The sequence below is a fragment of the Marinococcus sp. LNHM3E3-2.2 genome, assembly GCF_056034385.1.
On record NZ_JBQLIC010000014.1, the window covers coordinates 1 to 44,964 of the forward strand.

Sequence of the window (44,964 nt, forward strand, 5' to 3'; positions counted from 1 at the left end):
GTCATGAACCCGGCGCTGACCAGGCCGACGACGAGCACGGTGGTGCCGGTGCTCGTCTGGATCAGGATGGTGACGATGATCCCGACCAGCACGCCCATGAACGGGTTGGTCGTAAATTTATCGAGCAGGTCCCGCAGCTTGTCGCCCGCGATCTTCTGCAGGCCGTCGCCCATGTATTTGATCCCGAACAGGAAAATCCCCAGGCCGCCGAGAAACGTAAATATCAGCGTTTGAATATCCAAACTCCCTCATCCCCTTAATCACTTTATGTATTCTGTCCTTTTTTGCCACACCCAATCTATTTTTAAAGTAAATTGAATGGTTTGTAAAGGAAATATTACTTTTTCCCAAAGTTATTTAGCTTTTGTTTTTTTCCGTAAAAAAAGAGCAAGCCGCAGCTTCCTCTTTTTTCATTATTAACCATTAATATGGTAATTACTGTTCTTTTACAGCTGTCTCAAGACGCTTGACACGGATGCGCGTCCCATCCACAGATGTTACCTCTATTTCTTCTTCAGCATTCAGCCACTGATCGCCGCTGGTAGCACTGTAACGCTCTCCCTCAATATCAATCGTACCTGTCGGGCGGAAAGGAGTAACGGTGGTCCCCGTTTTGCCGACCAGTCCTTCATACGTCTGATTTATAGAGTTATAGCCCTGTTCGCTTGTCAAACTGTCCTTAAGCATCAGCTTCGACCATAGATCCCGGCGGGGAAAAACCTTCAGGAAAAACATCGCTGAAATGGCTCCGGCCAAAAAGCCGAAAATAACGAGTACTCCGTATATGATAGTAGGAGTCGGCACAGCGATCGATACTCCCATTAGCAAAAGACCTACAATAGAGACAGTTCCGTCTCCAATAAGCTTCCCGTCAAGCAGGATCAGCCCAAGACCGGCTGCATATAATACAAGCACCCAGATACCGGCTGCCCCTTCAAGATGATAGGAAAAGAATAAGACCATAAAGGCTGTTCCCAGAATAAAAAATAAGCTTTTGGACTTAACTAGAAACTCTGAGATTAAAAACATCGTTCCAAGAAAAACGACAATAAAGCCGACACTCGGGTTCGCTAACCATTCCATTGTATATACTCCCTTCCATAAACTTCTGTAATCACTGACTAATACGACTCGTAAAAGCTTGGTAATCATATATACGCGTAAACACCCGTAATCGTTTCACAATTATTGTAACTCTTCTTCCTGCCAGTTGTCAGCTGTAAGCGTCTTCTTCGCATAAAAAAGAGGCCCCGCGGCCTCTTCTCTTTTTACTAATATTATGCTGATTCTTCAGAGTCGCTGTTAAACCACCCCTGCACGGAATCAAGCATTTGTTCGAGGAAAGCAACGATGCGCGAAAGGAAATTCTGCGTATCTTCACTGTTTACAAAGCTGTCGATGTTTTCCGAAGCTTTATCAAGCTGACTCTCCATCTGCGACCAGTCGATATTTAAATTCTGCATCCGGTCAAATAAGGAAACGAGCTCATCTGTCTGCTCTTCGCTCAGTTCAATATTCATATCGCCTGACACATTTTGCACAATGACCCGGATATCTTCCGTATTATTAATCTCCGTATTGTTTATTTCCTGCTTAATCTGTGTAATCAGTGTTGTTGCTTCTTCTTTGCCGATATCTTCGCCAAGCTCAGAAGTTTTGGCAATCTCTTCGTTTGCCACCTGTTTTTGATCCTCGGATATATTAACATTGTTCTGCTGTTCGTAGGCTTTTAAGATCCCGGTCAGTGCTGCCGTTCCGGATACCTCAAACGGAGCTGTCACGTAAACCTCTGCATCCTCCACACCCGCTGTTGCCAGCGCGTTTGCATACATTCCTTCTGTAACTGTATCTATTTTGTTCGTTTCAATATCGATGCCTTCTCCGTCTTCAGCTGCAGTAATCCTTGCAGAAGATAACGCGCGCGAGCCAATTTCAGAGCTGCTTAAATAATCTCCAAGATACTGGTACTCTTCTTCATTTGTGACCTCTACAACCGGTACTTCCCCTTCAGTCACATCCATCTCTTCAAGCAGAGAACTTCTTTGATCTGAAGACAGATCCTGGCCGAGTGTCACTGTTACATCCCCAGCTGCAGCGTCCGCTGACGCCTGCTGACTTACCCCAAGAACCCCTAACGTAACTACCCCGGCTGCTAATGTCTGCTGCCACCACTTCATTATGTTCAACTCTCCTTCTTATGCCCTTTCATTTCCAATCCCGTACTTTGATGACCAATATTTTTATATTCGTCGCATCTATAGTCGTAAGCCCGGGGAAAAAGTTACATCACCCGCATTCTTTCGTTAGTTTCTCATCATTTTACAAAATACCGTCTTTTACACTTCCGATTTCCGCTCTCTGGAAGCAACTGCTTGCCAAGAGTACACACCCACTGATACAATTACGATGTGTTATAGACCACTATTAACTATTGTTGTTGCACTAGACGAGGCACGAAATAAATTCACCAATATAAAGGGGCGAATGGATACATGAGCCAAATAACCCACCGCAGCGAAACCCGAGCAGTCAAAGTAGGTAATGTGACGATCGGTGGCAGTAATGAAGTAGTAGTACAAAGCATGACCACAACAAAAACTCACGATGTGGAAGCGACCGTCGCAGAAATTCACCGCCTTGAAGAGGCCGGATGCCAGATTGTCCGCGTCGCATGCCCACAAATGAAGGATGCTGAAGCAATTCCGAAAATTAAACAGCGCATCAATATTCCGCTCGTTGTCGATATCCACTTCGACTATAATATGGCCTTGAAAGCTATTGAAGGCGGCGCTGATAAAATCCGGATCAATCCGGGCAATATCGGGAAACGGGAAAAAGTGGAAGAGGTTGTTGAGGCCGCCAAAGCCAAAGGCATTCCAATCCGTATTGGTGTAAACGCCGGCTCCCTCGAAAAACGGATCCTTGATAAATACGGATACCCAACTGCAGACGGAATGGTCGAGAGTGCTCTCTACCATATTTCTATCCTTGAAGAGCTCGGCTTTTACGATATCATCGTTTCGATGAAAGCTTCAGACGTCCACCTGGCTATTGAAGCTTATGAAAAAGCGGCTCAGGCATTCAGCTACCCACTTCACCTGGGGATTACTGAATCAGGCACTCAATTCGCAGGCACAGTCAAAAGTTCTGCCGGACTCGGAGCTATTCTAAGTAAAGGAATCGGAAGCACACTGCGTATTTCTCTCAGTGCCGATCCGGTAGAGGAAGTAAAAGTGGGACGCGAACTGCTGAAAACATTCGGCCTCGCATCCAACGCAGCTACACTTATCTCATGTCCTACCTGCGGACGTATTGAAATCGATTTGATCAGCATCGCCAATGACGTGGAAGAATATATTTCCACCATTAAAGCTCCGATTAAAGTAGCCGTGCTCGGCTGCGCTGTTAACGGCCCCGGCGAAGCACGAGAAGCCGATATCGGTATTGCCGGTGCAAAAGGCGAAGGTCTTCTATTCCGCCACGGAGAAATCATCCGGAAGGTTCCGGAAGAAACCATGGTGGAAGAGCTAAAGATCGAAGTTGATAAAATTGCTGAAGAGCACTATGCCAAAGAAGCAGAAAAAGAACGGGAAGCTAAAGAAAAAGAACTGACAAATTAAGCTCTCGACGCAAAAAGCTCCACCCATTAAGGGCGGAGCTTTTTTGTTTCACCTGTTATTGCTGCAGCACCTATGGTTATGCCGGTGCTGCTTCCTTTTGTTTCGCTTTTTTGCATTCGGCACAAAGTCCGTAAATTTCAAACTTATGCCCGGTCACTTCAAAGCCGCCGTCAACGTTTTCATTCAGCCAGTCCATCGGGCACGTCTCAATTTCTCTCGTTTTTCCGCACTCGAGACAGATAAGGTGGTGATGATGGGCCGTTGTTGAACAGGAAAAACGAAAATGCATTTCTCCTTCAAGCTCTGTCATCTCGAGAATATCCATTTCCTCGAATATGGAGAGGTTGCGATAGACAGTATCCACACTCATTCCCGGATAATTTTTCTGCAGGGAATGCAGTACTTCCTTCGCTGTCAAATAGCGTTTTTCATCTGAAAAAAGCTGGAGCAGTTCTTCACGCTTGGCTGTATATTTAAATCCCTGATCCTTCATAATATTAAGCGCTTTGGTGACGTTCATATTTAAGCCTCCTGTTTCTTTTCCAGTTGATCCATGCTCTGAGAACTAAAGTGGCAAAAAGTATAAAAGCAGCGGTCACTACAGTGCCGCCTCCCGACGCAATGCCAAGAAATATGGATCCAGTCACACCGGCCGCCACAGAGGCTTCTCCGATAATAACAGCAATCAGAAGCATTCGTTTAAAGCCGGAGGCCCACTGCATTGCGGCCGCTGCCGGCAGCGTAATCAGCGCTCCGGCAAGCAGCACGCCGACCACCTGCATCGATGCAGAAATAACAATCGCAAGCAGTACAGCAAGCAGTACATTGAACATCTTAACTGGTATTCCGGCAGCAGCCGCCATTTCTTCATCGAAGGAAAGAAACATCAATTCTCTGCCAAACGCTGCAAGCAGCCCGAGGGCAGCAATTGTCATTACTCCGATAAACCAAAGATCTTCCATCTGTACGGAGACTACACTTCCAAACAGATAGCCGTACCACTCCGTCACCCCGTCAGCGGATATAGACATAAATACGGCGCTCAGTCCTACCGCTGCCGCCATTAAGATCGGGGCGGCAAGCTCCTGAAAGCCCCCGTATGTGTGACGTACCCGTTCAATGATCAACGAGCCGGCAAATGCAAATAAAAAGCCGCTGTATAACGGATTGATATCCCAAAAAGCCTGCAGATTACCGGCGAGCACTCCTGCCGTCACTCCAGCAAGAGTAACGTGAGCGAGGGAATCTGCTATCAGCGAGGACCGGCGCACGACTAAAAACGAGCCGATCAAAGGGGCTGTCAGGCCGATCAGCACCGCTGCTATAATGCTTCGTTCCACAAAATTAATATCAAACATAGCCGTCACTCTCTATTCTTTATTTTACACAAGGATTGCTTTTCTGTGCTATTGATTTGCTTTGTCCGTCCATTTCGTCTCTTCCCACGGACGCTGACGTATTCGCCCAGTGGCTTTTTCAGCCAGTACAACGAATGTCCATATAAGAAATGAAATGACTGCGATTGTGCCGCCTGAGCTCAGATCATAATAATATGAAGCAAAAAAGCCGGCCAGAACGGCTGTTTCCCCGAAAAGCACCGCGTATAAAAACATGCTCTTGAAGGTGGAAGCAACCCGGAGCGCCGCTGCTGCCGGCAGGGTAATTAAAGCGGAGACGAGCAGCACTCCCAAAATAGATATGGAAGAAGCAACTATGACCGCTGCGATACCGGCAAATAATAAATTCACTCTCTGCACCGGGATCCCGTTTACGGCAGCCTGCTCTTCATCGAAAGCCAGGAATAATAATTCTTTATAAAACAGCAGAAACAACAGGAGCGACACGGCAGAAATAGCACCAATCACCACTGCGTCTGAAGCATTCACTGTAAGAATGCTTCCAAATAAATAGTTAAACAAATCATTATTAAAGCCATCCGCCAGAGAAATAAAAACGACTCCGAGCCCAATGGCTGAAGCCATCACTACCGGTATGGAAAGCTCCTGAAACGTTTGAAAACGCCGACGCAGATACTCAATCACAAACGATACGATGAACGTAAATAAAATACCGGTATAAAGCGGGTTCCATTCGCTGAGCCATACCCAGAATGAAGCGAGCCAAAGATGAAAGGCGATGCCGGTCAGCGCTGTATGCGACATCGCATCGGCGATCATCGGCGTTTTTCTGACTACCACGAACACACCTGCAGCCGGAGCAACCACGCCGATCATGAGACCGATGATGAGCGCATATCTTAAAAAATCAAATTCCAGAAAAATCATCAGGCTCCTCCTGCATGGTGATCATGCTCATGGTGGATAATATGCACATCGTGTCCGTAAGCGCCGGCAAGATCACTTTCTTCAAATTCCCGTGTCGTTCCGTGAAAATGAAGCTGCTGGTTCAGGCAGGCTACTTTTGTCACGTATTTGGTCATCGCTCCTACATCATGGGTAACAAGGATAAGAGTAATACCCTTCTCTCTGTTCCAGTGGCTCAGCCGTTCATAAAATGCCTGAGCGGATGCAGCATCCACCCCGACGGTCGGTTCGTCCAAAATCAGCACCTCCGGGTCGCTCACAAGGGCACGTGCAATAAACACCCGCTGCTGCTGCCCCCCGGAAAGCCGGCCCATATTCTTCTTTTTATAGCCGAGCATATCCACCTGCTCGAGCGCTTCGTGAATACGCTGCTTGTCTTTACGATTCAAAAAACGAAGCAGCCCCTTTTTACCGTAAAGTCCCATAGCTACGACTTCATACACGGTCACCGGGAAGCCGGCATTAAAACGATTCGCTTTTTGAGAAACATAGCCGATCTTCGGCCATTGATGAAATTGGCGTACGGGCGTTCCAAACCATCGTACTTCTCCTCTGTAATGCTTGTGCAGCCCTAAAAGAATCCGGACGAGCGTAGATTTTCCCGAGCCGTTCGGCCCGACCAGACCTACGAAATCTCCGCGATTTATATTCATATTGATATCGTCCAGCACGAGCTCTGACTCGTAGCGAAACGAAAGATGATTCACTTCAAGCAGCGTATTTGTTGAATCTTCCACCGGGAAGCCTCCTTCTTTCCAAAAACAATTAAGAATCGTTACGATTTATTGATAGGAAAAGTATACAAAACCTTTTTGCTTCTGTAAATCTTCTTTGCTTAATCGTGTATACAATTCATGGTTATTCTTTGTATGATAGTTAGTAGTAAAGCAGTTAAACGAAATCAAATCCATTTCTAAGGAATGATGAGAATGTTTCAAGCGAAAGAAAAAGTCGCCGTTATTGATATAGGTTCCAACTCGATCCGCCTGGTAATTAATGAAGTGGACGAAAAGCGCGGGTACCGCGAGCTTCATAACTTAAAAATCGTCGCCCGCCTGAGCAACCATATCGACGACCAGAACGCACTCACCGAAGAGGGGAGAGATATTTTGCTGCATACCCTGCAGCAGTTTGAAGAAGTTCTCCGTTTTCACGACGTTCAGACTATTCATGCTGTAGCCACCGCAGCTGTGCGGGGTGCCTCCAACCGCGAAGAGGTTTTGCAGTATATTGAAGAACGCATCGATTTTCCCATCCGCGTTCTTTCCGGGGAAGAAGAAGCCTCCTATGGGTATCTTGCCGTAGTGAATTCCACCAGCCTTTCGGAGGGAATTACCATTGATATCGGGGGCGGCAGTACAGAGGTAACCATGTTTAAAAACAGGGAACTCGTGCGCACCCACAGCTTCCCCTTCGGCGCTCTGACATTAAAGCAGAAGTTTCTTCCAAACGATGACAAAATCACTTCGAGCAACCTGAAGCAGATGAATAAATGGATCGAAAAACAATTTCAAAAAGTGTCCTGGCTGCGAGAAGAAGGGGAAAATCTTCCGGTCGTCGGTATCGGCGGAAGTTCCCGGAACATGGTGCTGGTGCACCAGGCTTCCATCAATTATCCGCTGGCCGGCCTGCATCAGTATTCCATGAGCGGTGACGATATCGCTGAAACAATGGAGCTTCTTGAAAAATCAAGCTTATCAGAACGCGAAAACATCGAAGGGCTTTCCAAAGACCGGGCGGACGTCATTATTCCGGCGGTGCGGATTATTTCCCAGCTTTATAAGCATATCGATGCCTCCTACTATTTAATCAGCAACAAGGGCCTCCGCGACGGACTGTTGTTTGAAGAGCTGCTCCGGGATAAAATATATCCCCATTTTCCGGACGTGATCGAGGAAAGCTTTTACCAGCTGAACCGGGAATTCGAGATTAACCCGGACTATGTGGATGAAGTCGGAAACATTGCTTCTTCCATGTACAACAGCCTGGAGCCGTATATTCCAAAATCCTATCTGCATGAAGACAACCACCGCCTGCTGAACCGCGCGGCCCAGGTTCTTTATATCGGGGAGTACATCAGCTCGGAGGCAAGCAGCCAGCACACCTTCTATATTTTAACCAACCGTTCCATCGATGGCATTACGCATGAAGAGCGGATCGCCATGTCACTTGTGTCTTCCTTCAAATCTAAATCGATGTTTAAACAGTTTTCGAAACCGTTCCGGCCGTATATGCAGAAAAACAGCCTGAAACGGCTGGAATTTCTTGGCAGCATTTTAAAATTCTCTTATTCGCTTAACCGTACGCGCCGCAATATCGTTTCGGGGCTTGGCATTGAAAAAGAAGGCAAAGAGCTTCATTTCCATATATACTGCCGCGAGGGGATGCATTCCACTTTTGAAGAAGCCAAAGCAGATAAGTATAAAAAACACCTGGAAAAAATGATCAACCGCGAGATTGTGCTTCACTTCCACGAACAGTCGCCGGTTTCTGCTTTTTCCAGCTGAACAATGCTTTTTTCGTGAATCTTTACATGCGCTTAACATTTCGTTGATACAATTGGCCCAGGAGTGACCAGGGTGTAAAGAAAGGCGGATTCTACAATGACCGAAATGACTCAGACACATATTGACCTTGAAAATCCGGCATATTATAACAACCGTGAGATCAGCTGGCTTGCGTTTAATGAGCGGGTGCTCGAAGAAGCCCTCGACGAGACCAATCCGCTCCTTGAACGCCTGCGTTTTTTAGGCATTTTCAGCTCCAACCTGGATGAATTTTTCATGGTCCGGGTCGCAGGGTTAAAAGATCAGGTAAAAGCAGGGTTCAATAAACCTGAAAACAAAGCTGGGCTCACGCCGAAGCAGCAGCTCTCGGCCATCACCGAAAAAAATTCAGAGCTCGTGCGGCTGCAGGATCATTTTTTTACGGAAACGGCTGTTCCGCTGTTAGCCTCGGAAAACATCCGCTTTCTTTCGACGCTTGAATTAGACAGCGGCCAGTATCAATATATCCAGGAGTATTTCATGGCGAGTATTATGCCGGTTCTCACACCGATGGCTGTGGATGCCTACCGCCCGTTTCCCATGCTTTTAAACAAGTCCCTGAACCTGGCCGTCCGGCTCCAGAAAGAAGCCGGTGATGAAAAAGAAAGCATTGCCATTGTCCAGGTACCCGGGGTGCTCCCCCGCTTCCTTGTGCTTCCGTCATCCGACGGCAGCCGGGAGTATATTTTGCTTGAACAGGTACTGGCAGAATTTATCCATATGCTCTTCAAGGGGTTTACTGTCTTAAGTGCTTCTCCGTTCCGGATCACCCGCAACGCGGATTTAACCATTCATGAGGAGGGTGCCCGCGATCTCCTCCGGGAGATTGAAAAGGAATTAAAAAAACGCAAATGGGGCGCCGCTGTTCGTTTGGAATGCCAGCATGGCATGATGGATGACTATATTCTTGAGTTTCTGCTCGAAGCTCTCGAGATTCACCCAGACGACGTTTATACACTGAAGGGGCCGATCGATTTAACTTTCTTATTTCCGCTCTGTGAGGAGCTTGCCCCGGAATGGGAGCATCTTGTGTATGAGACGCTTATTCCCCAGCCGCCGGAGGATTTGATTACTGAGTCCGATGTGTTTAATGCTTCCGATGACCGGGACATTTTACTTCACCATCCTTATGAATCGTTCCAGCCCGTTATCGACTTTATTTCCACAGCGGCCGACGATCCGGACGTTTTAGCGATTAAGCAGACTCTCTACCGGGTCAGCGGGGACTCCCCCATTATTGCCGCACTGGCAAGAGCGGCGGAACAGGGGAAACAGGTGACGGTCCTCGTCGAGCTGAAGGCACGCTTTGATGAAGAAAATAATATCCAGTGGGCGAAAACCCTTGAGAAATCCGGCGTTCACGTCATTTACGGGATTACATCACTAAAAACCCACAGTAAAATTGTGCTGATCGTCAAGAAGACAGCAGATGGCATCAAGAGGTATGTGCATCTTGGCACCGGCAACTACAACGATTCCACCGCTAAAGTGTACACCGATATGGGCATGATTACGACCCGTCCCTCCTTCGGTGAGGACGCCACTAACTTTTTTAATCATTTAAGCGGCTTTTCCCAGCAGCCGTACTGGAATGAAATCAGCACTTCTCCGGAAGGAATACGCGAGGAGCTGATTCATTTGATCCAACGGGAGATTGACTGCCATCGCCAGGACGGAAGCGGGCATATTATCGCCAAAATGAATTCGTTAACAGATAAAGAACTCATTATTAAACTGTATGAAGCTTCCCGGGCCGGTGTCCGCATTGAACTTATTGTTCGTGGTATCTGCTGCCTGAAGCCAGGCATCCCCGGAGTGAGCGAAAGCATCACCGTCCGCAGCATCGTCGGGCGTTTCCTTGAGCATACCCGTATTTTTTATTTTGCCAACAGCGCCCGTGACGACTATTATTTGTCCTCGGCTGACTGGATGACAAGAAACATGGAAAAACGAATCGAAATCATGTTTCCTGTCTACGAACCTATTTTAAAAAAGCGGCTCAATGCCATTTTGGAGCTGATCCTGCAGGATAATGTGAAGGCAAGGGAGCAGGACAGCAGCGGTTATTATCATTACGTTGAGCCTGCGCCCGGAGAGCCCGCCGTTAACAGCCAGCTGGTATTGTTTGAGTGGGCATCGAGATTTCTTGATATGAACAACGAATAAAACAAGCACGCCCCGCATGAATACATGCGGGGCGTGCTTGTTGCTGTCCTTGTTTCTGGTTTCTTTTCCTGAGCTTCCAGAAATAAAAGAGCATGAATGCGTGAGGCGCATTCATGCAGAAGACATTTACACCTCTGCTGGCATTAATTCATCCCGCCAGTTCGGCTTCCATTCTTTTTGTCTGAGCATCGCAATTTCGTGCTTATACGGTGGTTTTTTGTTTTTCTTGTCTGTGCCGACATAAGGTGTTTCCAGTATTTTCGGCACAGAAGCAAACGCCTCGTGATGCACAATTTCTGCTAACGTACTGTAGCCGATATAGCCGTAACCAATATTTTCGTGGCGGTCTTTGCCTGCCCCGCGTTCGTTTTTACTGTCATTAATATGAAGCACCTTCAGCCGGTCGAGGCCGACATAATGGTCGAACGACTCCAGCACGCCGTCCAGATCCCCTACGATATCGTAGCCTGCATCATGCTTGTGGCATGTATCAAAGCAGACACTCAGCTTATCGTTGTGAGTTACTCCACTGATAATCTCCGAAAGCTCTTCAAAGCTTATTCCGCACTCCGAGCCTTTGCCCGCCATTGTTTCAAGCGCGATCTGCACCTTCTGGTCCGGATAAATAACCTCATTTAAGCCCTCGATAATTTTTTTAATGCCTGCTTCTGTACCGGCCCCGACGTGCGCCCCCGGGTGAAGAACAATCTGCTTTGCCCCGAGCGACTCGGATCTGCTGATTTCATTGCGCAGAAAATCCACACCAAGCTGAAATGTTTCCGGCTTGGTCGTATTGCCGATATTGATAATATAAGGCGCATGAACCACTACCTCTTCAATGCCGTTTTCTTTCATGTGGGCGTGCCCGTCTTCGATATTTAATTCTTCAATAGGTTTGCGCCGGGTATTCTGCGGCGCTCCTGTATAAATCATCATCGCTGTCGCTCCATACGAAGCCGCTTCTTCACTTGAACCAAGAAGCATTTTTTTCCCGTTCATCGATACATGCGAGCCTAAAAGCACAGTCATCACCTCAGTTGTTATTTTCGTTTGCGGCGGCGGGACGCCGTCTGGTCTGCCATCGCTTTTTTCTTATAGCCCGGCTTCACTTTTTTCGGTTTTTTCACCGGCATGGCGTCAGGAGCAGGCGCAGGCTTCCGTTTTGTCTGCTTGGAGGCAAACAGCGGCTTGGAGAGCTCGGTCCATGTTCCTTTGCGAAAGTCCATGAACGTGAAGCGGATACCCTGCTTTTGAAGAGAAAGAACGGCTTTCCGGTCGTCTTCTCCCATCAGAGTGTATGACTCTCCTGTCAGTCCGGCTCTCCCGGCACGGCCCGTCCGGTGAATAAAGTATTCCAGTTCCTTCGGCAGGCTGTAGTTAATAATGTGGGAAATACCCGGAATATCCATACCGCGGGCAGCAAGGTCGGTAGCTACCAGATACTGAACCTCAAGATTTTGAATCCGTTTCATAACCTGTTTACGCTGCCGCGAAGGCAGACCGCCGTGCAGCACTTCTACCGGGTATTGTTTTTTGAACATTTCTCCGGCTAGTTCGTCCGCTTCCTCTTTCGTACTTGCAAATATGATAGCGAGAAATGGCTGCAGCCGGTCCACAAGCTCCATTGTCACATCAAGACGGCTGCGGTGTCTGAGCGCGATGCCGTAATGCGTCATTTCTTTTGGCGTCGCATGCTCCGGCTTTACGTGCACATGCTTGGGATTGTTCATATATTTGCGGAGAAACGGCTGCAGGCTTTCCGGTACTGTTGCCGAAAATACCATCATCTGCAGGTTATCTGCCATTTTTCCGGCCACCGGATCAATTTCTTCCAGGAAGCCCATATCAAGCATCTGGTCTGCTTCGTCAATGACAAGCATGCTGACCGTGTGTACATTGATAACATTTTCTCCGACCATGTCCTTCAGCCGCCCTGGCGTGGCCACAATAATGTGCGGTGGGTTACGGAGCTGCTCCATCACTCTGGAGCGGTCCGTTCCCCCGGATACCTGCTTGGCACGTACCGAAGAGGTTTCATCTTCATCCGTAATTTCCTTCAGAACACCGAAAATCTGGCCGGCGAGCTCCCGGGTAGGCGCTGTAATGACTGCCTGCACTTCCGCTTTGGAGGTGTCGATTCTGCTCAGAATTGGCAGCAGATACGCAAGTGTTTTCCCTGATCCGGTCTGCGACTGGCCGATAACATCCTTGCCATTAATCGCAGCGGGCATCAGCCGTTCCTGAATATCCGTTGGTTTTTGAATTCGTTTTTTATCCAGCAGCCTGAGGGCATATGCCGGAATATTGTATTGTTTAAAGCGGTTTTCCACGCTGTTCACCTAACTCTCTTTTCATTTACGCATTTTTTGCATCTCCATATTTTATCATAGTTAAAATAGAAACCATAGCTTCTCCTCTGCTTCTGTTCACAAAATATTAAAGGAATACATCCCTTCAGCCGTCCTTTCTTTTCAACCAGACACTTAGGTAGTATAATGAATCCAGAATCGTTTTACATGACTGCATACGTAAAGTCAGCGCGTACACGCAAGACCTCACGGTTCAAATTATGAAACAGGAGGCCTTTATGGAAGTAACAAAAATTTCACCACGTGGATACTGCTACGGCGTTGTCGATGCGATGGTAATGGCGAAAAAAGCCGCCGGTAACCAGGAGCTTCCGCGTCCAATCTATATTTTAGGCATGATCGTACACAATAAGCACGTGACTGACGCATTTGAAGAAGAAGGTGTCATTTCCCTCGACGGGCCCAACCGGCTTGAAATACTCCGGCAGGTAGATAAAGGGACAGTCGTATATACAGCTCACGGCGTTTCTCCAGAAGTACGCCAACTCGCTGAAGAAAAAGGACTGACCACCATTGATGCCACCTGCCCCGATGTTACCGTCACGCACGACTTAATACGGGAAAAACGGGACCAGGGCTATGAATTTATCTATGTCGGCAAGAAGGGACACCCGGAGCCGGAAGGCGCTGTCGGTGTCGCTCCGGACATTGTGCATTTAGTGGAAACGCTCGACGATCTTGAAAGCTTAAACATTAAGTCGGAACGGATTATCATGACTAACCAGACGACCATGAGCCAGTGGGACGTTTCCGACATTATGGACCGGGCGAGAGAAATTTATCCGCATGCAGAAATCCATAATGAAATCTGCAACGCCACCCAGGTACGCCAGGAAGCGGTAGCTGAACAGGCGAAGGATGTAGATCTCGTTCTCGTTGTCGGCGACCCGAAAAGCAACAACTCCAACCGGCTTGCCCAGGTGTCTGAACAGGTCGCGGGCACAACAGCTTACCGGATCAGCAACTTAACCGAGCTGGATTTAAGCTGGCTTGAAAATGTCAACTCTGTAGGTGTGACAGCAGGTGCTTCCACACCAACGTTAATCACAAAGGAAGTCATCCTGTTTATCGACCAGTACGATCCAAACGATTCATCCACATGGGATACCGAATCTCATATCGATAAATCAAAAATCCTCCCAAAAATCAAAGCAAAATCATAAACAAATCCCTCCGCTTGACCGCGGAGGGATTTTTTCTATTATGCCAGCCGAAACGGTTCGGTAGACAAAGCAGAAGCCAGCCATTCCACCTGCAGCCGGCCCTGGCTGCGGTGCTGCATTTCCTTCTGCACGCCTTTTTTCATAATTTTTTCCACGTGATGGCCGGGATCTATCATCGTAAGGCCATCCATCGCCGCGTCCTGGGCTGTATGGAAATAAATATCGCCGGTAATGTACACATCCGCCTGCCTGGAAAGCGCCTGCTTCCAGTATTTGTTGCCGTCGCCCCCGAGCAGGGCCACGCGTTTAACCCGCTCGGTTTTTCCATCCACCACGCGGACAAACGGTACGTCATAGCTTTTTTTCACCTGCTCCACAAACGCTTCAAGCGTCATTTCCTCCGGGAGCTCTCCCACTCTCCCAAGCCCGTAAGGCTCACCAGGAATAGCGAGCGGATACACATCATAAGCCGGTTCTTCATACGGATGAGCAGCGGTCAAAGCGGCTTCTACAGTTTGCCGGAGAGAGGCCGGTACAATCGTTTCCATCCGCTTTTCGTCCGCGAACTCCATCTTTCCCTGCTCGCCTAAAAAAGGATTTGTGTCCTCGCCGGGGATAAACGTGCCAGTACCCGAAGCAGAAAATGTGCAATGACTGTATCCGCCGATATAGCCGGCCCCCGCATCCCCCACTGCCTTTCTTACTTCTTCAGCGTGGGACTCCGGTACAAAGGCCACTAGCTTATACAGCTCGTCTTCACCTGTCGCAGCCAGCACCTCCGTGTTCGTTAAACCGAGCGCCTCTGCCATCATGTCATTCACACCCCCGGGAGCAATATCGAGGTTTGTGTGCGCGGCATAGACGGTTAAATCATGCTTAATGCACTTTTCAATTACCGGCCCCTGTCCATTTGACACATCGAGCGACGTTATTGGACGAAACAGCAGCGGGTGGTGGGCAATGATTAACTCCGCCCCTGTTTTGACAGCTTCATCCACCACCTCTTCGGATACATCAAGGGTGGTAAGCACCTTTGTGACCGGCTGGTTCCAGTCCCCGATCATCAGGCCCACCCGGTCGCCTTCCACAGCAAGCGATGGCGGTGCCCATTCTTCAAATAACCGGATAACGTCACGTACAGTATTCATGTAATAACCTCCTCAGCCCATGCAATGTATTGGTTTAATTTTTGCTTCTTTGCCGTTGTCTGTTCTGTCGGAACGGCGTTTGCCAGCTGTTGTAAAATCTGCTGCCAGTTATCTTTTTCCCTCATCCATTTATCCTTAAAAGCATTGTTCCGCTCCTTGAGCAAATACGGACCGAACAACAGCTGTTTTTCAAACGGCTCCTGGTTTTCCCGGTACGGCGCTTCCGCTTCCCCCGGCACTGCCGTCAGTACTTCATACACATGGCGGTCCTCCTTCAGGATTCGCTCATCGGTAAGCTTCCAGCCATTGTCAAACAGCCACTGGCGAATTCGGCCCGCGGAGATGTTAGGCTGCAGGATCAGCTTCTGCACCGGGCGGAGATGTGTCTTTCCCTCCTCTAAAATCTCTTTGATCAGCGTGCCGCCCATTCCCGCGATAACTACTGTATCAATACGATCAGTTTCTCTCAGGACAGTGAGTCCACTCCCGAGGCGGGTATCAATTTTATCTGTTAATCCACAGGAGGCAATGTAGTCTGATGCAGCCTGGAGCGGACCTGCATTCACATCAGCTGCTACTGCATGCTCCGCCTCCCGGTGCACCACTGCTTCGACCGGAACCAGCCCGTGGTCCGTGCCAATATCTGCGACCACCGCTCCCTGGTCAATTTGTTCCACGATAACTGCCAGTCTGTCCGGCAATACAGCTTTTTTCATGTTTTCCTCTCTCTTCTATGTAAAATAAAAAAGGGGACACCTGCTTATTTAAAGCATGCGTCCCCTTGTATCTATGATGAATTCATTAGTCCATGAAATCTTTTAATCGTTTGCTGCGGCTCGGGTGACGAAGCTTTCTTAACGCTTTGGCTTCAATCTGACGGATACGCTCTCTTGTGACGCCAAACACTTTACCCACTTCTTCGAGGGTGCGGGTGCGTCCGTCATCAAGGCCAAACCGGAGACGGAGAACGTTTTCTTCGCGGTCCGTAAGCGTATCAAGCACATCTTCGAGCTGCTCTTTCAGCAGTTCATAAGCAGCTGCATCCGACGGTGCCATCGCTTCCTGGTCTTCAATAAAGTCACCAAGATGAGAGTCATCTTCTTCACCGATAGGAGTTTCCAGCGACACCGGCTCCTGGGCGATTTTAAGAATCTCCCTTACTTTATCCGGAGTCAGATCCATTTCTTTGGCAACTTCTTCCGGAAGCGGCTCACGGCCAAGGTCCTGCAGCAGCTGACGCTGCACGCGGATCAGCTTGTTGATCGTCTCCACCATGTGCACCGGAATACGGATCGTTCTCGCCTGGTCGGCAATAGCACGGGTGATTGCCTGGCGGATCCACCACGTAGCGTACGTACTGAACTTGAACCCTTTGCTGTGATCAAACTTTTCCACCGCTTTGATCAGACCCATATTGCCTTCCTGAATTAAGTCGAGGAAAAGCATGCCGCGTCCGACGTAACGTTTTGCGATCGAAACAACCAGACGAAGGTTGGCCTCTGCGAGACGGCGTTTTGCTTCTTCGTCGCCTTCTTCAATTTTAGTGGCAAGATTAATTTCTTCTTCCGCAGAAAGAAGCGGCACACGGCCGATTTCTTTTAAATACATCCGGACTGGATCGTTAATTTTAATGCCTGGAGGGACGCTTAAATCATTCAAGTCGAGGGTGTCTTCTTTTTCCACCTGTTCCATGCTTGGAACTTCTTCTCCCTCGTTGATAATATCAACGCCTTGTTCACCAAGGTATTCAAAAAACTCATCCATTTGCTCAGAATCCTGGTCGTAACTGGAGAGTTTTTCTGTTATTTCTGCATACGTTAACGTTCCACGTTTTTTGCCCGTTTCGAGCAATTGTTCTTTTACCTGATCGACCGACATTTCACCTTCCGCCAGCGGACGGCTTGGTTTTTCCGCCATTCGATCTCCCTCCTTCCAAGCTTCACACCTTGAATCCTACCCTGTCTCTTTACATGCCCGCAATTGTCTGTGCCGACGATTTCTTTTCCTGGTATTTTCTTAGCTGGTTGAAAGGACGGCAGGCACATAGAAAGAGCGTGCACATCAAACTGGCACGCTTTCCTTCTATCGTGATCATATCTTATCAACCACAAAGGAAAAGCGCAAGCAAATTGCTTCAGGCTAGTTTTTCTTCAGCTGCATCATCAATTCCATGATTCTTGTCAGCAACTGTCGCTGATTTGTTTCTGAATCACCATTTCTTTCAGCGTCTTTAAGCTGTTTCTGCCTTTGCAGTAATTCTTCCCGTTTTGGTCGAATTTTAATCTGTTCAACATAGTCAGACATTTCATTATCTGATATTTCTGCCGGAATGTCAAGGTGCATCAGCTCAGATACCAGGTTCACAAGCTCCTGCTCTTCAACGTATTCCATAAACCGGCTTACATCAGGATCATGGCCGTCGTCATAATAAGCATATAAATATGCCGCAAGCGCTGTATGGGCATCAATGTTGAATTCTCCTCCAATACGCTCTTTAACCTCCCCGGCGACCTCCCGGTTCTGAAGCATAAAGGCGAGGAGCGACCGTTCAGCATTCTCATAGGCCGATCGCATCGACACCTGCTTTTTCGGAAGCGCTCCGCTCCGCCACCGTTTGCCTGTTTCCACAGACGAAGGAGCCTTTGCTGCCTTTTCCTTCTGTTCCTTTTTTTGTACTTTACGTTCTTCCTCCCGGAGAGCGTCCATCGACAGGTCAAATTCTTCTGCCAGCTGCTTCATGTAGAATTCACGTTCTACAGCACTGCTGATCACAGATGTTTCCCGGAGTACTTCTTCGATATAGGCAAGACGGTCTCCTTCATTTTGAAGGTTTTTATTTTTACGCAGCTCCTGAACCTTAAAGGACATAAAAGGTACCGCACGCTCCGACAATTGTACCTTGAATGCTTCTGCCCCGTACGCCTGTATATAGTCGTCCGGGTCCATCTCTGCCGGAAACAGCGCCACCCGTACATTGATGTCCTGCTTTTCAAGAATATCTCCGGTTTTCCACGCCGCTGCCCGTCCGGCGCTGTCACCGTCATAAGCAATTACCGCTTTGTCTGTTGCTTTTCGGATCTGCTCGGCCTGTCGTTTAGAGAAAGCCGTGCCAAGACCCGCAACCCCGTTTTTCACTCCCGCTTTCCAGGCAGCAATAACGTCCATATAGCCTTCAAACAGAACGGCTTCATCCTGTTTGCGGACTGCCTGGCGGGCTTTGGAAAACGAGTAGAGCGTTTCATGCTTTAAAAAGATGGGCGTTTCCGGACTATTTAAGTATTTCGGCGCACCTTCTCCGAGTGCGCGGCCGCCAAAGGCGATAACCTGCCCGCGCTGGTTATGAATAGGAAACATGACCCGCCCGCGAAAACGGTCATTCCACTGCCAGCTGGATTCCTGGCGGAGAATCAGTCCGGCTTCTTCCATTTCTTCCAGGTCATAATCTCTTTTTTCAAGCAGCTGTACAAGCATATTATTTCGCTCCGGTGCATAGCCGAGCTGAAACTCTTCAATAATCTCTTCACTGATTCCCCGCGCCGTTAAATAGTCATAGGCTTCTTTCCCTTGTTCTGTATTCATCAGCAGATGATGATAAAACTTGGCCGCCATTTGATGCGCATCTTTTTTAGCCTGGTGCTGTTCCCGTTCGCCGGGGTATTGATCTTCAAGCTCGGGCAACTCGGTACCCGTTTTGGCTGCAAGGGATTGAATAGCTTCCACAAATGTCAGGCCGTCGTGCTCCATCAAAAAAGTTATGGCATTGCCGCCTGCGCCGCAGCCAAAACAGTGATACAGCTGCCGCTCCGGCGAAACAGAAAATGACGGGGTGTTTTCCCCATGAAAAGGACACAGGCCGAGATAATGCCTGCCCTGTTTTTTTAGCTGTACGTAATCATTGATGACTTCGACAATATCGATTTTTTCCCGAATTTCAGCAACTTTTTCTTCTGGAATAAACGCTGCCAATTTGTTTCCTCCCTGATGAGCCTATTACCATTTGGACTTACTGCCGCCTGCTTCAAAGATCTCCAGGCCCTCAAAAAAACGCTGGCGTTCTTCAAGCGATATTGCTTTAGGCCCTTTAACTCTGTGCTTTCCCTGTTTGGCCAGCACGCCGGCATACCGGCCGGCAAGCAGCCATTCTTCGTCACCCTTTTTCCAGCGCTTCCCCCGAAAAGAGAGAACCGCCGCTCCTTTTTCAAGAGCAATTGCTGCCAGGCCATGATCATCGGCAATCACCAGATCGCCGGCAGAGACGTGGTTCCAAATATACATATCCGCCGCTTCGGGCTCGTTTTCCACCATCACGGTTTCTGCTTCATACACTTTATTTGAGGCGTGCGCGCTGCTCGCCACAAAAACGATCCGCATGCTTTTGCCCGCTCCCCACGTGTCGATCGTTTCTTTATGCGGGCATGCGTCAGCGTCCACATACACTGTGGGTTCCTTTTTCGTCATGCTGATTCTCTCCTAGCGCTGCTGAAACATATTGGAGATAATATTGGCTGTTTCTTCCACAGCTTTGTTGGACACATCAATCACCGTACAGCCGATTTTATTCATCAGCGCTTCCGAGTAGTCGAGCTCTTCCTGGATACGCTCCATACTCGCATAGTTTGCTTCCGGTCTCAGTCCAAGCGCCTTCAGGCGTTCCGAACGGATCCGGTTCAATTTATCGGCGCTGATCCGAAGCCCGATGCACTTTTCACTAGGAATATTAAACAATTCCTCCGGCGGATCCACCTCCGGAACCAGCGGCACGTTTGCCACCTTCAGACGTTTATGGGCCAGATACTGGGAAAGAGGCGTTTTTGAGGTTCGCGAAACGCCGATCAGCACAATGTCTGCCCGGACAATGCCCCGCGGGTCACGCCCGTCATCATATTTGACCGCAAATTCGATTGCCTCCACCTTACGGAAATAGTCTTCGTCCAGACGATATACGAGACCAGGCTCATATCTTGGCTGCTGGTTCGTGAGCGTCACCATTTTATCGAGTACCGGGCCCATAATGTCAACGGTGTCTACCCCGGCTTCTTCCGCGTGCTCCCGGAGGTACTGATTGATCTCTGGGATCACCAGCGTGAACGCAATCATTGCCCTGGCTTCCTTGGCAAGCTGAATGACCTCTTCCACCGTGCCCTCGTCTTCAACGTACGGAATACGGCGTACTTCCATTCCGTCTTCCCCGAACTGACTCGCAGCGGCTTTTACTACCAGTTCAGCCGTTTCTCCTACCGAATCGGACACTACGTATACTACTGGACGCTCTTGTTTTGTGGTCATGTCTGCCTCCTCGGGTTAAAATAATTGGTTATTGGCCAGATCCACCAATACTTTAGTTATATTTGTTTTCGTGACCCTGCCGACCACTTCATACTTTCCATCGCCGGCGTCTTTTACTACCGGCAGAGCGTCAATCTGACGCTCGATCAGCTTGGTTGCTGCATAAACGACCAAATCTTCCTTTTTGCAGATCGTGATGTTGGGCATCCTTGTCATAATAATACTTACAGGGATTGCTTCCGTATCCTGGCGGCCGAGACTCGCCCGCAGCAGATCTTTTCTTGAAAGGACGCCGGCCAGATAGCCTTGTTTATCCACCACAAAGAGAGTGCCGACATCTTCAAGGAACATGGTGCAGATAGCATCGTACACACTGTCTGATTCCGAGACGACCACTGCGATCGACTGATAATGTTTGACGGTTAACTTCTGCAGCTGATTATTCAGTTCTTCGGTGTCTGTTTTTCCAGTATAATAATATCCTACTCTTGGTCTTGCTTCTAAAAATCCTGACATTGTGAGAATGGCCAGATCCGGGCGCAGAGTGGCTCTCGTCAGTGAAAGCCTGTCTGCGATATGCTCCCCGGTGATCGGCCCGTTGTCTTTAACAATCTGCAGGATGGTTTCCTGACGCTCTGTTAATTCGATAGTGACTCCCCACCTTCATCGGCGCTTCGCACGGACGCATTGCTTTACGATGAAAAAACAATGCTCCGAAAGCGGGCGAACCGTTCAATTTCCCTGGATAACAGTGCCATCTGCTGCAGTCTGTTCTGCTTTACCTGTTCGTCTTCAGCCATAACCATAACATGATCAAAGTAGGCGTTAATCGCCGGCGTAACTGCCTGTAGCGCTTGATACGCACCGGCGACATCCGCCTGCCCAAGCGTTTTATCGAGCTGCTGATTTAAGGTTTTGCTTTTTTCGTAAAGCTCTCTTTCCTCTTCAGCCTCGAACAGCTCTGTTTGAATATCCGAACCACGGTCTGTGTTTTTTGCGATATTGGTCACCCGGCTGAGTGCTTCCACCGTTTCTTTGAAGTCTATTTCTTCAGCACGCGCTTGAATAAATCCAGCTTTTTCTGTCACTACATCAATTCTTTCGCCAAGATGAAGCAGCACAGCATCCGCAATATCATGGCGGACACCCTCATCAAGCAGCTTTTGGCGGACACGCTGGGTAAAGAATTCTTCGAGATCCTTCAGAACATCCGCTTCTTCCCGCTGAAGAAGAGAACGCTCTTTGATTTCATCCATCACCAGAACGATCAGCTGCTGAACTGTGAGCGGAAACCGGTGCCCGGTGATTGTCTGGACAATACCTGCTGCCTGTCTTCTCAGCCCGTGAGGGTCCTGGGACCCGGTCGGCACCATCCCTACACCAAAGCTCGAAACAATAGTGTCCATTTTATCCACCACGCTGATAACCGCGCCTTCGACATTTTCCGGGAGAGCATCTCCGGCGGACTTTGGTTTATAATGTTCTGCAATAGCTTCGGCAACTGCGGTGTTTTCTCCTGCCATCCGGGCATATTCTCTTCCCATAATCCCCTGGAGCTCAGTGAACTCGTCCACCATTAACGTTACGAGGTCAAATTTGGAAATATGAGCGGCACGCTTAACATTTTGCACCTTCGTGCTGTCCAGCTGCAGGTATTCTGCGAGTCGGGTGCTGACAGCCTCCACTCTCATTACCTTTTCACCGACTGTACCCAGATTTTCCTGATAAATTACGTGGTTTAATTTCTCCACCGCTTCCTCCGGCGACATTTTCTGATCTTCGTCATAGAAAAACTGGGCATCAGCCAGACGCGCCCGGAGTACCTTCTCATTTCCTTTCCGGACCTGGTCAAGGTGCTCAGCATTACCGTTTCGTACTGTAATGAAATACGAAAGGAGACTGCCTTCATCATTTTCTACCGGAAAATACCGCTGGTGTTCTTTCATGGATGTAACGAGCACCTCCCGCGGAATGTCCAAATACGCTTCATCGAATGAGCCGTGCAGTGCGGTCGGGTATTCCACGAGCTGATTCACTTCGGCAAGCAGCTCATCATCTATCGGAATGTGCCAGCTGTTTTCCGCTTCAATCTCTTCGATCTGGCTGCGAATCAATTCTGATCTTTCAGACGCATCCGCAATCACATACTCCTCTTTCAGCTGCTGCTCGTATGTTTCCGGCTTATGAATAGTAATGGCATCCCCCAAAAACCGGTGTCCGTAAGAAATATTGCCGGCTGTGCGGTCTGTAATCGTAAATGGGATCACTGTCTCTCCGTACAACGCCACGAGCCATTGAACCGGGCGCACAAAGCGGAGTTCGTGACTTCCCCAGCGCATATTTTTCGGAAAAGCGAGAGACGTAATAATTGTTTCCATCTCCTGCAGCAGCTCTGAGGTCGGCCGGCCCTTGTGTTCTTTTTCCACAAAAATGTACTCAGTGCCTTTCACCTCTTTAAAGTACAGATCCTTTGTATCGACCTGCTGGCCTCTGGCAAAGCCTAAAGCAGCCTTGCTCCATTCCCCGTCTTCTGTGAGTGCGATCTTTTTGGCCGGTCCACGGGCCTCTTCGACCATATCCTCCTGATAATCAGCCAGGTCTTCAATCCGGAGCGCTAGCCGTCTCGGAGTAGAAAACATGTGAACAGTACTATAGCTGAGCCGCTGCTCCTGCAGCCAGGTTTCCGTTTTTTCCTTCAGCTGCTTGACCGCACCCTCCACAAAGCGGGCGGGCATTTCTTCCACGCCGATTTCGAGTAAAAAATGATTAGTTGTCATCGTTCATCGCCTCCTGCTTCCGTAGCGGAAATCCTAGTTTTTCCCGTTCGTCGTAATACGCTTTTCCGCACTTTCTTGCCAGATTGCGCACACGTGCAATATATCCGGTTCTCTCCGTCACTGAAATCGCCCCGCGGGCATCGAGCAGGTTAAACAAATGCGAGCATTTCAGCACGTGGTCGTAGGCAGGGAGCACCAGCTTTTCCTCAATAGCCCGCTCTGCTTCCTTTTCACTTGCGGCAAACTGATTCAAAAGAAGCTCTTTATCCGCAATTTCAAACGAATACTTTGAATGCTCGTATTCCGCCTGCAAAAACATATCTCCGTATGAAACGCCCTGCACCCATTCCAGGTCAAATACGTTTTCCTTATCCTGAATATACGACGCCAGCCGTTCAATGCCGTATGTAATTTCAGCTGTCACCGGGTGGGCATCCATGCCGCCAACATGCTGGAAATACGTAAACTGGGTAATTTCCATGCCGTCGATCCAGACTTCCCATCCAAGGCCCCAGGCACTCAGCGTCGGAGCCTCCCAGTTGTCCTCCACAAAGCGGATATCATGGGCAAGCGGGTCAATACCGATGGCTTCCAGGCTTTTTAAATACAGCTCCTGGATGTTGTCCGGCGAAGGCTTCATGACTACCTGAAACTGATGATGCTGATACAAACGGTTCGGATTCTCCCCGTAGCGTCCGTCGCCCGGCCGTCTTGACGGTTCTACATATGCTGCGTTCCACGGCTCTGGTCCGATACTGCGCAGAAATGTCATCGGGTTCATCGTCCCCGCTCCTTTTTCCACATCGTAGGCCTGCATAATAATGCAATTCTGGTCCGCCCAGTAGTTCTGCAATGTTAAAATCATTTCCTGAATATTCATTGCCATGTTAAACACCCCTTTTGTTTTTCGGTTATTTTCATTAAAAAAGCCCCTATACCTGTCACTCAGGTATAGGGACGGTTATTACCGCGGTTCCACCCTACTTGCTATTTCGGCATTACAGCCGAAAAGCCGCTTTATCCATTCTACGCTCCAGAACGCCTTCACAACCGGTCAGCGTGCAGCTTTCACTATCCTGCACTCGCTAAAACTGAAGAAGATTGCTACTACTTTCTTTCCCTGCGCATCATTATGATTGTATTGAAATAGTACTTAACATTTACGAGTGTGTCAAGCACTCATTCAACGTTCCACTTTTCCATCTGTTCCAGAAAACGCCTTGCCTTTAAATAAATACCTGCATAAGCATCATAATAGCTGTTCAGCACATCCTTCAGCTCTTTTTTCGTTTCGGCCGATACAGAAACAGAGCCTACCCGGTGCACATCAATGTAGAAAAACGTCCGCAAAAGCCTCACCGTTTTCGGCTGAATGCGGAAACGGTACGGATCGATCTCCCAGCAAAGATGGCAGAGAAAGCCCGCTTCGCGGATGGAAAAATGAAATGTTCCCTCCTGCCGCCCGCAGTTCACACAGCGGTCGATCACGGGCTGGATTCCTGCCACTGCGGTCATTTTCACTTCAAACAGACGGATAAGCACTTCGGCATCCTCGCCTTCATCGATACGCCGCAGAAGCTGCCAAAACAGCTCAAATAGATAAGGATTTCGCTCCTGATCCACGGTAACTTTATCAAGAAGTTCGGACAAATAGGAAGCGTAGGAAGTAAGAACGATGTCTTCACGCACGCTGCGAAATGAATCCGTTACGTCTCCCTGACTGAGCGTTCTCATTCCTTTGCCCGGATAGTACACAAACGTTCCATAGACAAACGGCTGGGAGATCGAGCGCAGACGGCTGCTTGGCTTCTTTGCCCCTTTGGCCATCATCGCCATTTTCCCGTGCTCTCTTGTATAAACCGTTAACACTACATTGGATTCCCCGTAGGAAGCAGTCCGCAAAACAATTCCTTCTGTTTTCTGAATCATGCTGTTCCTCCGCTCCCAGGCGATTTCTTAATATTCGTCTTCGCGGTACCCGTTCTCACGAAGCAGATATGCGCTGTTTCTCCAGTCCTTTTCCACCTTCACCCAAAGCTCCACGAACACCTTCGAGCCGAGCATCGACTCAATATCTGCCCGGGCCCGCTGTCCGATTTCCTTGAGCATTGAGCCCTGCTTACCGATAATGATGCCTTTTTGGGTCGGGCGTTCGACAACAATCGTAGCTGCCACATACACCGCCCCGTTTTCCCGTTCTTTCATTTCATCGATAACAACGGCTAGCGAATGCGGAACTTCTTCGCGAGTAAGCTGCAGTGCTTTTTCACGTATCAGTTCACTCACGATAAACCGTTCCGGGTGATCAGTGACCTGATCTTCCGGATAAAACTGCGGGCCTTCCTCGAGATATTTGGTAAGCTCTTCGAGAAGCGTCGTCACATTATTGCCGTTCAACGCAGAAACCGGTACTACCTCGGCAAAATCATACCGTTCGGAATAGCTGGCAATCACTTTGAGCAGTTCGTCGGGATGAACTTTATCGATCTTATTAACGATTAAAAATACCGGCGTGTCTGTCCGCTTCAGTTTTTCGATAATATATTCCTCGCCGGGGCCGTATGACTCTGACGCATCGATCAGATATAAAATGATATCAACGTCGTTCAGCGTCTGCAGAGCCGCACGAACCATAAAATCGCCCAGCTTGTGCTTTGGCTTGTGAATGCCAGGGGTATCGATAAAAACAATCTGGGAGTCTTCCGTCGTGTAAACGCCCTGGATTTTATTTCTTGTTGTTTGTGCTTTATCACTCATGATCGCAATCTTTTGGCCAAGCACCTGATTCATTAATGTGGATTTTCCCGCATTGGGACGCCCGATTAAAGCGGCAAATCCGGAATGATACGATTCACTCATTATTTTCCCTCTTCTTTCCTGCTTTCATACTATAAATCTTCCGGGCCGAATGCTCCCGGGAGCAGTTCTTCCATCGTTGTTACTTTCATTTCACCCTGCAGGTTACCCAATACAATCCGGGCATCCTTCGGCAGAAACTCAGAAAGCACCTGCCGACAGGCGCCACATGGAGCGACCGGCCCTTTCGTATCAGCGATGACAGCTACCATTTTCCCGCTTCGTATGCCCGTACGCAACGCGCTGAACACGGCTGTCCGTTCTGCACAGTTGCTTAATCCGTACGACGAGTTCTCAATATTACACCCTTCGTACCACTCGTCGTCCTCTCCTACAAAAACCGCTCCTACCGGAAATTTGGAATACGGGACGTACGCCTGCTCTCTTGCCTGTTTAGCCCGTTCAAGCAGTTCGTTTTCTATAGCCAATGTTCTTCCCCCTTTGTCAGTTCAGCCATTCCCATATGGAAGGCATAAAAATCATTACACCGATGATGACAGCAAATACAGCGTAAATGAGTACCGCACCGGCAGCAATGTCTTTGACATCTCCCGCGGTTTTATTCCATTCCGGCGATACTAAATTTACCAGGCGCTCCAGCGCTGAATTAACCATTTCGAGCACAAGCATGCCGGCAATTGCCAGCAAAAGAACGGCCCACTGCCATAAAGCGATGCCGCACACCCATCCCAAAAGAACGGCTGCCAGACCGAAAAAGACGTGAAAGCGCATATGACGCTCTTCCCGGAAGGCAAGGAGGATACCTTTTCCAGCAAATATAAAGCCGTCCTTCCAGCGTTTAGGCACCGATTTATCGCGGTAATCCATACGCTTCAAGAATCCTTTCCTGACGCGAAAACATTTTATCTTCTTCCTCTTTGTCCATATGATCGTATCCAAGCAAATGAAGCAGGCCGTGAACGGCCAAAAAGCCCAGTTCTCTTTCAAACGAGTGACCGTATTCCCCGGCCTGCTCCTGCGCCTTGGGAACGCTGATAATAATGTCTCCGAGCAGGTTCGGTATGCCTTCAGCCTGGGGCTGAATTTCGTCGTCATTCAGGGCAAATGAAATTACATCAGTCGGCCGGTCGATCTCCCTGTATTCTCTGTTGACCGCCTGAATCATTTCATTATCCACAAAACTTACAGAGACCTCCGAGCCGTCTACGACTCCTTCTTTTTCACATGCGAACTGCAGGATGTTTTTCACCAGCTCCCAGTGCTTCGGTTCTACTCGTTCCGTTTCATCCACCATATCTACTTCAATACTCACACCTGTCCACCCCTGACTAGTTGTTTGTTGGTTTGTCCGGCCGGTTCAGCGTACGCTTTGGATCGCCTTCCTCCTGTTCGTAAGCATCAAGAATCTGCTGCACGAGTGTATGCCGTACGACATCCGTGGCTTCAAGGTAAACGAACCCAATATGATCGATGTTTTTTAAAATGCGTGCCGCCACCTTCAGCCCTGACTGCTGGCCTTTGGGAAGATCAATCTGGGTGAGGTCCCCGTTAACGATCATTTTTGAACCAAAGCCGAGCCGTGTTAAAAACATCTTGATTTGTTCTTTCGTGGTGTTCTGGGCTTCATCGAGAATAACAAAAGCATCGTCCAGCGTCCGGCCTCTCATATACGCGAGGGGAGCTACTTCGATCGTCCCTCTCTCCATTAACCGCTGTGTATGCTCCGCTCCAAAGATATTATGCAGGGCGTCATACAGCGGACGCAGATATGGATCCACCTTTTCTTTCAGGTCTCCCGGAAGAAATCCGAGGCTTTCTCCAGCCTCCACCGCCGGACGGGTTAGTACAATCCGCTTCACCCGCCCCTCTTTTAAAGCATTTATCGCCATTACGACCGCCAGATAGGTTTTGCCTGTACCAGCCGGGCCAACGCCAAATATCATATCTTTACGACGGATCTGATCAATATATTCCTTTTGCCCCAAGGTTTTAATCATCACTGGCTTGCCTTCAGCATTTACAGCAATCTGCTCCTGGAAAAGATCTTCAAGTTTTTCAAGCTTTCCTTCCTCGGCAAGCTGCGCGGCATAGACAACGTCCCGTTCTGAAATCCGCACCCGTTTTTTCAGCAGCCTCGCCAAAGCTTCAATCACTTCTTCGACTAGCGCTGCCTGCTTTTCGTTTCCTTCTACGATCAGCGAGCCGCCCCGGGTAATAATCGAAACGTCCAGCTTTTCTTCAAGCCGCTCAATGTGCACATCGTTTGGACCAAACAGCTGCTGTATGTCGTTCATTTCATTCACTTGTAATTCTAACGTTTTCTTTTCGGTCAATATAGCTCAGTCTCCTTGAGTATAATATCATATCCTTGCTGTTATCAGTTTTTTCGTTAGTATGCTAACTCTACTCTACCACCACGCTGAGGGTGTTGCAAAAAATAGCAGACATTTTACGATTTTCAGGAAAAAAAGAACCTGATCCGAGGATCAGGCTCACTCATTACTGCTTTTTTTAGCGGAACGGTGCGGCGTCACTTTTTCACGTGACATTGTTGACTGCCGCTGGTAAGGATAACCGCTGCGCCTCGTGACCGGCGGGCTGAGGACCTCCGCCCACACGAGTCCGTTTGCTGCTTCTTTTTTATTTATCGACCGTGGATTTCTCCGCGCTCCGCCGATTTCCCCGTCTGACATAACGCCTCCGCGTTCAGCAGACTGGCGCGAAGCACGCTCAAGGCGCTGGCTTGCGTTTTTCTTTTGCTGCTGAAGCTCTTCACGGCGTTTTTCGTATTCTTTTAAAGCACTGCTTTTATTCTGTGGATTATCTGTCTCTTCTTTGTACAGCTCTGCCTCAGCTTCCGGCACCCGGCGCGTTGGATGATTGCCGGGACTTCCGGAAGGATCATTCTGAGGACGGTTCGGCGTATTTTCTTTGCGGGCATTTTCAAACTCTTCGAATATGTCTTCGAGTTTTCCGAAAGCCCCGCGCCGCCTTGAATCACCGTCACCGCTGTCCTGCTGCTGGCTGCTGTCTCCCCGGCCCATAAACGTAATCAAACCGCCGAAGAGCAGCAGTAAAATCCACAGATTTTCAAAAACTAGTTCAAACAGCTGCTCCATCGCTTCATTCACCTTCTTCTACGGACAAAGTCCCTTATTTATCGGTGTGCGGGCGGTTATATGGACCGTTTTGGTCGTCGTCTTTACCGGATTTACTGATGGATTCACGCATATCCGTATCAGACATAACGTTCTGGATATTCATATAATCCATGACGCCAAGGTTTCCGGAACGCAGGGCTTCTGCCATTGCCATTGGCACTTCTGCTTCGGACTCGGTAACTTTCGCACGCATTTCTTCTACCCGTGCTTTCATTTCCTGCTCCTGAGCAACAGCCATGGCGCGACGTTCTTCGGCTTTCGCCTGGGCGATGTTTTTATCTGCTTCCGCCTGGTCTGTCTGCAGTTCTGCACCAATGTTTTTGCCAATGTCAATATCGGCTATATCAATGGATAAAATCTCAAAAGCCGTACCTGAATCCAGCCCTTTGGAAAGAACAGTCTGTGAGATGCTGTCCGGGTTTTCCAATACTTTTTTATGATTCTGCGAAGAACCGATCGTCGAAACAATACCTTCACCAACACGGGCGATAACGGTATCTTCACCGGCACCCCCGACCAGACGGTCTATGTTTGCGCGTACGGTGATTCTTGCTTTTGCTTTCACTTCGATACCGTCCATTGCGACACCGGCAATAAACGGCGTTTCAATAACCTTCGGGTTAACACTCATCTGTACAGCTTCCAATACGTCACGGCCGGCAAGGTCGATAGCGGCACAACGTTCAAATGTAAGTTCAATATTTGCACGCTGGGCGGCGATTAGTGCATTGACCACCCGGTCCACGTTACCGCCAGCCAGATAGTGGCCTTCGAGCTTGTTCAGTTCAATATCAAGACCAGCTTTTTCTGCCTTGATCATCGGGTTTACTACTCTCGACGGAATAACCCTCCGGAGCCGCATACCGACCAGCTGGAAAATACCTACTTTCACCCCTGCAGCAAGCGCCGAAATCCAAAGCGCAACTGGTACAAAAGTGAATAAAATGACGAGCGCTATTAAAATAATAGCTAATACAATAACGAGACCTATATCAATTCCCATGTCATGATTCCCTTCTTTCTTTGTTAGAGTATGGCTTTACTACAACACGCGTGCCTTCTACACGCACTACCTGCACAGCGTCTCCGCGGTCGAGATAGCGGCCGTCTGAAACGACATCGATTTTTTCCCCGTCAATATCTACTGCACCGGTCGGATGCAGCGGAGTCAATGCCGTTCCTTCTCTGCCTAATAAGTCCGTTCTTCCTTCATTTGACACATATCCTTCCTTCGAAGAAAACGTATCCTGAAGCACCAGCTTTTTCATTGGCCCCCGTTTTCCGAACCCGACCACCATAACTACTGCTGCGATGATGGCAGCTACTGCTGCCAGAACGACGGAGATCGCCATAACGGAAACAGAAAACGACGACATAAACAGGCTGCCAACGACTGCCCCTATACCTAATATACCAAAAATTCCAAAACCAGGAACAAAGAATTCTATCAGCAGTAATATTAAACCGACGCCAAACAGCAGCAGTCCTTCGAAGCCGGCAAACCCGGCAATCATATGACCGAAAAAGAATAGTCCTAAGGATGCGAGACCGATGCCTCCAAAAATTCCAAATCCCGGTGAAAATACTTCAAGTATTAGGCCGATCATGCCGACGCTCAATAAAATAGGAATCACATACGGACTGGTCACCCATCTTGCGATCTGCTCAGCTGCGCTGATATCTGCTTCTTCCACTGCAGCATCGCCCAGGTTCATCTGACTGAGAAGATCATCTCTGCTGTCGGCAATGTATTCTGCATAGCCCACTTCTTCAGAAGCTGCTTCCGACGCCGTAAGCGTTAACAGTTCACCTTCTCCGGCACGATAATCCGGCAGTTCAACTCCAGGGTCAGCCATTGCTTCTGCATACACTGGATCTCTGTCATTGGATTCAGCTGCATTGACCATATTAGACACCCAGGCTGACTGAGCCTTGTCAGATGCTGCATTGCCCGAGCCGTCAATAACCTGGGCTGCTCCCATTTCTGTTTCAGGCGCCATGGCAATTTCGTCAGCGCTCAAAGCCAGAAACGCTCCTGCTGACATAGCCTGGTCCGTTACATATGCGGTAGTTGGAATAGATGTACCATTGATAATCGAGGCAATCTCACCTGCGGCATCCACCGCGCCTCCGGGCGTGTCCAGTTCAAAAATAATCCTGTCGGCATCAGCTTCTTCCGCTTCTTCCACCGATCGTTCCAAAAATGCAGCCATTCCCTGTTCAACGGTCTGTTCAACCGGGATAACATATACGGTCTGATTTTCACCGGCCCCCTGTACAGATGCCGGAAGCCAGGCGGCTGTCATGAAAAGTATGGCAAGAAGAACGGACAGCCATCTGTTTTTTCTCTGCTCCACCTCTATCCCCCCTCCCGTTCATTAGTTATATGTCTATACTCTTATGTACGAGGATAAAGATAAAAGCGTTTCAATTTTTTCCCGTTTATTTCGGGAGGAAGACTGGCATATGTTTTAAAAAAAGAGACCGAACCGGAACTGAACCCTGATTCGATCTCTAGCTTTCTTATTATCAAGAAGATAAATGCTTTTTCACTAATTGATTTACCTGGGAACCGTCCGCTTTTCCGCTGATTTTAGGCATCACCGCAGACATCACTGTTCCCATATCTTTCATCGAAGAGGCATTCTCCTCCTGAATAGTTTCTTTCACAATGGATTCCAATTCTTCATTCGATAAAGGAGCAGGAAGATATTCAGATATGACGTCCATTTCAAACCTGGTCTGTTCTGCTAAATCTTCCCGTCCTGCGTTTTCAAACTCATGGAGGGAATCTTTTCTTTGTTTCATTTCGCGGTTTAAAACCGCTGTTGCTTCGCTTTCATCAAGCTCTTTATTGAGCTTGATAGCTTCATTCTGCATCGAAGCCCGCAGGCCTCTGATAACATTTAAACGCTGTTTTTCCTTGTTTTTCATTGCTGACTTCATGTCACTGCTTAAACGGTCCATGAGTTCCAAGGATGCAGCACCTTCTTTACTTAAAACTTACGTTTTCTAGCTTCTTCGCTTTTCTTCTTACGACGAACACTAGGTTTTTCGTAGTGTTTGCGTTTTTTCACTTCAGCCATTGTTCCTTCTTTGGAAAGGCTACGCTTAAAACGGCGAAGAGCGGCATCAATATCTTCATTCTTTTTCTTTCTTGTCTCTGCCATGTGATTCCCTCCCTCCGAACAACCAATCTAACTAATATATGAATAAAGACTATTACTCAAATACTAGCCATTTGGTAAATAGTATAAAGCATCTGTGCCAAAAAATCAACGAGCTGGCAGGCAGAGATTGTTAGTAGTTTTCGCTTGAGGTTTCACCCTGCAGTATTTTCACGCCAGAGCTTGCACCGAGCCTGGACGCTCCGGCTTCAATTAATGCAAGAGCAGTCTGACGGTCTTTGACCCCGCCGCTCGCTTTTACGCCGGCACGGTCGCCCACCGTCTCTTTCATCAGACGCACATCTTCGATCGTTGCTCCTCCTCCGTTAAACCCGGTGGATGTTTTTACAAAATCCGCTCCAGCTTCAACTGCAAGACTGCAGGCCTTCTTCTTCTCTTCATCAGTTAACAGCGCTGTTTCTATTATCACTTTCACCAGTGCCTCCTGATTTGCAGCCTGCACGACCGCTTCAATGTCCGCGCGGACCAGATCGTCTTCCCCGCTTTTTAAGGCGCCGATATTGATAACCATATCAACTTCCTTCGCTCCGTTGGCGATGGCATTTTTCACTTCAAATGCTTTTGTTTCCGGATTTGTGGCACCGAGTGGAAAACCGATCACTGTACAGACAAGCACGCCGGAGCCTTTTAGCTCTTCCGCTGCAAAAGGCACCATCGCCGGATTAATGCAGACAGATTTGAAATGATTGTCTTTCGCTTCCGCTGTGATACGTTTTATATCTTCAAATGTGGTTTCCGGCTTCAGCAGTGTGTGATCAATATATTGCGCGAGATCTGCCATACTTTCTCCTCCAGTTTAGCTGTTATAGTTATACAAGCGTTGCTGTATCATGGTCAAGCACGCGTACAAATTCCCCTTCATTCAATGGATAGCCTGCATTCGTAATTTTCACGCGCACAATTTCACCACGCCATTCCGGGTTCGCAGGGAAACGTACCTTTATATAATTTGTCGAGTAGCCGACAAAGTAACCTGGTTTTTCTTTATCTTCTTCTTCCGGAATTACTTCCACGACTTCATTTTCAAAACGCGAAGCATATTCTTTTGCCAGTTGATTGGATAGTTCAATCAGACGGTGCACCCGGTCATTTTTTTCTTCATCCTCAACCTGATCGCTCATTTTAGCAGCCGGGGTACCGGTTCTCTTCGAATATGGAAACACGTGCAGTTCTGAGAAACGCTGGTCCCGGATAAAGTCGTACGTCTGCTGAAATTCTTCTTTCGTTTCCCCCGGGAAGCCTACAATCACATCTGTGGTGATGGCGCATTCCGGAAGCGCTTCGCGCAGTTTTTCGAGGCGGTCCGCATAAAATTCCACACTGTATTTTCTTCTCATTCTTTTAAGCACGGTGTTTGAGCCAGCCTGAAGCGGCACGTGCAGATGATTTACTACTTTGTTTGACCTGCGGAGCACATCAATCACTTCATCGGTGATCTGACTTGCTTCTATGGAAGAAATACGGATCCGTTTTAGCCCATCGATGGTTTCAAGATCCCGGAGCAGCCCCGCGAGATTATAGTCTTTCAGGTCTTCACCGTAGCCTCCTGTATGAATGCCTGTCAGCACCAGTTCCTTGTAGCCTTTGTTAACCAGCTGTTCGGCCTGATGCATAACCTCTTCCGGGTTTCTCGAACGGAGCAGACCACGGGCCCACGGGATGATACAGAAGGTACAGAAGTTATTGCACCCTTCCTGAATCTTCAGCGACGCTCTCGTACGGTCGGTAAACTCCGGTACATCGAGTTCTTCGTACACACGGTTTTTCATAATATTGCTTACACCGTTAATTGGTTCCCGGGACACCGTGTACTCTTCAATATAGTCGAGCATTTTTTTGCGGTCCTGCGTGCCAACGACAATATCGACGCCGGGAATATCCATAATCTCTCCCGGAGAGGTCTGGGCATAACAGCCGGTGACGCATATAATGGCTTCCGGATTTTTACGTACTGCGCGCCGGATTACCTGGCGGCTTTTTTTATCTCCGGTGTTTGTTACCGTACAGGTATTGATAACATAGACATCCGCGGTCTGATCAAATTCCTTTTTTTCATAGCCGTCGTTTTTAAACAGCTGCCATATGGCTTCCGTTTCGTAATGGTTTACTTTACAGCCAAGAGTATGAAACGCCACTGATCTCATTATATGTTCCCCTCCTGAATTTCATAATAATATGTCACTGCTCCAAGCAGCAGCAAAGAAGCGGTTTCGCTTCGAACAATTCTCTTCCCCAGGGACGTCGCAGGAATGTGCTGTTCCTCAAACAGGGCAAGCTCGCTACGGGAAAATCCGCCCTCCGGCCCGATAAATGCAAGCAGCGTTTCCGGATGCCCGGCAAACACCTCAGGAAGCTTTGCGGGCAGTTCTGCTCTCGCTTCTGCTTCTGATAAAACGATCCGGCTCCCGACAGAAGCCGTGTTTTCTATAACCTTACGTGCCGAGGGAAAATAAACAATTTCCGGTATATACATCCGCTCTGACTGCTCTGCTGCTTCTTTAGCAATTCGGTTTAAACGATCAATTTTCTTTTGCCGTTTATTCGCATCCCATTTTACCACAGAATGGTCCCCTTCATAAAAATAAATCGCCGAGGCTCCAAGCTCTGTTGCTTTTTGCACGACAGTGTCCATTTTTTCTCCTTTAATCAGAGCCTGGGCAGCGATAATATTTACAGGAAGCTCTGCTCCTCCTGTCCACTCGCTGATTATTTTTGCGTGGACACTTTTTTCTTCCACGCTTTCAATTTCAGTCACAAAGGCATGTCCCTGATTGTCTTTACATACAATTTTTTCTCCCGGGCCCATACGCATAACACGGGCAATGTGCTTTGCATCATTACCCGTGATTTGTATATATTCATGCTGTATGGAGGAGGGATCCACAAAATAATGCTGCATATTCCTCTCCTTTAAAGTGTCTGCGGCCGGCGGGCGATAATGCACAGCCAGTCTTCGACTGCCCGCACATCTTCAATAACAAAACCCGCTTCCGTCAGAGCCTGTTCGACATCCGTACGTTTGCTTTCAATGATGCCTGAAGTAATAAACACACCATCCGGCTGAAGGGAACTAAACGCATCCTCTGCAAGGCGGATAATGATAGGTGCCAAAATATTAGCCACAATGATATCTGCCTGCATCGACCGGTATTCCAACAGATCCGATTGGGCCACGGTGATTTTATCTGCCATCCCGTTTCGGCTGATATTTTCTTCAGCACTCCTGACGGCTACTTCATCAAGATCGAGCGCAAGAATTTCTCCTGCTTCGAATAAGCATGCCCCTATAGCGAGCACGCCGGACCCGGTGCCGACATCCAGCACTGCATTACCCGGACGTGTGTACTCTTCAAGCGCCTGCATGCTGAGCACGGTTGTCGGGTGGGTGCCGGTGCCAAACGCCATGCCCGGATCCAGCGTAATGATTTTTTCCCCGCTCTTTTTTTCATACTCTTCCCAGGAAGGCACAATAGTAACTTTATTCGTGATCTGGACAGGCTTGTAATACTTTTTCCAGGCCTCTGCCCAGTCTTCCTCGGCGATTTCTTTGAGCACTACCTGGTTTCGTCCTAAATCAATATCGTAAAGGAGCAGTTCATTAATGGATTGCTTAATTTCCTCCACAGTATCGGTGACGTAGCTTGTCATCGGAAGATAGGCTTTCACAAGCGTGCCTTCATCCGGATAATTATCTTCAGAAAGCATGAACCATTCGTCTTCTGCCTCTTCCCATTCCCGCTCCAGGTCGGCCGAATCTTCAATCACGACCCCGCTTGCTCCTGCTTCCTGAAGCACAAACGATACAGGGTCAATGGCCTCCTGGGTAGTATGGACAGAAATTTCAATCCAATTCATATGTCTGCTCCTCCCTTTTTACTCTCCGCGAAACGCCCGTTTCACACGGTCAAAGAAATTTCCGTGCTGTTCATCGGTTTCTTCATCGCCGCTGATTTCTGCGAATTCCCGCAGCAGTTCCTTCTGCCGGTCCGTCAGTTTCTTCGGTGTCACTACCTGGACTTTCACATGCTGATCGCCCTGGCCGCGTCCGTGGACGTTATTAATGCCTTTATTCCGGAGACGGAATTTTGTTCCCGATTGGGTGCCAGCCGGTATTTTCAATTTAACTTTACCTCGCAGTGTCGGCACTTCAATTTCATCGCCAAGCGTTACCTGAACAAATGTCAGCGGCATTTCGCAGTAGACGTCATCTCCGTCACGTTCAAAGAATTCATGCGGCTGTACGTTGAAAACGACAAACAGGTCGCCCGGTGGTCCACCATTTGCACCCGGCTCGCCCTGACCGCTCACGCGGATCTGCTGGCCGTGGTCGACGCCCTCCGGAATATGAATATTGATCTTTTTGTTCCGGCGGATGCGGCCGTTTCCGTTACATGTAGGACATTTTTCTTCGACTTCAACGCCTGAGCCGCTGCAGCGGTCACACACACGACGGTTCACGACACGGCCAAACGGCGTATTCTGTTCTACGTTCATCTGACCCTGCCCGCCGCACTGGCGGCACGTTCTTTTTTCTGTGCCTGGCTTTGCGCCGTCGCCGCCGCACGTTTCACAATTTTCTTCTTTTGGAATTTCGATCTCTGTATCTTTGCCGAAGGCTGCTTCCTTAAAGGTGAGCGTCATCGTATACTGCAGATCCGCCCCCTGCCGTGGAGCATTTGGATCTCTTGAAGCACCGCCGCCGAAAAACATATCGAAAATGTCGCCAAAGCCGCCGCCGAAGCCGCCTGCTCCGGCTCCGCCGCCGCCAAAGCCCTGGTTTGGATCTTCATGGCCGAAACGATCGTAATTCGAACGCTTCTGGGGATCGCTTAATGTATCATAGGCATCTTTGATTTCAATAAATTTTTCTTCGGCGTCGTCTTCCTTGTTGACGTCCGGGTGATACTGGCGTGCCAGTTTTCTATATGCTTTTTTTATCTCCTGCTCGTCTGCGTCTTTGCTGACGCCAAGCACGTCGTAATAATCGCGTTTACTCATCGTTCATCTTCACTCCTCGCTCTTGTCCATACGTGTTATCTTATCATTCTACAAGAAGACGCTTCAATCTGAAAAACATATTCATTACAGAAAGAAGGGGCCATCCCCTTGAATAGAAGCAGTCAAGTGACCACTATTCGGGACAGCCCCATTCATCAGCGCTACAGATCGTTAGCTGTTTTTGTTGTTATCACTGTTATCATTGTCATCTTTAACGTCTTCGTAGTCAGCGTCTACAGTGTCGTCACTGCTTTCGCCGCCGGCTTCGCCCTGCTCCTGCTGAGCCTGCTGCGCTGCCTGTTCATACATTTTCGTTGTCAGCTGCTGAACGATTTCCTGAAGCTCGTCCTTCGCTGTGCGGATGGCTTCAATATCTTCGCCTTCAAGCGCAGTTTTCACTTTTTCTTTTGCGTCCTCAGCCTGCTGTTTTTCGTCTTCTGTTACGTTTTCGCCGAGGTCGTTCAATGTTTTTTCTGTCGTGAAGACGAGCTGGTCCGCTTCGTTGCGCACTTCTACTTCTTCTTTACGCTTTTTGTCCTCTTCTGCATTTTCTTCAGCATCTTTTACCATTTGTTCAATCTCTTCTTCGGAAAGACCGGAGGAAGAAGTGATGGTAATAGACTGCTCTTTGTTTGTGCCAAGATCCTTCGCACGTACGTTCACAATACCGTTAGCATCAATATCGAAGGTAACTTCGATTTGAGGTACGCCGCGCGGAGCTGGCGGGATATCGGTCAGCTGAAAACGGCCAAGCGTTTTGTTGTCTGCGGCCATTTCACGCTCACCCTGAAGCACATGAATATCCACAGAAGGCTGATTGTCAGCTGCTGTTGAGAACGTCTGGGATTTGCTTGTCGGAATTGTAGTATTCCGGTCGATTAATTTCGTTGTTACTCCGCCCATCGTTTCGATACCGAGGGAGAGTGGTGTAACGTCGAGCAGTACAACGTCTTTTACATCACCGGTTAGTACGCCTGCCTGAACAGCAGCACCTACGGCTACCACTTCATCCGGGTTAACACCTTTGTGTGGTTCTTTACCAGTTAAGTTTTTAATGCCTTCCTGTACAGCAGGAATACGTGTGGAACCACCAACAAGGATGACTTTATCCACTTCGGAAGCACTGAGACCAGCGTCTTTCATTGCTTGTCTTGTAGGTCCCATTGTGCGTTCAACCAGCTTCGAGGAAAGCTCATCAAACTTAGCACGTGTCAGTGTAAGCTCAAGGTGTTTCGGTCCGCTCTGATCTGCTGTGATAAACGGCAGGGAAATCTGTGTCTGCGTAACGCCGGAAAGATCTTTTTTCGCTTTTTCTGCTGCATCCTTCAAGCGCTGCACAGCCATTTTATCCTGGGAAAGGTCAATACCGTTTTCTTTGCGGAACTCATCCACTAAATGGTCGATAATCACCTGGTCAAAGTCGTCACCGCCAAGCTTATTGTCGCCGGACGTGGAACGAACTTCGAAAAAGCCTTCGCCAAGCTCAAGAATGGATACGTCAAATGTACCGCCGCCGAGGTCAAATACGAGGATAGTCTGGTCCTCTTCTTTTTCCAGGCCGTAGGCAAGTGCTGCAGCTGTCGGCTCGTTTACGATACGGTCTACTTCAAGACCTGCAACACGGCCGGCGTCTTTTGTTGCCTGACGCTGGGAGTCGTTAAAGTACGCAGGTACTGTGATAACTGCGTTTGTAACAGTCTCGCCAAGATAGCTTTCAGCGTCCGACTTTAATTTTTGGAGAATAATCGCAGAAACTTCCTGCGGATTGTATTCTTTGCCTTCGATTTCCACCTTGTAATCTGTACCCATGTGACGCTTGATGGAACTGATCGTGTTAGGATTTGTGATGGACTGGCGCTTAGCCACTTCCCCTACCTGACGTTCGCCGTCCTTGAATGCTACAACGGAAGGAGTTGTGCGGTTGCCTTCCGGGTTCGGAATAACCTGCGCTTCCCCGCCTTCCATAACGGCTACACAAGAGTTTGTTGTACCTAAGTCAATGCCAATTGTTCTACTCATTTTTCTTCCTCCTATACAGTACTCTATATCTGAATTATTAGTTGTTCACTTTTACCATTGAAGGGCGCAGCACACGATCTTTCAGTCTGTATCCCTTTTGCATTTCTTCCACAATCTGATTAGACTCAAACCCTTCTTCATCAGCCTGCATGACAGCCTGGTGAATGGTTGGGTCAAAGTATTCGCCCTGTGCCGGGATTTCTTCCACACCCTGCTGTTCGAGTGCAGATCTGAATTGATTGTAGACCATGGCCATGCCGTCAATAAATGACTGGGCACTTTCGTTATCGGGCTTGGTCTGCATCGCTCTTTCAAAATTGTCCATTACCGGCAGAAGCTCCTCTGCCAGAGGCTGGACCCGGTATTTGGCGTCTTCCTCTTTTTCCGCTTTTGCTCTGCGGCGCACATTCTCTAAATCTGCCTGAGCACGAAGAGCACGGTCTTTCCATTCGTTTATTTCTTTTTCGAGCTCTGCTTCACGCGAACCGGATTCCTCTTCAAGTTCATCCTCTTCAACATCTTCCGGCTCGAGGATTTCGACGTCTTCTTCGGTTACTTCTTCTTCATTTGGTGCTTCCTGATCTTTTTTTTCCTCTTCCTGCTGCTTGTTCTTTTCGCTCACCTGCGCCACCTCCATAAATGCTGTTGCTATCGTTCAAAGCCATACTATATCCGACTCTTTATTAAGTTCATCAACCAATAACAAATACTATCATTAAGAGTCTCTCCGGTACAAGTCATCCAACACATTTGAAAGGCCGTAAGAAAGATGATTAATTAGGCTGATAACTTTTTGATATTCCATTCTCGTTGGCCCTACAATACCAATGGTTCCTACCGGCTTCCCAGCGAGGGAATACGTGGCAGAGATGATGCTGCAGTGCTCAAACGCTTCATTGGGGTTTTCCTGCCCAATTCTAATCGTCATACCGTTAATGGTTGGTTTTAAGAGCTCGTGAATCAGATGCTCTTCCTCCATTAATTCGAGCAGAGCCCGCACACGGTCTACATCTTTGAATTCCGGCTGGTTGAGCAGGTTGGTTTTGCCTCCGTAAAAGATCTTTTCATGCCTCGATTTCCGGAGAGCCTCTTCCGTAAACGAAAGAGCTGCTTCGTAGTTGAGCACGTACCTCTTTAAAACGTCTCTCACTTCAGAAAACAGCGCCCGCTGCAGCTGATAAAGCGGAATTCCCCGCAGCCGCTCGTTTAAAATGTTCGTAATTTGTTCGAGCTCCCCTGCTTCAAGCGTTGGGGGAAGAGCTACCGTATGGTTTTCCACATATCCTGTATCTGTCACGATGACAGCAACAGCTGCTTCTTTTCCAATAGGAACAATCTGAATCTGCCTGAGTCTCGATTCAAACATTTCCGGGCCAAGCACAATAGAGGCATAGCTCGTCAATTCAGACAAAATGCCGGCTGTTTCCTTTACTGCTTCTTCAGCTTCGAGTATTTTACCGGCAAAAAGCGATTGAATGTTGTTCATCTCAGGTTCACTGAAACGGTACGGCAGCAGCAGGCGGTCCACATACAGCCGGTAAGCTTTTTGGGAAGGAATGCGTCCGGACGAGCTGTGGGTTTTTTCCAAAAAACCAAGCTCTTCCAAATCCGCCATATCGTTACGGATGGTGGCCGGACTGAACGTAATGCTGTTTTTTTTGGAGATGCTTCTTGAACCTACAGGTTCGGCCGATTGAATATAATCTTCAATGATCGATTGCAAAATGAGTAATTGTCGATCGGTAAGCATTACACATTCTCCTCTGTTAGCACTCGTTTTATCCGAGTGCTAAATCTATTTTATAAGCTATCAAAGGATTTTTGCTTTGTCAATTATTTTCAGGCTCATCGTCCAATAAAAATAAAGCAAACACTTCATTACCGAGCAGCTTTCCTTCTTCTGTTAAAAACAAACGGCCGTCTGCTTCTGTGAGCCACTCCTTCCGCTTCGCTTCCTGAATGCTTTCCGGATATATGTCTTCCACGGCACAGCCGTATTTCTGATAAAAACGCTCCGTAGATACACCTTCATATAACCGAAGCCCGAGAAACATTTCCTCTTCGATCTGTTCTTTTCTCGTTACCGGATGCGTCGTTTGTACTGGGCTGCCTTTTTCCTGAACTGCCTGGATATAATGGTTCAACGGTTTAATGTTGGCGTACCGCACGCCGTCGGTGTAGCCGTGAGCGCCCGCACCGGCACCAATATATTCTTCATTCTGCCAGTATATCCGGTTGTGACGGCTGCTGTACCCGGCACGTGCAAAGTTGCTGATCTCATAAGCATCAAGCCCGTGGCTTTCGAGACGATCCACAAGCAGCTCATACATATCCGCCTCCTCTTCCTCCGGCAGCGGAGCTATTTTTCCTTCACGCCACCAATTATAAAACCGGGTCTGTTTTTCGATCTTCAATGAATAAGCCGACACGTGCGGAGGAGCAAGCGCCATTGCTTCATCAAGCGTTTCTTCCCAGTCCTTCATCGTCTGGCCCGGCAGCCCAAACATTAAATCAATTGAAATGTTATCAAAGCCGGCCTGTCTGGCTGCCTGGACTGTTTCTTTCGCTTCATCTGCAGAATGTCCCCGGCCGATACTGCTTAACTGGGAATCGTGAAACGTCTGAACACCAATACTCAGCCGGTCCACTCCGCCTGCCTTCAGCAGCGACAGCTTCTGCTCACCTACATCTCCCGGATTCACCTCTACCGTATATTCCTTGAGCTGGGTCACCGGAACGTGCCGGTTCATGATCTGCATCAGCTTCTCCACCTGTACAGCCGAAAGAGCTGTCGGTGTCCCCCCTCCGATATAAACCGTCTGCAGCTGGTCCATCGTGTAGGAGGCGAGTTCCTGGTCCAGTGCTTCTAAATACTCATCGACCGGCTGGTTGTTAATGAGAAATTTATTAAAATCGCAGTAATAACAAATGTATTCGCAAAAAGGGATGTGGACGTACAATCCTTTTGCCACGCTTTTCTCTCCTTCTTTATGGAAAAAGCAAAGGCCGCCCGGAAGGCAGCCCGCTTTGCTTAGTCTTTATCCATCTTTAATACAGACATAAATGCTTCCTGCGGAACATCTACTTTGCCAACGCTTTTCATGCGTTTTTTACCTTCCTTCTGCTTTTCAAGCAGCTTACGCTTCCGCGTAATGTCGCCGCCGTAGCATTTGGACAAAACGTTTTTCCTCATGGCTTTGATGGTCGAACGGGCGATGACGCTTTTCCCAATTGTCGCCTGAACCGGCACTTCAAACTGTTGGCGTGGAATTAAATCTTTTAATTTTTCAACGATAGCTTTCCCGCGTTCATAGGCCACGTCCCGGTGGACAATAACGGACAGCGCATCCACACTTTCCCCGTTTAACAAAATGTCCATCTTCACGAGATTGCTTTCTTTAAAGCCGATAAACTCATAATCAAATGAAGCATAACCTTTTGTCTGGGACTTCAGCTGATCGAAAAAGTCATAGACAATTTCGGTTAACGGAAGGTCGTAGACGATATTCACACGCGTATCATCCATATACTTCATGTCTTTAAATTCGCCGCGTTTAGCCTGGCATAGCTCCATAACGGCGCCTACGTAATCATTTGGCACCATGACGGTCGCTTTTACGAACGGCTCCTCCACCCATTCCACCTGCTGGGCATCCGGCATGTTGGAAGGGTTATCGATCTCTTTCATTTCCCCGTCCACCATCTGCACGTGATAAATAACGCTCGGTGCAGTGGTGATCAGCTCGATATTATACTCGCGCTCAATGCGCTCCTGTATAATTTCCATATGCAGCAGGCCGAGGAACCCGCAGCGGAAACCGAAGCCGAGTGCCTGGGAGGTTTCTGCTTCAAACTGCAGTGAGCTGTCGTTAAGCTCCAGCCGTTCAAGTGCGTCCCGGAGCGCGTTATACTTGCTTGCATCTGTCGGGAACAGGCCGCAGAAAACCATTGGATTCATGCGTTTGTAACCCGGCAGCGGCTCGGCGGCCGGATTATGGGCGTTTGTAATTGTATCGCCGACTCTTGAATCGCCAACGTTTTTAATACCGGCAATTATAAATCCAACGTCCCCCACTGTCAGTTCATCGCAGGAGACCGGCTTCGGATTAAATACGCCGACGTCCGATACTTCAAATTCTTTTCCAGTCTGCATCATCCGGATTTTCTCCCCCGGCTTGACCGTTCCTTCTTTAATCCGGATATAGGCGATAACTCCGCGGTACGTATCATATACAGAGTCGAAAATCATGCCCTGCAGCGGAGCTGAAGGATCACCCTGCGGTGGCGGCACCTTTTCAACAATCTGCCTTAAAATTTCGTCTGTGCCTATTCCGTCCTTCGCGGAAGCAAGTACTGCTTCCGAAGCGTCCAGGCCGATAACATCCTCGACTTCCTGCTTCACCCGTTCAGGCTCTGCGCTCGGCAGATCCACCTTATTAATAATAGGCAGAATTTCCAGATCGTTATCGAGGGCAAGATACACATTGGCGAGCGTCTGGGCTTCAATGCCCTGAGCGGCATCTACAATCAAAAGGGCCCCCTCACAGGCTGCCAGGCTTCGCGACACTTCATAGGAAAAGTCGACGTGCCCCGGAGTGTCAATCAAGTGAAAAATGTACTCCACTCCATCTGTATGTGTATATTTCAGCTGTACAGAATTAAGTTTAATCGTAATACCGCGTTCTCTTTCTAAATCCATCGCATCCAGCATCTGGTCTTTCATTTCACGCTGGGTCAACGCACTGGTCGATTCTAAAATCCGGTCAGCAAGCGTCGATTTCCCGTGATCAATATGGGCGATGATCGAAAAGTTACGAATGCGCTTCTGGCGCTCAATTTTTTCCTGCTCTTTCATTGATTCGATCACTCCTGTTATTACTACTTTGCCGTGCGTTCCGTTCGCAGAGACTAACGTCTATTATAGCAATGCCCCGCTCTTCCTTCAATGTTCGCGTTCGCTTCGCTTTAATTCTGAAAATTTCATCCATTTAACTCTTTCCTGCTGAATCTTGCGCTCAGTCGTGATTTTTGATAGAATCCTTTTGTGCTGATAAAAGAAACGACCGGTAACTAAAGGAGGTGACCACCATGGCAAATATTAAATCCGCAAAAAAGCGCGTGATTATTAACGAAAATCAACGCGTGAAGCAGCAGGCTTTCCGTTCTTCCATGCGTTCGGCTATTAAAGAATTCGACAAAAACATCGATGCAAACAACGTTGATGCTGCGAAGAATTCCTACGCGCTCGCGATGAAGAAAGTAGACAAAGCAGCCAGCAAAAACATGATTCACAAAAACGCGGCCAACCGCGCTAAATCCAGAATGCACAAGCGCCTAAGCGCAGTAGCACAATAAGGATAAAACGACTCGGGCCCGAGTCGT

Annotated in this window: 44 protein-coding genes; 5 read left to right on the forward strand and 39 right to left on the reverse strand. The window is 48.4% G+C overall.

Features of this window, described 5'->3' with window-relative positions:
• The 3 genes from ACTRXF_RS13955 to ACTRXF_RS13965 form a co-directional block, all read right to left on the reverse strand.
• Positions 1-242: Na/Pi symporter (locus tag ACTRXF_RS13955; protein ID WP_474279567.1), on the reverse strand; the 242-nt coding region annotated here is incomplete at its 3' end.
• A 193-nt stretch (positions 243-435) separates the two neighbouring features.
• A complete protein-coding gene (locus ACTRXF_RS13960; RefSeq protein ID WP_474261795.1) occupies positions 436-1,083 on the reverse strand; it encodes an NfeD family protein in 648 nt (215 codons plus the stop codon).
• A gap of 194 nt (positions 1,084-1,277) precedes the next feature.
• Positions 1,278-2,177, reverse strand: a complete 900-nt coding sequence (locus ACTRXF_RS13965) for a DUF1002 domain-containing protein (protein WP_474261793.1) — start codon at positions 2,175-2,177, stop codon at positions 1,278-1,280.
• 315 nt (positions 2,178-2,492) lie between these two features.
• On the opposite strand from ACTRXF_RS13965, the gene ispG reads away from it, so the two are divergent.
• Entirely contained in the window at positions 2,493-3,620 is a 1,128-nt protein-coding gene (ispG, locus tag ACTRXF_RS13970; protein ID WP_079476828.1) for a flavodoxin-dependent (E)-4-hydroxy-3-methylbut-2-enyl-diphosphate synthase, read from the forward strand.
• A gap of 76 nt (positions 3,621-3,696) precedes the next feature.
• On the opposite strand, the gene ACTRXF_RS13975 is transcribed toward ispG, so the two are convergent.
• Genes ACTRXF_RS13975 through ACTRXF_RS13990 form a run of 4 tightly spaced genes read right to left on the reverse strand, consistent with a single transcriptional unit; the run spans position 3,697 to position 6,681 of the window.
• On the reverse strand, positions 3,697-4,140 hold the full coding sequence (locus ACTRXF_RS13975) for a Fur family transcriptional regulator (protein ID WP_462868963.1): 444 nt from the start codon (positions 4,138-4,140) through the stop codon (positions 3,697-3,699).
• Entirely contained in the window at positions 4,118-4,978 is an 861-nt protein-coding gene (locus tag ACTRXF_RS13980; protein ID WP_474261792.1) for a metal ABC transporter permease, read from the reverse strand. Before ACTRXF_RS13980 ends, ACTRXF_RS13975 begins: the two co-directional genes overlap by 23 nt.
• Positions 4,979-5,026: 48 nt before the next feature.
• Complete coding sequence (locus tag ACTRXF_RS13985; protein WP_474261791.1) at positions 5,027-5,905, reverse strand: metal ABC transporter permease; 879 nt, start codon at positions 5,903-5,905, stop codon at positions 5,027-5,029.
• Complete coding sequence (locus tag ACTRXF_RS13990) at positions 5,905-6,681, reverse strand: metal ABC transporter ATP-binding protein (RefSeq protein ID WP_474261790.1); 777 nt, start codon at positions 6,679-6,681, stop codon at positions 5,905-5,907. Before ACTRXF_RS13990 ends, ACTRXF_RS13985 begins: the two co-directional genes overlap by 1 nt.
• A gap of 192 nt (positions 6,682-6,873) precedes the next feature.
• On the opposite strand from ACTRXF_RS13990, the gene ppx reads away from it, so the two are divergent.
• Entirely contained in the window at positions 6,874-8,451 is a 1,578-nt protein-coding gene (gene ppx, locus ACTRXF_RS13995; protein ID WP_474261788.1) for an exopolyphosphatase, read from the forward strand.
• Positions 8,452-8,547: 96 nt separating this feature from the next.
• On the forward strand, positions 8,548-10,656 hold the full coding sequence (locus ACTRXF_RS14000; protein WP_474261787.1) for an RNA degradosome polyphosphate kinase: 2,109 nt from the start codon (positions 8,548-8,550) through the stop codon (positions 10,654-10,656).
• A 126-nt stretch (positions 10,657-10,782) separates the two neighbouring features.
• Here the strand turns inward: ACTRXF_RS14000 and ACTRXF_RS14005 are convergent, their stop codons facing one another.
• Both ACTRXF_RS14005 and ACTRXF_RS14010 read right to left on the reverse strand, forming a co-directional pair.
• On the reverse strand, positions 10,783-11,685 hold the full coding sequence (locus ACTRXF_RS14005; RefSeq protein WP_474279569.1) for a deoxyribonuclease IV: 903 nt from the start codon (positions 11,683-11,685) through the stop codon (positions 10,783-10,785).
• Between the two features lie 11 nt (positions 11,686-11,696).
• Entirely contained in the window at positions 11,697-12,995 is a 1,299-nt protein-coding gene (locus tag ACTRXF_RS14010; RefSeq protein ID WP_474261785.1) for a DEAD/DEAH box helicase, read from the reverse strand.
• Positions 12,996-13,243: 248 nt separating this feature from the next.
• Here ACTRXF_RS14010 and ACTRXF_RS14015 point away from each other — a divergent pair, with 248 nt between their 5' ends.
• Positions 13,244-14,188 carry a 4-hydroxy-3-methylbut-2-enyl diphosphate reductase gene (locus ACTRXF_RS14015; protein WP_474261784.1) on the forward strand — a complete coding sequence of 315 codons (945 nt, stop codon included), beginning with the start codon at positions 13,244-13,246 and terminating at the stop codon, positions 14,186-14,188.
• A gap of 38 nt (positions 14,189-14,226) precedes the next feature.
• Here the strand turns inward: ACTRXF_RS14015 and ACTRXF_RS14020 are convergent, their stop codons facing one another.
• The 30 genes from ACTRXF_RS14020 to lepA all read right to left on the reverse strand — a co-directional run bounded on the left by ACTRXF_RS14020 (position 14,227) and on the right by lepA (position 44,437).
• On the reverse strand, positions 14,227-15,336 hold the full coding sequence (locus ACTRXF_RS14020) for a Nif3-like dinuclear metal center hexameric protein (protein ID WP_474261783.1): 1,110 nt from the start codon (positions 15,334-15,336) through the stop codon (positions 14,227-14,229).
• A complete protein-coding gene (locus ACTRXF_RS14025; RefSeq protein WP_474261782.1) occupies positions 15,333-16,052 on the reverse strand; it encodes a tRNA (adenine(22)-N(1))-methyltransferase in 720 nt (239 codons plus the stop codon). The genes ACTRXF_RS14020 and ACTRXF_RS14025 overlap by 4 nt, the downstream gene beginning before the upstream one ends.
• A gap of 85 nt (positions 16,053-16,137) precedes the next feature.
• Entirely contained in the window at positions 16,138-17,253 is a 1,116-nt protein-coding gene (gene rpoD / locus ACTRXF_RS14030) for an RNA polymerase sigma factor RpoD (RefSeq protein ID WP_022794962.1), read from the reverse strand.
• A 222-nt stretch (positions 17,254-17,475) separates the two neighbouring features.
• Complete coding sequence (gene dnaG / locus ACTRXF_RS14035; protein ID WP_474261781.1) at positions 17,476-19,302, reverse strand: DNA primase; 1,827 nt, start codon at positions 19,300-19,302, stop codon at positions 17,476-17,478.
• Between the two features lie 24 nt (positions 19,303-19,326).
• The gene (locus tag ACTRXF_RS14040) at positions 19,327-19,794 is read right to left on the reverse strand and encodes a DUF188 domain-containing protein (RefSeq protein WP_474261780.1); all 468 of its coding nucleotides are present in this window, start codon (positions 19,792-19,794) and stop codon (positions 19,327-19,329) included.
• A 12-nt stretch (positions 19,795-19,806) separates the two neighbouring features.
• Positions 19,807-20,622: a pyruvate, water dikinase regulatory protein gene (locus ACTRXF_RS14045; RefSeq protein WP_322525764.1), complete on the reverse strand. Its 816-nt coding sequence runs from the start codon at positions 20,620-20,622 to the stop codon at positions 19,807-19,809.
• Between the two features lie 15 nt (positions 20,623-20,637).
• The gene (ccpN, locus tag ACTRXF_RS14050) at positions 20,638-21,270 is read right to left on the reverse strand and encodes a transcriptional regulator CcpN (protein WP_322525943.1); all 633 of its coding nucleotides are present in this window, start codon (positions 21,268-21,270) and stop codon (positions 20,638-20,640) included.
• Between the two features lie 44 nt (positions 21,271-21,314).
• Entirely contained in the window at positions 21,315-23,399 is a 2,085-nt protein-coding gene (glyS, locus tag ACTRXF_RS14055; protein WP_474261779.1) for a glycine--tRNA ligase subunit beta, read from the reverse strand.
• Entirely contained in the window at positions 23,389-24,279 is an 891-nt protein-coding gene (glyQ, locus tag ACTRXF_RS14060) for a glycine--tRNA ligase subunit alpha (RefSeq protein WP_474261877.1), read from the reverse strand. The genes glyS and glyQ overlap by 11 nt, the downstream gene beginning before the upstream one ends.
• A 299-nt stretch (positions 24,280-24,578) precedes the next feature.
• Positions 24,579-25,328: a DNA repair protein RecO gene (gene recO, locus ACTRXF_RS14065; RefSeq protein ID WP_474261778.1), complete on the reverse strand. Its 750-nt coding sequence runs from the start codon at positions 25,326-25,328 to the stop codon at positions 24,579-24,581.
• A 27-nt stretch (positions 25,329-25,355) separates the two neighbouring features.
• The gene (gene era / locus ACTRXF_RS14070; RefSeq protein WP_091611883.1) at positions 25,356-26,258 is read right to left on the reverse strand and encodes a GTPase Era; all 903 of its coding nucleotides are present in this window, start codon (positions 26,256-26,258) and stop codon (positions 25,356-25,358) included.
• 29 nt (positions 26,259-26,287) lie between these two features.
• On the reverse strand, positions 26,288-26,683 hold the full coding sequence (locus ACTRXF_RS14075) for a cytidine deaminase (RefSeq protein WP_474261777.1): 396 nt from the start codon (positions 26,681-26,683) through the stop codon (positions 26,288-26,290).
• A 16-nt stretch (positions 26,684-26,699) separates the two neighbouring features.
• On the reverse strand, positions 26,700-27,083 hold the full coding sequence (locus ACTRXF_RS14080; RefSeq protein WP_474261876.1) for a diacylglycerol kinase family protein: 384 nt from the start codon (positions 27,081-27,083) through the stop codon (positions 26,700-26,702).
• Positions 27,067-27,528 (reverse strand): rRNA maturation RNase YbeY, encoded by a 462-nt coding sequence (gene ybeY, locus ACTRXF_RS14085; RefSeq protein ID WP_474261776.1) that lies wholly within the window; start codon positions 27,526-27,528, stop codon positions 27,067-27,069. Before ybeY ends, ACTRXF_RS14080 begins: the two co-directional genes overlap by 17 nt.
• A gap of 16 nt (positions 27,529-27,544) precedes the next feature.
• Complete coding sequence (locus ACTRXF_RS14090) at positions 27,545-28,549, reverse strand: PhoH family protein (RefSeq protein WP_322525760.1); 1,005 nt, start codon at positions 28,547-28,549, stop codon at positions 27,545-27,547.
• 159 nt (positions 28,550-28,708) lie between these two features.
• Positions 28,709-29,335 (reverse strand): hypothetical protein, encoded by a 627-nt coding sequence (locus tag ACTRXF_RS14095; RefSeq protein WP_474261775.1) that lies wholly within the window; start codon positions 29,333-29,335, stop codon positions 28,709-28,711.
• Positions 29,336-29,369: 34 nt separating this feature from the next.
• Positions 29,370-30,380, reverse strand: a complete 1,011-nt coding sequence (gene floA / locus ACTRXF_RS14100; protein WP_022794948.1) for a flotillin-like protein FloA — start codon at positions 30,378-30,380, stop codon at positions 29,370-29,372.
• A 1-nt stretch (position 30,381) separates the two neighbouring features.
• On the reverse strand, positions 30,382-31,734 hold the full coding sequence (locus ACTRXF_RS14105; RefSeq protein WP_474261774.1) for an NfeD family protein: 1,353 nt from the start codon (positions 31,732-31,734) through the stop codon (positions 30,382-30,384).
• 172 nt (positions 31,735-31,906) lie between these two features.
• On the reverse strand, positions 31,907-32,353 hold the full coding sequence (locus tag ACTRXF_RS14110; protein ID WP_022794946.1) for a GatB/YqeY domain-containing protein: 447 nt from the start codon (positions 32,351-32,353) through the stop codon (positions 31,907-31,909).
• A 20-nt stretch (positions 32,354-32,373) separates the two neighbouring features.
• Positions 32,374-32,547 (reverse strand): 30S ribosomal protein S21, encoded by a 174-nt coding sequence (rpsU, locus tag ACTRXF_RS14115; RefSeq protein ID WP_022794945.1) that lies wholly within the window; start codon positions 32,545-32,547, stop codon positions 32,374-32,376.
• 130 nt (positions 32,548-32,677) lie between these two features.
• Positions 32,678-33,346: a deoxyribose-phosphate aldolase gene (gene deoC / locus ACTRXF_RS14120; protein WP_474261773.1), complete on the reverse strand. Its 669-nt coding sequence runs from the start codon at positions 33,344-33,346 to the stop codon at positions 32,678-32,680.
• Positions 33,347-33,374: 28 nt separating this feature from the next.
• Entirely contained in the window at positions 33,375-34,709 is a 1,335-nt protein-coding gene (mtaB, locus tag ACTRXF_RS14125) for a tRNA (N(6)-L-threonylcarbamoyladenosine(37)-C(2))-methylthiotransferase MtaB (RefSeq protein ID WP_322525755.1), read from the reverse strand.
• Positions 34,709-35,464, reverse strand: coding sequence for an RsmE family RNA methyltransferase (locus tag ACTRXF_RS14130; protein WP_474261772.1), 756 nt, complete (start codon positions 35,462-35,464; stop codon positions 34,709-34,711). The genes mtaB and ACTRXF_RS14130 overlap by 1 nt, the downstream gene beginning before the upstream one ends.
• Before the next feature lie 11 nt (positions 35,465-35,475).
• Positions 35,476-36,420 (reverse strand): 50S ribosomal protein L11 methyltransferase, encoded by a 945-nt coding sequence (gene prmA / locus ACTRXF_RS14135; RefSeq protein ID WP_474261771.1) that lies wholly within the window; start codon positions 36,418-36,420, stop codon positions 35,476-35,478.
• An 18-nt stretch (positions 36,421-36,438) separates the two neighbouring features.
• On the reverse strand, positions 36,439-37,563 hold the full coding sequence (gene dnaJ / locus ACTRXF_RS14140; RefSeq protein WP_322525752.1) for a molecular chaperone DnaJ: 1,125 nt from the start codon (positions 37,561-37,563) through the stop codon (positions 36,439-36,441).
• A gap of 171 nt (positions 37,564-37,734) precedes the next feature.
• Complete coding sequence (gene dnaK / locus ACTRXF_RS14145) at positions 37,735-39,582, reverse strand: molecular chaperone DnaK (RefSeq protein WP_474261770.1); 1,848 nt, start codon at positions 39,580-39,582, stop codon at positions 37,735-37,737.
• A 37-nt stretch (positions 39,583-39,619) separates the two neighbouring features.
• Positions 39,620-40,204: a nucleotide exchange factor GrpE gene (gene grpE, locus ACTRXF_RS14150; RefSeq protein WP_474261769.1), complete on the reverse strand. Its 585-nt coding sequence runs from the start codon at positions 40,202-40,204 to the stop codon at positions 39,620-39,622.
• 93 nt (positions 40,205-40,297) lie between these two features.
• Positions 40,298-41,332, reverse strand: a complete 1,035-nt coding sequence (gene hrcA, locus ACTRXF_RS14155) for a heat-inducible transcriptional repressor HrcA (RefSeq protein ID WP_474261768.1) — start codon at positions 41,330-41,332, stop codon at positions 40,298-40,300.
• Between the two features lie 79 nt (positions 41,333-41,411).
• Positions 41,412-42,554 (reverse strand): radical SAM family heme chaperone HemW, encoded by a 1,143-nt coding sequence (gene hemW, locus ACTRXF_RS14160; RefSeq protein WP_474261767.1) that lies wholly within the window; start codon positions 42,552-42,554, stop codon positions 41,412-41,414.
• A gap of 59 nt (positions 42,555-42,613) precedes the next feature.
• Positions 42,614-44,437, reverse strand: a complete 1,824-nt coding sequence (lepA, locus tag ACTRXF_RS14165) for a translation elongation factor 4 (protein ID WP_474261766.1) — start codon at positions 44,435-44,437, stop codon at positions 42,614-42,616.
• A 233-nt stretch (positions 44,438-44,670) separates the two neighbouring features.
• On the opposite strand from lepA, the gene rpsT reads away from it, so the two are divergent.
• Entirely contained in the window at positions 44,671-44,937 is a 267-nt protein-coding gene (rpsT, locus tag ACTRXF_RS14170; RefSeq protein WP_091611924.1) for a 30S ribosomal protein S20, read from the forward strand.
• Positions 44,938-44,964 lie beyond the last annotated feature (27 nt).

Coding starts and splice junctions, on each gene's coding strand:
- ACTRXF_RS13960 (WP_474261795.1), bottom strand. CDS start 1,083: ATGGAATGGTTAGCGAACCCGAGTGTCGGCTTTATTGTCGTTTTTCTT.
- ACTRXF_RS13965 (WP_474261793.1), bottom strand. CDS start 2,177: ATGAAGTGGTGGCAGCAGACATTAGCAGCCGGGGTAGTTACGTTAGGG.
- ispG (WP_079476828.1), top strand. CDS start 2,493: ATGAGCCAAATAACCCACCGCAGCGAAACCCGAGCAGTCAAAGTAGGT.
- ACTRXF_RS13975 (WP_462868963.1), bottom strand. CDS start 4,140: ATGAACGTCACCAAAGCGCTTAATATTATGAAGGATCAGGGATTTAAA.
- ACTRXF_RS13980 (WP_474261792.1), bottom strand. CDS start 4,978: ATGTTTGATATTAATTTTGTGGAACGAAGCATTATAGCAGCGGTGCTG.
- ACTRXF_RS13985 (WP_474261791.1), bottom strand. CDS start 5,905: ATGATTTTTCTGGAATTTGATTTTTTAAGATATGCGCTCATCATCGGT.
- ppx (WP_474261788.1), top strand. CDS start 6,874: ATGTTTCAAGCGAAAGAAAAAGTCGCCGTTATTGATATAGGTTCCAAC.
- ACTRXF_RS14000 (WP_474261787.1), top strand. CDS start 8,548: ATGACCGAAATGACTCAGACACATATTGACCTTGAAAATCCGGCATAT.
- ACTRXF_RS14005 (WP_474279569.1), bottom strand. CDS start 11,685: ATGACTGTGCTTTTAGGCTCGCATGTATCGATGAACGGGAAAAAAATG.
- ACTRXF_RS14015 (WP_474261784.1), top strand. CDS start 13,244: ATGGAAGTAACAAAAATTTCACCACGTGGATACTGCTACGGCGTTGTC.
- ACTRXF_RS14020 (WP_474261783.1), bottom strand. CDS start 15,336: ATGAATACTGTACGTGACGTTATCCGGTTATTTGAAGAATGGGCACCG.
- ACTRXF_RS14025 (WP_474261782.1), bottom strand. CDS start 16,052: ATGAAAAAAGCTGTATTGCCGGACAGACTGGCAGTTATCGTGGAACAA.
- rpoD (WP_022794962.1), bottom strand. CDS start 17,253: ATGGCGGAAAAACCAAGCCGTCCGCTGGCGGAAGGTGAAATGTCGGTC.
- ACTRXF_RS14040 (WP_474261780.1), bottom strand. CDS start 19,794: ATGACGAAAAAGGAACCCACAGTGTATGTGGACGCTGACGCATGCCCG.
- ACTRXF_RS14045 (WP_322525764.1), bottom strand. CDS start 20,622: ATGACCACAAAACAAGAGCGTCCAGTAGTATACGTAGTGTCCGATTCG.
- glyS (WP_474261779.1), bottom strand. CDS start 23,399: ATGACAACTAATCATTTTTTACTCGAAATCGGCGTGGAAGAAATGCCC.
- glyQ (WP_474261877.1), bottom strand. CDS start 24,279: ATGAATATTCAGGAAATGATTTTAACATTGCAGAACTACTGGGCGGAC.
- recO (WP_474261778.1), bottom strand. CDS start 25,328: ATGATTCAGAAAACAGAAGGAATTGTTTTGCGGACTGCTTCCTACGGG.
- era (WP_091611883.1), bottom strand. CDS start 26,258: ATGAGTGAATCGTATCATTCCGGATTTGCCGCTTTAATCGGGCGTCCC.
- ACTRXF_RS14080 (WP_474261876.1), bottom strand. CDS start 27,083: ATGGATTACCGCGATAAATCGGTGCCTAAACGCTGGAAGGACGGCTTT.
- ACTRXF_RS14095 (WP_474261775.1), bottom strand. CDS start 29,335: ATGGAGCAGCTGTTTGAACTAGTTTTTGAAAATCTGTGGATTTTACTG.
- floA (WP_022794948.1), bottom strand. CDS start 30,380: ATGGGAATTGATATAGGTCTCGTTATTGTATTAGCTATTATTTTAATA.
- rpsU (WP_022794945.1), bottom strand. CDS start 32,547: ATGGCAGAGACAAGAAAGAAAAAGAATGAAGATATTGATGCCGCTCTT.
- deoC (WP_474261773.1), bottom strand. CDS start 33,346: ATGGCAGATCTCGCGCAATATATTGATCACACACTGCTGAAGCCGGAA.
- mtaB (WP_322525755.1), bottom strand. CDS start 34,709: ATGAGATCAGTGGCGTTTCATACTCTTGGCTGTAAAGTAAACCATTAC.
- ACTRXF_RS14130 (WP_474261772.1), bottom strand. CDS start 35,464: ATGCAGCATTATTTTGTGGATCCCTCCTCCATACAGCATGAATATATA.
- prmA (WP_474261771.1), bottom strand. CDS start 36,420: ATGAATTGGATTGAAATTTCTGTCCATACTACCCAGGAGGCCATTGAC.
- dnaJ (WP_322525752.1), bottom strand. CDS start 37,563: ATGAGTAAACGCGATTATTACGACGTGCTTGGCGTCAGCAAAGACGCA.
- dnaK (WP_474261770.1), bottom strand. CDS start 39,582: ATGAGTAGAACAATTGGCATTGACTTAGGTACAACAAACTCTTGTGTA.
- hrcA (WP_474261768.1), bottom strand. CDS start 41,332: ATGCTTACCGATCGACAATTACTCATTTTGCAATCGATCATTGAAGAT.
- lepA (WP_474261766.1), bottom strand. CDS start 44,437: ATGAAAGAGCAGGAAAAAATTGAGCGCCAGAAGCGCATTCGTAACTTT.
- rpsT (WP_091611924.1), top strand. CDS start 44,671: ATGGCAAATATTAAATCCGCAAAAAAGCGCGTGATTATTAACGAAAAT.